Below are 55,741 nucleotides of genomic sequence, written 5' to 3'. Positions count from 1 at the left end.
CCGGCGCGGCCGCCCGCCGACCGGCGGCGACGACGGCGCCCAGCGACGCGGCGTACGACGCGGTCCGCTCGTCTCGCCAGGGAAACGGCCACACGCGCGCCCCGGCTTCGACCGCGACACCCACGCTCGTCGTGAAGCTGAGGACGTCGACGACCACGCAGGCGTCGGCGGCGAGCGCCCCCGGCCCGAGGGGACCCCACTCGAGGCGGACCGTCGCCTCGGACTGGCTGAACGGTGCGCTCACGCCCCCGCGCCGGCGATCGGCGGTGCCGTGGCGTCAGCACCCTCGGCAGCGGTCTCCCGCGCCACCCACTCCTCGATGTCGTCGACGTCGTCGTGGTTGCGCTGCACCACCGCGAGCAGGTCGTTCATGGTGGCGACCTCCTCGACCTGCTCCTTGATGAACCACTGCATGAACTGCTCGGAGGCGAAGTCGAACTCCTCACGGGCGGTGCGCAGCAGCGCGTTGATCTGCTCGGTGACCTGCTTCTCCTGGGCCAGCGCGAGCTCGACCGGCGCGACGAGCGAGTCGAAGCCGTTGACCGGCTCCTCGGTGCCGGGGATGCGGACCGGGCAGTCGGTGTCGAGGAGGTACTGCACCATCATCATGGCGTGGTCGCGCTCCTCCAGCGCCTGCCGGAAGAAGAACCCCGCCATCTGCGGCATGGTCAGGTCGTCGTAGTAGACGGCACAGGCGAGGTACTGGTTGTGCGCGGTCAGCTCGTGGCCGATCTGCTCGTTGAGCTGCTCGGCGAAGCGCGGGGCGGTCATCGGGGCCTCCTCAGGCTGCGGCGGCGTACTTCTTCTTGCCCGACTTCTTGGCCTTCTTGGACGGGGTCATGTCGATCTTGGCCTTCTTGGGCACGGCCTTGAACGTACCGTCCGCCTGCACGGTGACCAGGCGTCGCTTCTTCACGGCGTACCCCTCGGGCAGGGTGCCTTCCTTCAGCATGCGCAGGGGGCAGCGGCCACACTTGCTCGAGGAGACGCAGCACTTGGTCTTTGGCGGCTTGAGGCCCTTCTTCTTGCCCACGTCGACACGCTAGCAGCAGGAAAGGCAAGCCTCACCTGAACCTCGACGGAATCTCGTGGTGCTCGACACGTCAAGGCCCTACCGTCGACGACCGTGGGCGAGACGATGATCGTGGCAGGCACCGACCGGCTCTGGGTCGAGGACACGGGCGAGGGCCCGCCGGTGGTGCTGATCCACCCCGGCATCCACGACTCGACCGTGTGGGACACGGTCGTGCCACTGCTGGAGGACCTGCGCTCGATCCGGTACGACGCCCGTGACTTCGGCCGGTCCTCCGCCTCGACCCAGCCGTTCCGCGCCGTCGACGACCTGCTCGCTGTGCTCGACGCGCGCGGCCTCGAGGCCGCTCACCTGGTGGGCAACAGCATGGGAGGCGCGAGCGCCCTCTCCGCCGCGCTGGAGGCCCCGTCCCGGGTGCTCTCGCTGACCGTGATGTGCACCGCGATCGCCGGCTACCCGTGGCCCGACGACGACCCCGACCTGGAGAACGCCTGGGCGGAGGCGTCCGCGTCTGGGGACCCGCAGCAGGTCGCGGAGGTCTCGGCGCGGATCTGGTGCGCCGCAGGGACCGACGCCGCGCTCGAGGCCCAGCTGCTGGCCGCGGCCACGGCGGACGCCAACCACGACGCGCACGAGCAGGACGGACCCGAGCACTGGTCGCGGGTCGGCGAGATCGCGGTCCCGGCCGCGGTCGTCGTCGGCGAGCGTGACGTCGCCTCCATGGTCACGGCGAACACGGACCTGGCTGCCGCGATCGCCGGCGCCGAGCTCGTACGCCTGTCCGAGGCCGACCACCTGCCCAGCCTGCGTGACCCACGCGCGGTCGCCGAGGTCGTACGACGCACGGTCGCGCGCGCCGGGTGAGTCACAGCCGGGGCTGGTCCGGGATGGTCACGGCCAGGAAGATCAGCACCCCGCCGACGAGGACGAGCGCGAGGACGTCGAACCAGCGCCGCCGCACGCGCAGCATCCCGGCGTCGAACTCCCCCAGCAGCACCCGTGCCACCGCGGAGAGCAGCAGGCCCGCGCCGATCACCACGGTCCCGCGACGCCAGTCGGCGAACGCCACGATGGCCAGCCCGACCAGGGTGATCGCGAGTACGCCGAAGTAGAGCAGCCCGCCGAGCGTCTTGGGCCGCTGCAGCGGAGGCAGCCGGCGCAGCTCCCCCGGTGCCGGCTCCTCGGGCGACCCCGGTGACCCGGGCGACTCGGTCACCGCCTCATCCGGCGTTCTGCTCGGCGATCTGCACGATGTTGGACAGCAGCATCGCGCGGGTCATCGGGCCGACCCCGCCGGGGTTCGGTGAGCGCCAGCCGGCCACGTCGAACGCGGACTCGGCGATGTCGCCGGCCAGCTTGCCGTCGACGCGCGAGACCCCGACGTCGAGGACGGCGGCGCCCGGCTTGAGCATCTCGCCGGTGATGATCCCGGGCACCCCGGCGGCCGCCACGACGATGTCGGCGGTACGGGTGTGCGCGGCCAGGTCGCGGGTGCCGGTGTGGCACAGCGTCACCGTGGCGTTCTCGGTACGTCGGGTCAGCAGCAGGCCCAGCGGGCGCCCGACCGTCACGCCACGCCCCACCACGACGACCTCGGCACCGGCGACCTCCACGTCGTGGCGCCGCAGCAGCTCGATGATCCCTGCGGGCGTGCAGGGCAGCGGTGCGTCCTTGCCGAGCACCAACCAGCCGAGGTTGGTCGGGTGCAGCCCGTCGGCGTCCTTGGCCGGGTCGATCAGCCCGAGGACACGGTTCTCGTCGCGGCCCTTAGGCAGCGGCAGCTGGACGATGTAGCCGGTGCAGGCCGGGTCGGCGTTGAGCGTCGAGACGGCCTCCTCGATCTCTGCCTGCGAGGCGGTCTCGGGGAGGTCGACGCGGATCGACTCGATGCCGACCTCGGCGCAGTCCTTGTGCTTGCCGTTGACGTACCAGGTGCTGCCCGGGTCGTTGCCGACGAGCACCGTGCCCAGGCCGGGGCGTACGCCGCGCTCCGCCAGCGCCGCCACCCGCGAGGTCAGCTCGGTCTTGATCGCGGCCGCGGTGGCCTTGCCGTCCAGGATCTGTGCACTCACGCCGACGATCCTAGGACCGATGAGTTCGCCGGCCCGGACGGGTCGGAACCGGCCATGAGAACACTCGCGGTCACCCAGAACATCACCCTCGACGGCCGGATCGAGATGCTGGACGACTGGTTCTCGCCCCAGCGCATGGGCGAGGTCGACAACGCGGACCTCCGGGCCGAGAACGAGCGGCAGGACAGCGCTGCCGACGCCTTCCTGGTCGGCCGGAGCACGTTCACCGACATGCGCGGCTACTGGCGCGACCTCGCGGACGACACCACCGGAGTGTCGGCGTACCTGAACGGCGTGGCGAAGTACGTCGTGTCCAGCACCCTCACCGACCCCGACTGGGACGGCACGACCGTGCTGACCGGGGACCCCGTCGAGGAGGTCCGCGCCCTGAAGGAGCAGGCCGGCCGGGACATCGTCTGCACCGGCTCCATCAGTCTCGTCCACCCGCTGCTGAGTGCCGGCCTCGTCGACGAGGTACGGCTGTTCTGGTACCCGGTCGTCCAGGGCCGCGGCCGCACGCTCTTCCCCGACGGGCTCCGTCTCGACCACCTGCGGCTCGACCGGGTCGAGCGGTTCGCCAACGGGGTCGCCCTGACGGTCCACCGGCTCGGCTGAGGCCGCGCGCTCCTCACCCGGTCTCGACGTCCTCCCCTTCGACAGGCTCAGGACACCGCCTCGCAGAGCTCGGTCGGGCTCGACCACCAGCCCCGGCAGGCGGTCGAGCAGCGAGCGCCAGCCCCGGCGGGCGGTCGAGCAGCGAGCGCCAGCGAGCGCGTCGAGACCTCCGCGCTCGACTGCCGCCCTCAGTGGAAGAAGTGCCGGGTCCCGGTGAGGTACATCGTCACGCCGGCCTTCTCGCACGCCTCGATCGTCTGGTCGTCGCGCACCGAGCCGCCGGGCTGGACGATCGCCTTCACGCCGGCGTCGAGGAGGATCTGCGGTCCGTCGGCGAAGGGGAAGAACGCGTCCGAGGCGGCGTACGAGCCGGTCGCCCGCTCCCCCGCCCGCTCCACGGCGAGCTTGCAGGAGTCGACCCGGTTGACCTGGCCCATGCCGACGCCGACCGAGGCACCGTCCTTGGCGAGCAGGATCGCGTTGGACTTCACCGCGCGGCACGCCTTCCAGGCGAAGGCGAGATCCGCCAGCCCGGCCTCGTCGAGCGCCTCGCCGGTGGCCAGGGTCCAGCTCGCCGGGTCGTCCCCGCCCCGGTCGAGCACCGCGTCGACGTGGTCGACCTGCTGGGTGAGCAGCCCGCCGGAGATCCGCCGGAACTCGACCGGGTCCTGGTCGCGGTCGACCGGACACACGAGGATCCGGATGTTCTTCTTGCGCTGCAGCGCCTCGACGGCGCCGTCGTCGTACGCCGGCGCGACGATCACCTCGGTGAAGATGTCCGCCACCTGCTCGGCCATGGCCAGCGACACCGGACGGTTCACCGCGATCACGCCACCGAAGGCGGAGACCGGGTCGCAGGCGTGTGCCTTGGCGTGCACCGCCGCGATGTCCTCGCCCTCGGTCCCGACCGCGATGCCGCAGGGGTTGGCGTGCTTGATCACCGCGACGGCCGGCTCGGTGAAGTCGTCGGCCGCACGGCGCGCAGCATCGGTGTCGACGTAGTTGTTGTACGACATCTCCTTGCCGTGCAGCTGCTGCGCACCGGCCAGCCCGCCCGAGCCGTCGGTGTAGAGCGCGGCCGACTGGTGCGGGTTCTCCCCGTAGCGCAGGTCTGCCGCCTTGGAGTACGCGACGGCGAAGAAGTCCGGCGAGCCCTCCTCCGCCGGGCTGAGCACACTGCCCATCCAGGAGGCCACCGCCACGTCGTACGCCGCCGTGTGCGCGAAGGCCTCCGCGGCCAGCCGCCGCCGCTGGGCGAGGGTGAAGCCGCCGGCGGCGACCGCGGCGAGCGTCTCGTCGTACGACGACGGCGAGGTGACGATCGCGACCGACGGGTGGTTCTTGGCCGCCGCGCGCACCATCGACGGGCCACCGATGTCGATCTGCTCGACGCACTCGTCGGGCGTGGCGCCGGACGCGACCGTCTCGCGGAACGGGTAGAGGTTGGACACGACGAGGTCGAACGGCTCGACACCGAGGTCGGCCAGCTGGGCGACGTGGGACTCCAGTCTCCGGTCGGCGAGGATCCCGGCGTGCACCATCGGGTGCAGCGTCTTCACGCGGCCGTCGAGGCACTCGGGGAACCCGGTCAGGTCCTCGACCTTCGTGACGGGGACGCCGGCCTTCTCGATCAAAGCCGCGGAGCCGCCGGTGGAGACCAGGGCGACACCGGCCTCGTGGAGCCCGCGGACGAGCTCCTCCAGACCGGACTTGTCGTAGACGGAGACCAGGGCGCGGCGGATCGCGACGGTGTCGGGCCGGGCGTCGGACATGGGGACACTCCTCATCGGTGACGGGAGGACCACCCAGGCGTACGACGGTCCTGCTTGCACTCCCCGGTGGTCGCCCACCTGCGCCAGTCGTGTGCCCCCGACTCTAGGCGAGGGCCCGCCGGGCGTCGCGAAGCCTCCTGCACGGCGCGGACGTCGGGGCTGCTGACGTCATCGCCCAGCACCGGTCTCCCGCGTCTCCGGGGTGGAGCTGCGGCTCACCTGGTGATCGATCTCTTCACGCCGACCGTGGCCGACCACGTGGCACCGCGCGGCGCGCTGATCGTGTACGTCGCGTCGGCCATGGCCTGGTCCGTCTCGTCACCCAGGATGACCAGCCCGCCGTGCCCCGACGAGCGGGTGCAGCCGAACTCGCCGCCGCCGTAGGCGAGGTCGCTCCCTCCGGCGGACGACACGCTGATGCGCATGGTGGAGTCCTTCGGACCGCCGAGGCAGTCGGCGCGCAGCAGCAGCTGGGTGGTGCCTGCCGGGACCTCGATGCGGCCCTTCTTCTCCTGGCCGGTCTGATCTCTCAGGCTGAGCAGCTGCTTCTCGCCCCGGGCGGGCTGGAGGTGGGAGCGCAGCGGTGACGAGGCGTTCTCGCCGCACCCGGTCACGAGCAGTGGAAGACCCGCGGCCAGCACCAGAACCGCCAACGGCGTCGCCCTCACCTCGGATGCTCCCCTCGACTCCCGACTCGGTGCCGGGCCCGTGAGACGCGAGCAGCGGCCAGGCGGGCCCCAGCTCCAGAGGCGCTCACCCCAGGCGCGCACGACGACCCTCGACGGTGAACCCCTCGCGCACCATGCGACCCACGGTGTCCGTCAGCATCGCCCGCTCGGCGGCCTTGATCCGCTCGTGCAGCGTCTCGACGTCGTCGTCGTCGCGCACCGGGACGGCGCTCTGAGCCAGGATCACGCCGGTGTCGACGCCCGCGTCGACGACGAACAGGGTCGCGCCGGTGACCTTCACGCCGTGCGCGAGTGCGTCGCGCGGACCGTGCATGCCCGGGAACGACGGCGACAGCGCCGGGTGGGTGTTCACGGTCCGTCCGCCGTGGGCGGCCAGGAAGGGCTCCCCCACCAGCTTCATGAAGCCGGCCAGCACCACCAGGTCCGGCTCGTACGACGCCACCGTCGCGGCCAGCGCCTCGTCCCAGGCATCGCGCGAGTGGTGGTCCCCGACCCGCTCGACGAAGGTCGGCACGCCGGCCCGCTCCGCGCGGGCCAGCCCCTCGGTGCCGTCGCGGTCCGAGCCGACCGCGACCACCCGCGCGCCGTAGCCCGGGTCCGCGCAGGCGTCGAGCAGTGCCTGCAGGTTCGTCCCCGAGCCGGAGACGAGGACGACGAGCCGACCGGGGCGGCCCGAGGCAGGGGAGGACACCCGCGGAAGGCTAGGCCATGTCCTGGTCCCGGTCGTTCCCTCCCAGCGACACCGTCTCCTCCGCGTCGTCGGTGGCGTCGGCGAGGGAGACGGTGACCTCGCCGTCGGCGGCCGCCGCGTCGGCGGGAGCGAAGGGCGGCCGCTGCTCCGTCGCACCGTCGGCCCGCTGGCGACGTGCCTCGCGGAGCCGGGCGGCCAGCGCCGGCGAGATCGCGGTCTGCGTCTGCGGGCCCTCCCCGGCCTCCGCAGCCGGCACGGGCACCTCCGGTCGGGAGACGCCGACGAGATCGAGCACCCGCGAGGCCAGCGGCGCGAGCACCCCGCCGACCAGGCCACCCGCGCCCGTCGAGAGCAGGAGGAACATCGCGACCAGCAGCGGCGAGGTGCCGAGCTGGCCCATCCGGCCGTCACCGAGCGCGCCACCGCCGAGCCCCGAGAGCAGCCCGAGGACGAGGCCCGCGACGGCGCCGGCGGCGAGCCCGTGGCGCCAGTCCAGCGTGCCGGGGACGGCACGGCGGTGCCTGCGGACCACGACGGCCGCCGTCACCACCGGGGGGACGGCCAGCAGGAGGTCGGTCCACCAGGGCGCAGCCCCCGACCCGGGCAGGGCCGCGAGCAGCGGGAAGGCGGGCACCGGGCCGAGGAGCACGGAACCGGTGGAGACCGTCGTACCCGTCCCGACGGCGAAGCCGGGTCCCGCCAGGTAGCCGACCGCCAGCAGAGCGGCGTTGGGCAGCACGACGACGCTGAGCACCGTCAGCGCGAGGAGGTCACCCACGGACAGGTCCTGCGCGGCCAGCATCGCGCTCAGCGACCCGGCGTGCAGGCCGAGCGACACCAGCACGGTGACCAGCCCGGCTGCGTACACCGCCAGCAGCACCCGCCCGGCCAGGCCGGCCACACGGACGACCGCCTCGACCGTGCCGACGTCTCCGGGGAGGCGGTCGGTGACGATCGACCACCGCTGCGTCGCGTGCAGCACGCTCGCGCCACCGACCACGACGGGGAGCAGCAGCGAGCCGATCACCACCCGTACCAGTGACGGGGCGGCGTCGTCCGTCGTGGCCAGCACAGCGACCACCACCGCGACCAGCAGGTAGGCGAGCGAGAACATCGCCACGCCGTACGCGGTCTCCCGCTCGTCGCGCGGCTCCGCGAGACCGACCGCCCAGCGGGCCGAGCGCCACAGCACGAGCGCCAGCAGCGCGGTCAGTCCGAGCGGGACGACGGCGTACGTCACGCCTGCGTACGTCAGCTGCGACCCCTGGCCCACCAGCCAGGCGTCGGCGGCGACCCGCAGCGCGTCCCGGGTGTCCCCGTGCGCGCCCGCATCGGCCAGGAACCAGCCGACCACCGCGACCACGGACAGGGCCGCCAGGCCCGCCAGCGCCGCACCGGCACCCGCCACGGTCGCCAGGACCGGGAACGGCCGGGCCAGCACGACGGTCCCGGCACTCGGCGGGCTCGACGTGGCCGGGGTCGGACGCGGTCTTGTGGTGCTGATGTGATTCGTGGTCACCGTGTCATCGTGGCTGACCGGAGCCGCTCAGCGGCGCTCCCACGCCCGCCGGACGGGTGGCACCGACCCCGTACCCTCGGTGCGGTCATGGCCACGCACTCCGCCCCCCGCTCCCACGCCGGACCCGGCGTCGACGACGCGACCCGCGGCGACGGCCCGGACGGTCCGGGCGCGACCGGCGAGCTCGAGACCTTTCGCGCCAACCACTGGGACGCGCTGCTGCTGCAGACGTTTGCGGTCTGCGGCGACCTTCGCGCCGCTCACAACGCCCTGCGCGAGGCCATGGCCGACGGCTGGGAGCACCCCGACGCACCCGGCACGCTGGAGGCACGGGTACGTCGTACCGCGTTCACCCGCGCGAGCCGACGGGCTCGACCACGGAGCTTCAACCGCGGCGGGCCGGCCAACCCCGAGCAGCGCAACACGCTCGTGGCGCTGCACGACCTGGCGTACCAGGAGCGGGTCTGCGTCGTCCTGGCCTGCCTGTCCGACCTGCCGGTCTCCGCGGTGGCCGAGGTGGTGGGCGCCTCTCCCGCGGCGACCGACGCGATGCTCGACCGCGGCCTCGACCGCGTCGCCACGAAGCTGGCGCGCCCGGTGGACGCACTGCCGACGAGACTGCGCGACCTCTCCCCGCTGCTGGACCTCGAGCACTCCCCGACGGGCCGAGAGCTGCGCTCCTCGGGGCAGCGCCGGCGCCGGGTCGCGCTGGCGGTGGGCACTGCGGCCGCGGTCGCGCTCACCGTGCTCGCCGGACTCTGGGTCCGCAGCGACGACGCCCCGTCCACCGAGAGCCTCCCGCCCCAGCTCGGGCCGACCGTCGGGCGCAGCCTGCTCCTCACCACCGCCGACCTCGCCCCCGTCGGCCCGGCGCGCCGGTGGCAGGAGCTGAGCACGACGCGCAACACCTCGGGCAGCGGGCTCAACGTCACCTGCCAGCGCGACCGGTTCGCCGACCCTCAGGGGCTGCGGGCGTTCGTCCGGCGCTTCGACACCACCGGCGGTGGCGAGGTGGGCGGGCGCACCGCGACCCAGACCATCGAGCTCTCGCGGACCGAGCGCCAGGCGCACGCCGGGTACGAGCAGGCGATCGCCTGGTTCGCCGGCTGCGACCAGGCACAGACCCAGCTGGTGTCGTCGTACGACGTCGCCGGCCTCGGTGACGAGGCGAAGCTGCTCACGCTGCGCACGCAGTCGACGTCGCGGACCAGCCTGGCCATCGGCCTGGTCCGCACCGGCAACATCACCACCTGGACCGCGATCACCAACCCCGGCGACCAGGCCGTGGCACCCAGGGCCGTCTCGAAGGTGCTCACGACGGCGCTCGACGGCGTGTGCAGCAGCACGTCGGCGGGCGGGTGCCGGTCGACACCCCGGCTGACGCGGGCAGCACCGCCGACCACCGGGGAGCAGCCCGGGATGCTCGCCGTCGTCGACCTGCCGCCGATCGGCGACATCGAGCGCCCCTGGGTCGGCACCGACGCCACGGCGGCGACGACCAACCCGGCCGCCACGAGCTGCGACCGCACCGACTTCACGAAGAGCGGGGCGAGAGCGGCCCGGACCCGGACCTTCCTCATCCCGGGCGGGTCCACCCCCCAGCGCTTCGGGCTGAGCGAGACGTACGGGCGCTACCGCTCGACGGGCCAGGCGCAGGCGGTGCTGGACAAGGTGGGCACCGCGATGACGAAGTGCCCGAAGACCCAGCTGGGCAGCAAGATCACCGCGACGGCGCAGAGCCCGAAGGGCGCTGAGTACCCCTGGCGCCTGTGGCGCCTGCAGACGGAGATCTCCGACGACGACACGGTCACCTTCTGGATGGGCGTGACCCGGGTCGGGCCCTACCTCGCCCAGATCGGCTTCGTGCCGGGGGGCAAGGGGCAGGACGTCTCCGAGCAGGTGTTCTCCGAGCTCGTCCAGCGCGGCCGCGACCGTCTCGCACAGCTCGCCACCGCTCCGCAGGCGACACCCTCGCCGTCGGCGACCACCTCTCCGACGGGCGGCTCCGGCCGGTGAGCGGTCGCGCGGACGAGGCTGCCGCACTCGACGCCGCCTCGCCGCTGCGCACGCACCGTGAGCGGTTCGTCGTACCCGAGGGGCTGGTCTACCTCGACGGCAACTCGCTCGGCCCCCTCCCCCGCGCCGTCCCCGCCGCGATGACCCGGCTGCTGGAGGACCAGTGGGGCACCGGGCTGATCGGCAGCTGGAACGCCTCGGGGTCCCATCCCGGCTGGATGGACCTCCCTCGCCGCGTCGGCGACCTGATCGCGCCACTGATCGGAGCGGGCGCGGGTGAGGTGCACGTCGGGGACTCGACCTCGGTCAGCCTGTTCAAGACCATGGTCGCCGCGCTGCGGATGCGCCCGGACCGGCGCGTGCTGGTGGTCGAGCCGACCACCTTCCCCACCGACGGGTACGTCGCCGCCGGCGTCGCACGGCTGACCGGTGCCGAGGTGCGGTGGTGCGACCCGTCGGACCCGCTCGCCGCGGTCGACGAGGACGTCGCGCTCCTCAGCCTCACCCACGTCGACTTCCGCACCGGCGCGATGTACGACCTCCCCGCGCTCACCGCCGCGGCCCACGAGCGCGGGGCACTGGTGCAGTGGGACCTGTGCCACTCCACGGGCGCGGTGCCGGTGGACCTGACCGGGGCCGAGGCGGACCTGGCCGTCGGCTGCGGCTACAAGTACCTCAACGGCGGCCCGGGCGCCCCCGCGTTCACGTGGGTGCGGCCCGACCTCGTCCCCGACCTCGACCAGCCGGTGCCCGGCTGGATGGGCCACGCCCGGCCGTTCGCGCTGGAGCGCGAGCACGTCTCGCGCACCGACGTCGGGCGGCTGGCCAGCGGGACGCCGCCGGTGCTCGGGCTCACCGCCCTCGAGGCGGCGCTCGGCGTCTTCGCCGACGTCTCGCCGACCGACCTGCGCGCGGCCTCCCTGTCGCTGTCCGACCTGTTCGTCCGGCTGGCCGACGAGCGGCTGCCACCGGCGTCCTCCGGCCTGGAGGTGGTCACCCCGCGCGAGCACTCTCGTCGCGGCAGCCAGGTCTCCCTGCGCCACGAGTCGGCGTACGGCATCGTGCAGGCGCTGATCGCCCGCGGCGTCGTCGGCGACTTCCGGGCGCCGGACCTGGCCCGCTTCGGCTTCGCCCCGCTCTTCGTCCGCCACACCGACGTCCTCGCAGCGGTCGACCACCTCGTCGCCGTCCTCGAGAACGGTGAGCACCTCGACCCGGCGTACGAGGTCCGCAACACGGTCACCTGACAACGACGAAGCGGCGCCTGCTCGGGTGAGCAAGCGCCGCCTCGCGGAGTGGACCGGATCAGGCGTTGTTCAAGATCTCCCGCATCAGAGCGGCGGTCTCCGACGGCGTCTTGCCGACCTTGACCCCGGCGGCCTCGAGGGCCTCCTTCTTGGCCTGGGCGGTGCCCGAGGACCCGGAGACGATGGCGCCGGCGTGGCCCATCGTCTTGCCCTCGGGGGCCGTGAAGCCGGCGACGTAGCCGACGACCGGCTTGGTCACGTGCTCCTTGATGTACGCCGCCGCACGCTCCTCCGCGTCGCCGCCGATCTCGCCGATCATCACGATCGCCTTCGTCTCGGGGTCCGCCTCGAAGGCCTCGAGCGCGTCGATGTGCGTCGTGCCGATGATCGGGTCGCCGCCGATGCCGATGGCGGTGGAGAACCCGAAGTCCTTCAGCTCGAACATCATCTGGTAGGTCAGCGTGCCGGACTTGGAGACCAGGCCGACCGGCCCCTTGCCCGCGATGGTGGCGGGCGTGATGCCGGCCAGCGCCTCGCCGGGGGTGATGATGCCGGGGCAGTTCGGACCGATGATCCGCGTGCCCTTGCCCTGCGCGTACGCCCAGAACTCCGCGGAGTCCTGGACCGGCACACCCTCGGTGATGATCACCAGCAGGCCGATGCCCGCGTCGATGGCCTCGACGACGGCGGCCTTCGTGAACGCCGGGGGCACGAACGCGACCGACACGTCGGCGCCGGTCTCCTTCATCGCCTCCTCGACGCTGCCGAAGACCGGCAGCTCGACGTCGGCGCCGTCCGCGGTCTTGTGGGTGACGGTCGTGCCGGCCTTGCGGGCGTTGACGCCGCCGACGACGTTGGTGCCCGACTTCACCATCAGCGCGGTGTGCTTGGTGCCCTCGCCGCCGGTGATGCCCTGGACGATGACCTTGGAGTCCTTGTTGAGGAAGATCGACATGTCCTCGCCCCTTACTTCGCGGCGTTCGCGAGCTCGGCGGCCTTGTCGGCCGCGCCGTCCATGGTCTCCTCGAGGCTGACCAGCGGGTGGTTCGCCTCGTTGAGGATCCGCCGGCCCTCCTCGACGTTGTTGCCGTCGAGGCGGACGACGAGCGGCTTGGTCGCGTCGTCGCCGAGGATGTCGAGCGCACCCACGATGCCGTCGGCCACAGCGTCGCAGGACGTGATGCCGCCGAAGACGTTCACGAACACGCTCTTGACCTGCTCGTCGTTGAGGATCACGTCGAGGCCGTCGGCCATCACCTGGGCGTTCGCGCCGCCGCCGATGTCGAGGAAGTTCGCCGGCTTGACGCTGCCGTGCGCCTCCCCGGCGTACGCCACGACGTCGAGGGTCGACATGACCAGCCCGGCGCCGTTGCCGATGATCCCGACCTCGCCGTCGAGCTTGACGTAGTTGAGGCCCTTGGACTTGGCCTTCGCCTCCAGCGGGTCGGCCGCTGCCGAGTCCTCGTAGCCGGAGTGGTCCTCGTGGCGGAAGTCAGCGTTGTCGTCGAGGCTCATCTTGCCGTCGAGCGCCTCGAGGACGTCGCCCTCGAGCCGCGCCAGCGGGTTCACCTCGACCAGCGTGGCGTCCTCCTCGACGAAGGCGGTCCACAGCGACTTCGCCATCGCGATCGCCTGGTCGCGCAGCTCGGCGGGGAACCCGGCCTCGTCCACGATCTCCGCGGCCTTGGCGTCGTCGACACCGGTGCCCGGGTCGACCGCGATCTGCTTGACGGCCTCCGGGTTCGTCTTCGCGACCTCCTCGATCTCGACCCCGCCCTCGACGGAGGCGATGCAGAGGTACGACCGGTTGGAGCGGTCCAGCAGGAAGGAGAAGTAGTACTCCTCCACCGGCGGGGTCGCCGGGACGACCAGCACGCGGTGCACCGTGTGACCCTTGATGTCCATGCCCAGGATCGCCGAGGCGTACTCGTACGCCTCGTCCGCGGTCTTGGCGATCTTCACGCCGCCGGCCTTGCCGCGGCCCCCGGCCTTCACCTGCGCCTTGATCACGGTGACGCCGCCGAGCTCCTCGGCAGCCAGCTTGGCGTCGTCGGCACTCTCCACGACGACGCCGAGCGTCGTCTTCGCGCCGTGCTTGGCGAAGAGCTCCTTCGCCTGGTACTCCATCAGGTCCACGGTCCAACCGTCCTGTTCTGGCTCTAGCGGGTGTGTGTCAGCCTGTCGTTCAGCCTGGGCGGCCACGCGCTCGTGCCTGTCAGGCACCAGCCTGCGACCCCGGCCGACCCTAGACCCTGCTCCGGCGGGACGCTCAGGCGCCGCCCTCGGTGTGACCGCCCTCATCCCGCTTGGCCACCCACTCCAGGAGGTCGGCGCCGTCGCACTCGGGAGGCGCGATGCCGACGTCGTCCTCGTGCAGCCGCTCCTTCAGCGCGTGCCGCCAGTCGTGCTCGGCTCCGGGCACGACGACGACGTCCGCGTCCTCCTGCCCGGCGACGGCCACCACACGATCGATCTCGGGCTCCGCGTCGGCCGAACCGTGGAGGATCACCTCGTGCCCCTCGTCACGCAGCATCCGGCCCCAGGTGTCGGCGGTCTCGACGAAGCCGTCGACGCGAACCATCAGGATCCGGAGCACCCGTGCAGGCTATGCCGCTGCGCGCAGCCGCGGTAGCCCAGCCGGAGGCCCGGCAGGCCACGCCGTACGACGGTCTCCGGAGCCGTTCGGCGGAGCGGACGCACCCGCCGGAATGGCGATTCGTCTGACCAACCGGGCGAGCTCGGACAGACTGGACGACGGCCCACGGGCGGGCCCGGTCCTGCCTGTGGAGGAGAGTTTCTGTTCCGGCAACCCTTCGGTTACTGTCGCCTGCGGCAACGGGAGCCGACGCAAGGATGAGGTATGGGTAACCACCGGGCGCAACGACGTGCGCCGCGACCCGCGGGCATCGTCACCCCCCGCGCTCCGGGCGGACGCCGCAGGGCGACCCCGGCTCCGAAGCACCCCCTCACCGGGCTGCCGATGGTGCCCACGGTCGCCGGAGCCGTGGCGGTCGCCGTGGCCGCCGGCGGCGCCGCGACCGCCGGTGCCGGCAAGGCCGACGCCGTCCAGCAGGTCCAGAGCGACCCCGCCTCGATGCAGGCACCGGCCTTCAGCGAGTTCGACACGCTGGGCATGGGCGCCGACCTCGACCAGCGCCAGCAGGCGATCTCCCGCGACTCCGAGCGCGACGCCCTCCAGGACGCCGCCGACACCCGGCTGCAGTCGGCGGTCGAGAGCCAGGCCCGCCAGCGCAACGCCGCCCTGACCAACCTCGCGCGCTCCGCGGAGACGCAGGCGGCCAAGATCAAGAAGAACGCCTGGCACCTGCCGACCACCGGCTACCACCTGACGGCCCGCTTCGGGAACTCCGGCGGGCTGTGGTCGCACAACCACACGGGCCTGGACTTCGCCACCGCCACCGGCACCCCGATCACCGCGGTCGCGAACGGCGTGATCACCGAGACCGGCTACGACGGCTCCTACGGCAACAAGACCGTCGAGCGTCTCGAGGACGGCACCGAGATCTGGTACGCGCACCAGTCCGAGATCGACGTCAAGCCCGGCGACCGGGTCATCGGCGGGCAGCAGATCGGTCACGTCGGCTCGACCGGCAACGTCACCGGCCCCCACGTGCACGTCGAGGTCCGCCCCGGCGGCGGCGACCCGGTGGATCCCTACACCGCGATGATCTACCACGGCCTTCAGCCGTAGAGCGCGTAGCGCTCGGAGGCTGTAGGCCTGGTCGATCATCGCGAGAGCCGAGTCGTCCGTTCTGCGCTCTGCCGAGCGCAGCGAGGCTCTCGCAGAACTGACGACTCGGCGAGGTGCGCACCCACGGTGGACCGAGGAACCGCGCATCCCCAGCGGGTCTCGACGCGCTCGCTGACGCTCGCTGCTCGACCACCCACCAACGCCGCTGACGCTCGCTGCTCGACCACCCACCAACGCCGCTGACGCTCGCTGCTCGACCACTTACGAGCGCCGGCGCCTAGGGGTGGTCGAGCCCGAACCGAGCGCAGCGAGGGAGGACGTCGAGACCACCACGCCGGCTGCGCACCAGCCCGCGCTAGAGCTTCTCCACCGGCGCGTACCTCAGCAGCAGCCGCTTGACCCCGTCGCTGCCGAAGTCGATGGAGGCGACGGCCTTGTCGCCGGCGCCCTCGGTGCTGACGACCGTGCCGAGGCCGAAGCTGTCGTGCTGGACCCGGTCGCCGGCCTCGAGGCTGGGGACGTCGCGGCCCTTGGTCGCCCTGGCCGCGGCGTCGGCCCGAGCGGCGGCGGCACCGAACCGCTTCTGGGTGCTGGTGGACAAGCCGCGCCCGAAGGACCCGTCGGGTGCGCCGCCGCCTCCGCTGCGCCGGCCGCCGTCGCTCCCCCAGGTCGCGGCCGGGCGTGACCACACGGTCTGCTCGGCGGCGGTACGACGCCACTGCACGAGGTCCACCGGGAGCTCGTCGACGAAGCGGGACGCGGGGTTGTGCGACGGCGCCCCCCAGGCCGAGCGGACCACGGCGCGGGAGACGTAGAGCCGCTGCTGGGCGCGGGTGAGGCCGACGTACGCCAGCCGGCGCTCCTCCTCCAGCTCGGGCTTGTCGCCCAGCGCCCGCTGGTGGGGGAAGATCCCGTCCTCCAGACCGGTGAGGAAGACGACGGGGAACTCCAGCCCCTTGGCCGTGTGCAGCGTCATCAGCGTGACCACGCCGGGAGCCGGCTGCTCCCCCGGCTCGGCGTCGGGCGCGTCGGGGATCTGGTCGGCGTCGGCGACGAGGGCCACGCGCTCGAGGAAGTCGGTGAGCCCCGGCTGCGGGGCCGCCGCCTCGTCGGCCTCCCCGTCCACCGGGTCGGCGGAGGGGCCGAGCACCGGGTCGTCGGCGAACTCCCGCGCCACCGCGACGAGCTCGCCGAGGTTCTCCACGCGCGTCTCGTCCTGCGGGTCGTCCGAGGCCTCGAGCTCGGCGAGGTAGCCGCTGCGGGCGAGTGTCGCCTCCAGCACGACGTCGACGCGCTCACCGGCCTCGACCATCTGCTGCAGCTCCTCGAGGACCGCGACGAAGCCCTGGATGTTCCTCAGCGACCGGGTGGCGATGCCGGGAGCCTCCTGCGCCCGCTGCAACGCCTGCCAGAAGGTGATCCGCTCCTGCTCGGCCAGCGCGGCGACGCACGCCTCGGCCCGGTCGCCGATGCCGCGCTTCGGGACGTTGAGCACCCGGCGCAGCGATACCTCGTCGGCCGGGTTGACCAGCGCCCGCAGGTAGGCAAGGGCGTCCTTGACCTCGCGACGCTCGTAGAACCGCACCCCGCCGACCACGCGGTAGGGCAGCCCGACCCGGATGAAGACCTCCTCGAAGACCCGGCTCTGCGCGTTGGTGCGGTAGAAGACGGCGACGTCCGCCGCGCGCGCGTCCCCGGCATCGGTCAGCCGGTCGACCTCCTCGGCCACGAAGCGGGCCTCGTCGTGCTCGTCGTCGCCGACGTACCCGACGATCTGCTCGCCCTGACCGGCGTCGCTCCACAGGTTCTTCGGCTTGCGCGAGTCGTTGCGGCTGATCACCGAGTTGGCGGCGGTGAGGATGGTCTGCGTCGAGCGGTAGTTCTGCTCGAGCAGGATCGTCTCGGCGTCGGGGAAGTCGAGCTCGAAGTCCATGATGTTGCGGATGCTGGCGCCGCGGAAGGCGTAGATCGACTGGTCGGCGTCGCCGACCACCATCAGCTCGGCCGGGGCGATCGCGTCCGGGCCGGCCTCCTCCGGGTTGGTCCCGCACAGCTCGTGGACGAGGGCGTACTGCGCGTGGTTGGTGTCCTGGTACTCGTCGACGAGCACGTGCCGGAAGCGCCGCCGCCAGCTCTCGCGGACCTCGGGGTGGGCCCGGAACAGGTGCACGACGGACATGATCAGGTCGTCGAAGTCCATCGCGTTGGCGGCCCGGAGCCGACGCTGGTAGTCGGCGTAGGCGGCGGCGTACGTCTGCTCCTGGACGTTCTGCGCGGCCGCGGCGGCGTCCTCGGGGTCGAGCAGCTCGTTCTTGGCGTTGGAGACCCAGTTGAGCACCGCCCGCGGCGCGAACCGCTTGGTGTCGAGGTCCTGCTCCTTGCACACCAGCGTCATCAGCCGCTTGGAGTCGGCCGCGTCGTAGATCGTGAAGCTGCTCTTGAAGCCGAGCTTGTCCGCCTCCTTGCGCAGGATGCGTACGCAGGAGGAGTGGAAGGTCGAGACCCACATGATCTTCGCGCGGTTGCCGACCAGCTCGCTCACCCGCTCGCGCATCTCGGCCGCGGCCTTGTTGGTGAACGTGATGGCGAGGATCGAGCCCGGGTGGGCGTCGCGCTCGTTGATCAGCCAGGCGATCCGGCGCGTGAGCACCCGGGTCTTGCCGGAGCCGGCACCGGCGACGACGAGCAGCGGCGTCCCCGCGTGGACCACGGCTCGTCGCTGGGGGTCGTTGAGGCCCTCGAGGAGCTCCTCCGCGCTGGGCCGGCGGCGACGTGCGGCCGACGGCGAACGACCGTCGGGCCGGTGGTCCTCACCGGCGGCGGGAGCGGGCATGCCGGGGAGCGGGAACGACGTACTCATATGCGACCAGCCTACGACCGGCCGCCCCCGAGGACCGCGGTGACAAGATCGGTCCCGTGGGTCGCCCGGGCCGGGTCGCGGTCGTCGTCGTGGTGGTGGTCGTCGCCGTCTCGGGGTGGCTCTACGCCTTCGCCCCGCAGTCCCTCCCGACGGCGCTCACCGAGCCGTTCCGCGGGCCGGAGGCGCCCTCCTCGCCACGGGTGTACGACGACGGGTCGTACCGCTTCGCGCGCACCCAGCCGAGCGGTCGCGGCCCCGTCGGGTACGACCCCTGCCGTCCGGTGGACGTCCAGGTGAACCTCGACGGTGCGCCGGAGGGCGCCCTGGCGATGGTGCGCACGACGCTGTCCCGGATCCACCGCGCGTCCGGTCTGGACCTGCGCCTCGACGGCACCACCGATCGTCGACCGGGCCGCGTGCTGGGCGGCCGACCGGTGCTCGTGGCCTGGTCGACGCCGACCGCGGTGCCGGAGCTGAAGGGCGACGTGGTCGGTATCGGCGGCAGCGCCGCGCCCGCACAGCCGCGCGGTGACGCGGACGCCACGGTGCACTACGTGACGGGCCAGCTGGTGCTCGACCGCCAGGACTTCGCCGACCTGGGCGACACCTCCCGCCAGGCCGTGCTCGACCACGAGATGGGGCACGTGGTCGGGCTGGCGCACGTCGACGACCGCGACGAGCTGATGTACCCCCGCGCCCACGGCGTCACCCGTTTCGGCCACGGGGACCTCACCGGACTCGCGCTCCTCGGCCGGGTGCCCTGCGCCTAGCCCACTAGGGTCGTCGTCCATGGCGCGGTTCACCCAAGCGGAGCTGCAGGACTACCGCGGGGTCACGGTGCCCGACCTGCTCGGGCCGGACCTGCGGCTGCTGTTTGTCGGCATCAACCCGGGGCTGTGGACCGCCGCCGTGCAGACGCACTTCGCCCGCCCGGGGAACCGGTTCTACCCGGCGCTGCTCGCCGCCGGGATCATCACCGAGCCGGTCGACCCCGGCGAGGGGATGACCGACGCCGACCGCGCGCGGTTCACCGGTCGCGGGCTGGGGATCACCAACCTCGTCGCCCGGGCCAGTGCCCGCGCCGACGAGCTCGACGCCGCGGAGCTGCGCGACGGCGCGGTGCGACTGCGCGCGCTGGTCGCGGACCGGAGCCCGGCGGTGGTGGCGGTCGCCGGCATCACGGCGTACCGGACGGCGGTCGGCGACCGTCACGCCCGCGCCGGACGTCAGCGCGAGGACTGGGGCGGCACCCAGGTCTGGGTGGTGCCCAACCCGTCGGGCCTCAACGCCCACGAGAGCGCCGCGAGCCTGGCCGAGGCGTACGCCGCGCCCGCCCGTGCCGCCGGAGTGCTCCCGCAGCGGTGAGCGGGCTGTCGGCCCGGTGACTCGGATCTCAGCGCCGGGACGTGACCGCGCGGGCTGTCGGACGCTACGATTGGATCGTTCCAATCACCACCAGCCAAGGAGATCCGATGACCCGCGTCCGTCGCATCCTGACCGCCGTCGACCGCTACACCCTGTGGGCCTTCAACGCCCAGGCTCCGCTCGCGCACCGCGGCTACCGCGGCTGAGACCTCAGTAGCCGTCGCCTAGCCGGCGACGGTCCCGCTCGGTGCGGCGTACGTCGCGCAGCTCACGACGCGCCTCCCGCCGTTCGCGCTCGACGAGTCGGCGCCGCTCGCGTACGACCTCGGCCGCCCGGTCCCCCCGCAGCGCGCTGAACGCTCGCGCCCCGGTCCCGAGCATCACGAACAGCGGCCACGGGAACTGCGGGTGGAAGCCGCCACCACTCACGCTGGCGCTCGCCCAGATCACCCAGCAGATGACCGTCGGCACCAGGAACACCCACAACGACGACGCCCGCGCCGCCCGCACGTTGCGCTCCGCCCTGGCCTGCAGGTCCGCGTCGGCAGGCCCTGCGACGTCGGCGACCGTGCGTGCCGGCGCGGACGGCGCGAGGTCGGCGATCGGCCAGACCAGGTCCCCCAGCCGCTTCCCGGTGTGCACGACGACCATGCGCTCGTCGAGCTCGGCCCGGTCCAGCCGTCCGTCGGCGAACGCCTCGTTGAGCGCGGTCAGGGCGACGTCGCGGTCCCGGTCCGAGGCACGCATCGCCGCGTTCTCCTCACGCCGCGGGTCCAGGCTGAACTGCTCCCAGGCGATCCGGCGAGGCTGGGCGGGCGTCGTCATGGGCTCACTGTAGGGAGTTCCGCTCCGGCCGAACACAGACGTTTGTCACGACCGGCTGGTTGGATCGAGACGTGCCCGACGCCGACTTCGCCTACTCCAACCTGAGCGGTCGACGTCGCGGGCCCGTCGTCACGGCCCTCGGCCTGGTCCTGCCCGGCGTGCGCCGGGTGCAGGCGCAGGTCGGCCCGTACGCCGCCGCGTGGGAGCGGCACAACGCCGAGGCGGTCGCCTCGGACGGACCGCTGTGGGTCACGCTGGGCGACTCGATGGCCCAGGGCGTCGGTGCGTCGTCGCCGTTCATGGGGTGGGCGGGACAGCTCGCACGCCGCCTCGACCCGGCCTACCGCCACGTCAACCTCTCGGTGTACGGCGGCAGGGTCGCGGACCTGCTCGAGCGCCAGCTCCCCGCGCTGGAGGCGATCGCCCCCGCCGACCTGGTCACCTGCCTCATCGGCAGCAACGACCTGTTCAGCCGTCGCCACCGCCCTCTGCTCCCCGGCGCGCTGGCCGAGCTCCTCGAGCGGCTGCCGGTGGGCACCGTCATGGCCACCCAGCCGGGCGGGTCGCCCGCGGCCCTGGAGTTCAACCGCCAGGTCGACGCCGCCGCTGCCGCCGGACGAGTCGTGGTCGCCGACTTCCGCGACCCGCGGATGAGGTCGTGGCGCGGCCGCGTCGCCGAGGACCACTTCCACCCCAACGACACCGGCTACGCGGCGATGGCCGATCTGGTGGCCGAAGCGGTGCGCCGCCGTTGAGCCGCCCGGAGTCCGCCGGTGCCTGAGGGCCACACGATCCACCGACTGGCGCGACGGCACGCCCGGCTCCTGACGGGCGCGCCGGCGTACGTCGAGAGCCCGCAGGGCCGCTTCGCCGAAGGCGCGGCGCTCGTCTCGGGCTCCGAGGTGGTCGGTACCGACGCCTGGGGCAAGCACCTGTTCCACGAGTACGCCGGCGGTCGGCTCGTGCACGTGCACCTCGGCCTCTTCGGCCGGTTCCGTGACGGCCGGCTTCCCGCTCCCGAGCCGCGCGGGGCCGTGCGGATGAGGGTGACCGGGGAGAGCCACTGGCTCGAGCTGCGCGGGCCGATCACCTGCGAGGTCCTGACTCCGACCGAGCGCGATGCGGTGACCGCGCGCCTCGGCCCGGACCCGCTGCGCGACGACTCCTCGGCCGAGAGGGTGCTGGCGAACCTGGTCCGGCGTCGGACGGGCATCGGCGCGCTCCTGATGGACCAGTGCGTCGTCGCCGGGATCGGGAACGTCTACCGCGCGGAGATCCTGTTCCGGCACGGCCTCAGCCCGTGGTTGCCCGGCCGCCTGGTCGACGAGTCGTCGTGGGGGGTCCTCTGGGAGGACCTGCGTGTCCTGATGCACGCCGGCGTGCGCAGCGGTCGCATCGTCACCACTCGTCCAGAGGACCGCGCACCCGGCGAGGGCCGCGTGCGACAGACCGATGCGTACTACGTCTACCGCCGTGAGGGCAGACCGTGCCGGCTCTGCGGCACACCGGTACGACGCACCACATGGGGTGGCCGGAACCTGTTCTGGTGCCCGACGTGCCAGCCGGACCCGTGAGCTCCCCTCAGGACGCCGCCTCGAGGCTCGACTCGCAGGTGCACGGGACCACGCGCAGCATCAACCCTCGCTCGATGTCCTTGTGCCGGCAGGTCAGACCGTGCCAGTCGTGTCCGCAGAAGTCGCAGGTGTCGTCCATCGGACGAGTTTCACCTTGCCTGCTTGAGGATTCGCAGCGTTTGTGACGCAACGCAACATGACCGTCGTCACTGGCCCCGACGCTGCTTCCACGCGCGGTACGCGTCCGGCAGGCAGGAACCGCAGGGACGGAGACCCGCCGCCGAGGCGGTCTCCTCGTCGGCGAAGAACACCCGGTGGGCACGCATCGTCTCGGGGAACCGGCGCCGCTGGTCACGGGCAACCCCGCAGGACAGGGTGCCGTACACCCCCTGCCTGCGGTTGCCGCCGTACGTCCCGGGCGTCGGGCTCTCGTAGGTCGACCCGTCGGCCGCCGTCAGCGTCCAGGTCACCCCGCGTCCACGCTCAGCGCTTCTCGCAGGCGATGCCGTCCTTGTCGCGGTCGCTCTTCTTGTTCGCCTTGTAGAGCGCGGCGGACCGCTTGAAGGTCGTGACCGGCTTGCCGGAGGTGTGGTCGTGGGCGCCGGGTCGGCCGACCCCGTGGTGGTACGTCTTGTTCAGCTGGGTGCAGTTCTTGAACTCACGCGCCTTCGGGGCGGCGTCCGCGGAGTGGGCGGTGCCCGCCAGCAGCAGGCCGGCGGTCGCGCCGACGACGAGCATCTTCTTCAGCATGGGATGTCCTTGTGGTCCGAGTGGGAGCGACGCACCGGAGGACTCCGCGCGCCGACGTGAAGTGTGGGGTGCGCGAGCCGTTCGTGTCCGGCTTTTCGGACAGAAGGGGCTTCACTCGACCCTGGTAGGTTGCCGGTCCGCCACGACCCAGGAGAGTGCGATCGCTTCCCCACGACCCGAGCGCGCGAAGGCGCTCCTCGTCAGGCACGTCAAGCCGCGGGTGGGCGAGCGGTGGTGGCAGTGGCTGCGCCACCCGCGCCTCGACTCGCTGCCGATCGGCCCCACCGCACGCCCGTCCCTGACCGAGCTGGCCCAGCAGTTCAAGACCGACAAGTGGGGTCTGCACCGTTACACGCCGCACTACGAGCACCACTTCGGCCCCTGGCGGGACCGCCGGTTCACGATGCTGGAGATCGGGATCGGGGGGTACGCGCGCAAGCGGGGCGGCGCCTCGCTGCGGATGTGGAAGGCGTTCTTCGGCGACGCCCAGATCGTCGGGCTCGACATCGAGGACAAGTCGTCGGTAGAGGAGCACCGGATCCGTACCTACCAGGGGTCCCAGACCGACCCCGCGGTGCTCGAGCGGATCCTGGCCGACCAGGGAGAGATCTCGATCATCGTCGACGACGGGAGCCACCGCCCCGCCCACGTGCGCGAGACCTTCGCCCGGCTCTTCCCGCGACTGGCACCCGAGGGCCTCTACGCCATCGAGGACATCCAGACCTCGTACTGGCCGGCCTGGGGCGGGAGCGCGGACCTGCACGACCCCGCCACCTCGATGGCGCTGGTCAAGGACCTGCTCGACGGGTTGCACCACGAGGAGTTCCCGTTCCTCGACGAGGGGTACGAGCCGACGTACACCGACCTGCACGTGCAGGCGGTGCACGCGTACCACAACCTGGTGATCATCGAGAAGGGCTCGAACCGCGAGGGCACGAACTCCACGCGCACCCCGCGGCTGCGGCCGGGTGCCCCGCCGGCCAGGCCGGTCGCGGAGCAGCGGGCGCCCTACCGGCACCAGCCCTGACCTCACGCCCCGGCGCTCTCCAGGTCGAGCAGGTACCGCTTGGCCGCCGGGCCCCCGGCGTACTGGCCCGGCGTGCCGTCGGAGCGGACGACGCGGTGGCAGGGCAGCACCACCGGCAGCGGGTTGCGCGCACACGCCGTGCCGACGGCGCGGATCGCGCGCGGGCGTCCCGCGAGCTCGGCGACCTGGGCGTACGACGCCGTCTCGCCGTAGCCGATCTCGCGAAGGTGCTCGACCACCTCGAGCCGGAAGCCGTGGGCCAGCCGGGTGTCGAGCCGGAGGTCGAACCGCTCCCGCTCACCGCCGAAGTACTCCGCGAGCTGGCGCGCCGCGTCGTCCAGGCGCCGCGGCGCGCGGAGCACGCGTGGGCTCAGGTCGCGGCCGAGCTCGTCGAGCACCGCGTCGTGGCCGACGGACTCGAAGCCGACCCGCACCACGCCGCGCTCGGTCGTCGCCACCAGCAGGTCACCGAGCGGGCTGTCCACCACCCGGTACGCGACGTCGACGTCGCGCGACTCCTCGAGCCGCGCGTGCAGCCGGGCCATGGTGGCGGGGTCGTCGTCGCGACCGATGGTGCTCAGCAGGTCGTCCGTCGTGCTCATCGCAGGGTCCTCCTCAAGGTGGTGATGCCGTCGGCGCACGCCCGGCGGGCGGCGGCCTCGGTGCCGCCGAGGATCTCGGCGACCTCGCGGTGGCTCAGGCCACCGAGATGGTGGTAGGCGACCGCCTGCCGCTGCTTGGGCGGCAGCGCGCGCAGGGCGTCGTACACCGGGTCGTGCGCGGTGGGATCGGGGTCGTGCCGACCGTGCTCGGGCAGCTCGGCGCTGGGGACGGCGCGGCGCTGCTCGGCACGTCGTACGTCGATCGCCTTGCGGTGGGCGACCGTCACCAGCCACGCCTCGAGGTTGGTGCCCTCGGGCAGGTCGTCGTACGACGACAGCGCGGCGAGGAAGGTCTCGGCCCAGGCGTCCTCGGCCTCGAGCGGCCCGAGCACCGCACGACACACCCGCAGCACGGTGGCACCGTGCCGCTCGACAGCCGACTCGAAGGGGATCACGTGAGGTAGACGCGCCGGCGACCCGGTTCGTGAGGTCGCGGTGCCACCGACTCTCAGCGAGGAGCCAGGCGCAGCACCGGGATCGTGCGGTCGGTCTTGGCCTCGTACTCCTTGAAGCCGTCGCTGGCGGCGGTGAACCGGGCCCAGGCGGCGTCGCGGTCCTCGCCCTGCAGATCGGTGGCGCGCACGTCGACCGTGCGGATGGTGGTCCCGTCGCCGGTCTCGATCGTGATCTCGGGATGGGCGAGGAGGTTGTGGTACCACGCCGGGTTGTCGGGCGCGCCGGCCTTGGACGCGGCGACCAGCCAGCCGTCGCCGTCCGGCAGCCCCATCACCGGGTTCAGCCGCTCCGCCCCGGACTTGGCGCCCACGGTGTGCATCACCACGAGCGCGTCGCCGAAGGGTGCGGCCTCGGTGACGACGCCGTTGCGCTCGTGGAACTCGGCGAGGACGCGGTCGTTGAAGTCAGTCATGCCGGCCAGTCTCGACGCCGTCGCCGTGTCGCGCCAGAGGCTCGGCCCTCGTGCTCATCCGACCGGCCGGAGGATCAGTCCGGCACCCAGTGCGAGCGCGCCCATGTCGACGACCAGGAACACCACCACCCACACCACGCCGGGCAGGTGGGTCAGCCGCGCCAGCTGGTCGGCGTCGGAGGTGGCCCCGCGACCGTGACGCCGCGTGCGCTGGAGCTCGACCACCGTCTTCGGCGCGGCCAGCAGCAGGAACCAGGTCCCGGCGTACGCCACCAGCGACTGCAGCTGCCCGCCCGCCCACCAGGAGACGGCGAACACGACGATCCCGGCCAGCGCCACCGACCACAGCCCGCGGAAGTTGCGGATCTGCAGCAGCAGGAGCGCCAGCAGGAGCAGGACGCCCCAGAGCAGCCCGAGCGCGTGCCCGCGGTGGAGGACGTACGCCGCCGCGAGACCGAGCAGGCCGGGGCCGACGTACCCCGCCGCGGCGGTCAGGATCATGCCGATCCCGCGCGGCCTGCCCTTCGACACCGTCACCCCGGACGAGTCCGAGTGCAGCCGGATGCCGGCCAGCCGGCGTCCGCTGAGCAGCGCCACGACGCCGTGCGCCCCCTCGTGGGCGATGGTCACCACGTGACGGGTGACGGCCCAGGTCGGCCGGTAGGCGACCACGAGCAGCGCGAGCACGCCGACGACCCACACCGCCGCGGTGGACGGTGCCGGCTGGGTGCCCGTGACGTCACCCCAGACCCGGCTCAGTGCAGCACCCTCCTCGCCCACCGGGGCAAAGGTACCGACCGGCCCGCTCGCAGACGCACCGCCGGGCGAGGGGTGCAGGCCGTCAGCCGAAGAGGGCTCGTACGTCGTCGGCGTCCAGCACGGCCGACCCCGCGCCGTCGCCGTCCATCACCTGCGCGAACAGCGCGGCCTTGCGCTGCTGGAGCTCGTGCACCTTCTCCTCGATGGTGTCCTCGGTGAGCAGGCGGTAGACGAAGACCGGCCGCTGCTGCCCGATCCGGTGCGCCCGGTCGATCGCCTGCGCCTCGGCGGCCGGGTTCCACCAGGGGTCGAGCACGTACACGTAGTCGGCCTCGGTCAGCGTCAGCCCCACCCCGCCGGCCTTGAGGCTGATCAGGAACACCGACGCCTCGCCCGAGCGGAACTCCTCGATCGCGACGGCGCGGTCGCGGGTCCGCCCGTCGAGGTAGGCCGTCTCGATCCCGGCGGCGGCCAACCGCTCGCGCACGAGGCCGAGGAAGCCCGTGAAGGTGCTGAACACCAGCGCCCGGTGTCCCTCCCCGAGCACCTCGGTGAGGTGCTCGACCAGGAGGTCGATCTTGGCCGACGGGACACCGGCGCTGTCGTCGTCGACCAGACCCGCGTGCAGGCTGAGCTGCCGCAGCCGGGTCAGCGCGCCGAAGATGGCGATCCGGTTCTGCTCGAAACCCTCCTCGACGAGGCCCAGCACGCGCTGCCGCTCGCGCTGGAGGTGGGTGTCGTACACGCGGCGGTGGCCGGCACCGAGCTGCACCCGCAGGACCTGCTCCTGCTTGGCGGGCAGGTCGGTGGCCACCAGCTCCTTGGTCCGCCGCAGCAGGAACGGCCGCACCCGGCGCCGGAACCGCGCCAGGGCCAGCTCGTCGTGGCGGCGCTCGACCGGCCGCTCGACCTGCTCGACGAAGTCCTGGGGTCGCGCCCACAGCCCGGGCGCGGCCAGGGAGAGCACGGCCCACAGCTCGAGCAGCCGGTTCTCGAAGGGGGTGCCGGTCATCGCCAGGCGGAAGTCGGCGGGCACCCGCCGCAGCGCCTCGTACGTCGCGCTGCGGTGGTTCTTCGCGGTCTGGGCCTCGTCGACGACCAGGCCTCCCCAGGCGAGGTCGGCGTACGCCGCCGACTCCATCCGGAGCAGAGAGTACGACGTGACGACGACGTCGGCGCCCTCGGCCAGCTCGGCCAGGGTGCGCCCCCGACGCTTCTCCAGCCCGTTGACCGTGCGCACGTCGAGTCCGGGCGTGTGCGTCGCCGCCTGCTCGAGCCAGGCCGTCGCCACGCTGGTCGGCGCCACCACGAGGAACGGCCCGGCGCCCTCGGAGCGCGCGAGCGCGATCAGGGCGAGCGCCTGCAGCGTCTTGCCCAGACCCATGTCGTCCGCGAGCACACCGCCCAGGCTGCAGCGCCACAGCGTGGCCAGCCACCGGAAGCCGGCCAGCTGGTAGGGCCGCAGCTGCGAGACCAGTCCCACCGGCTCGGCGGCCGGCAGCTCGTCGACCCCGGCCAGCTGCCGGGCCGCGCGCACCCACTCGGCCGCCTGGGCGTCCACCAGCCCGATCGCGTCCAGCTGCTCCCAGCGGCCGAGGTCGGCGGCTGCCACCCGCAGCGTGCCCGGCTCGCGGGCCTCGATCGCGGCGGCCTCGGCGACGAGGTCGGCCAGACCGGTCAGCTCGGGCCCGGCGAGGGAGACGTAGAGCCCGCCGGGCAGGAAGACCTTGTCCTGCCCCGACGTCATCGCCTCGATCAGCGTCGCCACCGGCAGCGGGTGCCCGTCGACGGTCACGGTCACGGCCAGGTCGAGCCAGTCGTGGCGGGCGTCGTCGTCCTCCGACCCGGTCTCGGGCACGGTCCCGCCGGCGGCGAACCGCACCTCGGGCTCGCCCTCCGCCTCGCGGAACTCCGGCTCCGGGCTCAGCATCTCCACCTCGACCAGCCCGGTGGCGCGCAGCTCGATGAGCGTCGGCGGGAGCGAGAGGAGCTGCTCGGGCCCCACCCGCCGACTGGAGGGGATCGCCTTGGACGGCGTGAGCAGCAGCTGCTGCGACGGGCTCGTCAGCGCGCCGACGAGCCGCTCCAGGACCGCCAGCTCCTCGTCGCGACGCCGGATCGGCGACGCCTCGGTCGGCGTGAGCACCTCGGTCCCGTCGTGGTCGGGGTCGCCGTACCGCCAGCGCCAGCGCAGCTCCGCCGTCGCCGGGCTCGGCCAGTCGACCCGCAGCAGCAGCTGCGGCTCCGGTGGCTCCGGGATCTCGACGCTGCCGTCCGAGGAGGTCGCCGGCACGTGACGGCCCAGCCGGGGCAGGAACCCGACCAGCAGCTCGCGCTCGTCCTCACCCGGCACCCGGAGCACGTCGCCGCGGCGTGCCATGCTGCGCAGCCGACCGTCCAGCGGCCGTGCCAGCCGGCCGACCCTCAGCCGGTCGCCGTCGCGCGTCACGAGGGTGTGGGCGGGGTCGCCGAGCAGCAGCGTCGTCGGGTCCGCCGGATCGGCGTCACCGACGGCCATCCGCACCGCGATCGCGTCGCCGTCGCGGGTGAGGTCCAGCGACGCCGGCACCCGGTCGTGGAGCAGCTCCACCGTCGCGCCGTCCGGGCCCACCAGCACCACCCCGGCATCCTTGACCTGCATCAGCTGCGACCACAGCGAGGGCCCGACGTCCTCACCCGACACCGGTGCCGCACCGGCGCCGTACCACGAGTGCGCCCGTCCCAGCCGGTGCAGGGACCGCAGCGCCGAGACGTGGCCCGGCTCGTACCCTCCGCGGGCCAGCCCCTCCCACGAGACCTGGTGCGACGTCCAGCCACCGGACTTCTTCGGTCGTGCGGGGCGCAGGCCGAGCGACGGTCCGGGTGGCATCCCGCCGCGGCGGTTGTCGGCGATCTCCAGCAGCAGCGCCAGCGGCTGGCGCTCCGGGGGGCGACCACCGCCCTCCGCCTCGTCGAGCAGACCCTCCAACCGACCGCGCCAGCCGGCGTCGCGGGCGGGCCGGGTGGCCCGGGCGGCCAGCAGGGCCGCCACGACGTGCTTGCACAAGAAGCCGACCGGGCAGGTGCAGGTGCCGTACAGCTGCGGCTTCGCCCCGGGCCGCGGAAGCGCCAGGCGCACGGAGACGTCGTACGGATCGGGTGCGGTGCCCCAGACCTCACCCTCGAGCACCATCGAGGCCTCGCTGGTGTCCTCGGTCCCGAGCGAGCGCACCAGACCCTCACCGTGCACGCCGTGCCCCCGCGCCCACGTCCCGGAGTCGAAGCACGCACGCAGCTGGGTCTCCCCCAGCTCCCTCAGCACCTCGGACACGAACCAAGCCAAGCACGGGGTACGGACAGCTCTCCCAGGTCGTCCACAGGCAAGGTATGGCGCCCTGCCAGGTCACGACGGCAGCCTCGGTCCAACCGACCCAGAGGAGACACGATGACCGGGAACGACGCCCCGACGGACCAGTGGACGACCGCGGCGAGCGACACCAGCGCAGCCCGCACCCACGGGCCGGTGTGGACCGGCCGCCGGTGGGCGAGACCGGCCGCGGCCGCCGCGGGGCTGGTCGTGATCAGCGGTCTCGGCGGGTTCGCCGTCGGACACGCGACCTCCGGCGGCGACGACCTCACCCCGACCTCGTTCCAGGAGGGCGGTGCGCCCGGTGGCGCGGGGCCCGGTGCCCGACCCGGCTCGGGTACGGGCGGGCAGCAGTCCGAGGGGCATGGTCCGCCGACCGGGGCTCAGGGAGGCGGCGACGAGCCGCAGTCCGGCGAAGGGACGACCGGGGACTCGACGACCTGATCGGGCGATCCCTCGTGATCGGACACTGGCGCTTCATGTGACCGACGAGTAACTTGCCTGAGACATCAGTCACTCGAGCAAGGGGCAGCCATGAGGTCGTGGGGCACGAGGATCGCGGGACTCACCGCGGCGCTGGCGAGCGTCGCCCTGCTGGGAGCCGGGCTGCCGGCCACGGCGACAGCGGCACCGACGGCGTCGGCCTCGGCGGTCCGGGCCGCCTCACCGCTGGACGACCCGTTCTACGACTACACCGGGACGACACCGCTGAGCCGGCTGGCCCCTGGCACGCCGTTGAAGACCCGCACCGTGCCGTACTCGGTCCAGGGGATCCCGACGCCGCTCCCGGCACTGCAGGTCCTCTACCGGACACGTGACGCCCAGGGGCGTGCAGTCGCCAACGTGACGACCGTGGTCAAGCCGCTGGTCCCCGCGCCGGGCGCGAAGGTCGTGTCGTACCAGTCCTTCTACGACTCGCTGAACCCCGAGGACGAGCCGTCCTCGGCGATCGCCGGTGGCGTCGGGCTGGGCAAGGCCATCGCGAACGCGGAGACACTCTTCATCGCGCCGTTCCTGCTCGCCGGCTACACGGTCAACATCCCCGACACCGAGGGGCAGACGGCCGACTTCGCCGTCGGCCCGGAGTACGGCTACACCACCCTGGACTCGCTGCGCGCGATCGCGAAGGTGCCTGCGTCGGGCACCGGCGCGACCAGCAAGGTCGGTCTGATCGGCTACTCCGGCGGCGCCATCGGCTCCGGGTGGGCGTCCTCGCTGGCGCCGTCGTACGCCCCGGACGTCGCGAAGCGCATCGTCGGCACCGCGATGGGCGGTGTGCTGGTCAAGCCGAGCACGAACCTGCACTACGTCGAGGGCACCCCGATCTGGTCCGGCGTGCTGCCGATGGCCCTGATCGGCATCGCCCGGGCGTACGGCGCCGACCTCACGCCGTACGCCTCCGAGCGCGGGAAGCAGATCCTCGCCGAGCTGGACAAGGCCTCCATCGCCGACGCGCTGGCCCACTACCCGGGGCTGAGGTGGAAGGACATCGCGAAGCCGGAGTACCCGACACCGGAGTCGGTGCCGGTCTACGTGCGGCTGGCCAACAAGCTCATCATGGGCTCCGGCGGTGCCACGCCGTCCTCCCCGATGTTCATCGGCCAGGGCACCCGCGGTGAGCTGGAGGGCACCCCGACCAGCGCGACCTCGGGCGAGGGCGACGGCGTGATGGTCGCGGGCGACGTCCGCTCGCTGGCGCGGCAGTGGTGCGGTGCGGGCACGAAGATCAGCTACCGCGAGTACCCCGCCTCCCACACCACGAGCGTCCCGCTGTTCGCGCCGGAGGCGTACGCCTGGCTGCTCGCGCGCTTCGGCAGCACGCCCGCGCCGAGCAACTGCTCGAGCATCGAGCCTGGCAACTCGCTGGCGCCGATCAGCGTGCAGCGCTGAGACGTTCCGGCGAGCCGATGAGCGGGGCTGTGGTCCAGTAGCCCCATGAGCGAGAGCAGCCCGGACCACCGGCAGGACGAGGATGTGATGGTCGCGGGCTACGCCCAGCTGCCCCAGAGCACCGGCGCCGGGGTGATGTGGCGGCACCTGACGATCATCGTCCGGGTGGACCCGACGACCCACCGCGTGGTCGACGCCTCGACCACGCTGGCGACCCGGATCGCCGACGAGTTCGTGCACCAGCTGTTGATCGGCCGCGACCTCACCGCGGACCAGGCGGACCTGATCGGCGCGCTGGAGCAGCGCTACTTCGGCAACGGGCGCAAGGCGATCATCGGAGCGTGCCGCGACCTGACCGAGCGCTACCTCGAGGTCGTCGACAGTCGGCAGCGGTGAGTCGCCGCGCGGCCGGACCCGGCGCCGCCCTTGACAACCCGGAGCTCCAGCCAGTGTGATGGGCATCACCCACCGGTCGGCCGACGGCTCCGGTGGCTCCAACGCCTCTCCCGTGTGCTCGCCCCGCCGGCGGTCGCCCTCGTGAGTCCGGGTGATGGGTCCAGGACCTGGCACGAGCGCCAGGCCAGGTAGGTGACCACGCCGATGCCGTCCTCCTCGCTGTCCGCGTTCACGTCCTCGCGGCTCACGCTGCGCAACCGCCTCGCCTTCATCGCGACGGTCAACAACCTGGGTCGCAACTCCCAGGTCACGCCTGAGCTCATCGCCTTCTACGCCGCCCGCGCCCGCGGCGGAGCAGGCCTGATCGTCACCGAGGGGCTGTCCGCACACCCCTCCTCCATCCCGAACGGGACCGTCCCGCTCGCCTACGACGCCGACCTGGTCCCGGGATTCACCGAGTTGGCAGCTGCCTGTCACCGGCATGGGGCGCGGATCCTCGGCCAGCTCTGGCACGTGGGACGTCAGGCACTGTGGAACCCGACCATGCGTCCTTGGGCCCCCTCGGGCGGTCGCGACCCGTACAGCGGAGTCACGGCACGGACCATGGACGAGTCCGACATCGAGGACGTGATCGCCGGGTTCGTCGCGTCGGCCGACAACCTCCGCAGGGCCGGCTTCGACGGCGTCGAGCTGCACGGAGCACACGGCTACCTGATCACCCAGTTCCTCTCGCCGTGGAGCAACCACCGCACCGACCGGTGGGGAGGCGACACGACCGGCCGGTCCACCTTCCTCGTCGAGCTCGTACGCGGCATCCGTGACAGGTGCGGTGAGAGCTTCGCCGTCGGCGTCAAGCTCACCGCGCACGAGTACGTCGACGGCGGCATCGACCTCCAGGAGACCCAGCGCATCGTGCGTGCCGTCGAGGCGGCCGGCGCCGCTCCCGACTACTGGGCGGTGAGCCAGGCGAACTTCAGCCCGAGCCTGGAGTACCACGTACCGGACCTGAGCTTCCCCGACGTGCCGTTCGCGGAGCTCAGTCGCGGGGTGCGCGAGGCCACCTCCGGCACACCGGTCATGGCCGTCGCCAAGGTTCCGGACGTCGCCACCGCCGACCGGCTGATCGACGACGGCACCGCCGACCTCGTCGGCATGGCGCGCGCGTGGCTGGCCGAGCCCGACCTGGTGCGCAAGGTCGAGAGCGGCGAGGAGCCCCGCCCGTGCACCTACTGCAACGTCTGCTGGGACTTCATCCACACGGGCCGGCCGATCGCCTGCATCTACTCCCCCACCACGGGACGCGAGCTCGCCACTGACGCCGAACGACCGGTCACTCCCGAGGGGCGCCGGACGCTGCGCGTCGTCGGTGCGGGACCGGCCGGGCTGGAAGCCGCACGGACGGCGGCGGCAGACGGCCACGAGGTGCACCTCTACGAGCGCGGCCAGCACAGCGGAGGGCGACTGCGGAGCGACGCCGCCGTCCACGGACGCGAGCCGATGGCCCGAGCCGCCGACTGGCTCGATCGAGCCGTGACGTCCGCGGGTGTGACCGTGCACCTCGGCACCGCCGTCGACGGTGACGTGGTCCGGGAGTGGGGGCCCGACGACGCGGTCGTGGTGGCCACCGGCTCCGACCCCGAGCCGCCGAGCGTCGAGGGGGCCGCCGTGCTGCCGATCGAGACCGCTGCCGTACGGCCCGAGGAGCTGGAGGGCACCGTCGTGGTCGTCGACGCCGTCGAGGAGGAGCCCGTCTACGCCTTCGCCTGCGAGGTCGCCTCGCGCGGTCACCGGGTCCTGCTCCTGACCCCTCGCGAGGCCCCGGCGCGCCGGGTGGCGTACGTCAGCCGCATCGGCGTCCTGCGCCGTCTCGACGAGGCCGGTGTCGAGGTGCACACCCTCACCGAGCCGGTCGCCGTGGTGGGCGGTCGCCTGCGTACCCGCCACGTCTACAGCGCGGCCGAGCGCGACCTCGGCGAGGTCGGCTCGATCGTCGCGGCCGGTCCGTACCGTCCCGGTCCGCTGCCGGACGCCCTGCGCGAGGACCCACGCGTGCGCGGCGTGGTCGGTGACGCCTCCTCGCCCCGCGGCTACGTCGCGATCAGCCACGAGGCGCACGACACCGTGCGCGGACTGGTCGGGGTCGAGCAGAGCGAGGCGCGGGCATGAGCACGACCGAGCGGCCCACGTCGCCGGACCAGATCCCGGCCGCGGAGCTCCGCCGGGCCGTCTACGCCACCTCGATCGGCAACACGCTGGAGTGGTTCGACTTCGCGGTCTACGGCTACATGGCGGTCGTCCTGGGAGACCTGTTCTTCCCCTCCGACAACCCCACCGCCTCCTTGCTCCTCTCCCTCGCCGCCTTCGCCGCGTCGTTCCTCGTCCGGCCGCTGGGCGGGGCGTTCTTCGGACCGCTCGGAGACAAGCTCGGACGACGAGGGGTCCTGTGCGTCATCGTCGTGTCGATGTCCGCGGCGACCTTCTGCATCGGGCTGCTGCCGACGTACGCCACCATCGGCGTCGCCGCGCCGGTCCTGCTCGTCGCCCTGCGGCTCATCGGCGGCTTCACCGCCGGCGGCGAGGTCACCGGCGCGACCACGATGATCGCGGAGTACGCACCCGTCGCCCGGCGGGGCTTCGTGACCAGCTGGATCCAGATGTCGGCCACGCTGGGCTTCTTCCTCGGGCTGGCCGCGCCCACCGTCCTCAGCCTCTTCCTCACCGACGACCAGGTGAGCAGCTGGGGTTGGCGACTGCCGTTCCTCGTCGCGGGTCCGCTCGGCGTGATCGGGCTCTACATCCGGCTCCGGCTGCGCGAGACCCCGGACTTCGAGTCACTGCGCGAGGAGGGCGAGGTGGCGAAGAACCCGCTCACCGAGACGCTCGTCCGCGGGTGGCGCGAGGTGGTGCTCGCCGGTGGCCTCGGCATCCTGGTCCACCTCGGCTACTTCATGTCGCTGGTGTACATGCCCACCTACCTGACCAACAGCCTGGACTTCTCCGCCTCGACCGCGTTCCTGGCCACCACGACAGTCGTGCTGTTCGACACCGCCGTGATCCCGTTCGCGGGACGGCTCTCGGACCGGGTCGGCCGCAAACCGGTGATGCTCGCCGGTGCGGCCGGGTTCATCGTGCTCACGCTGCCGATCTTCCTGCTCGTACGACAGGGAGGCGCGGCGACCTTCGTCGCCCTTGCCGTCCTCGGCGCCCTCCACGGCACCTACCTCGGCGGCGTCGCCGCCGCCTTCCCCGAGGTCTTCGCGACCAGGGTCCGGTTCGGCGGGTTCTCGATCGGGCACAACGTCTCGGCCGCGATCTTCGGCGGCGGGACGCCGCTGCTGGCGGCGTACCTGGGCGACCGCCTGGGCACGACGTTGATGCCGGCCTACCTGATCACGGTCGGAGGCCTGCTGTGCCTCGTCGCCGTCACGCGCTACCAGGAGATGGCGGGCCGGCCACTGCCCACGACCCGACCCTCGTCCTCGCGCCGCGCCGCGACGGCCGTGCGGACCGAGCACATCGTGGGGTGACCGGGTACGTACGCGACTAGACCACCAGGGGCCTGGGAGGACGCGCGGTCTCGACCGCGGCAACGACTCCGCCCGGTTGCCGACCGGTCGGGCAGCTGAGAAATGCCCGTGATGCCCGATTTGGGGGATTCTGGCTTAGGGTGCTGCCACGCGCCCGCACCGCGGGGCCAGCACCTTGTCGGCACGGAGCGAATCGGGGACCCCCTCATGGCGTCATCAGCTGTCACACCGCTCGCCGTCGCGCCGGCCGCTCGACCGGGCCGAACGCACTCGGGAAGCATCAAGACCGGTTCGGTCCTGATCGCGCTGGGGCTGCTGATCGGCGTCGCGGACCTCGCCTCCGCCCCGGTGGACCTGGGCCACCAGGTCGTGCTCGTCTCGCCCGCGGGAGCGCCTGGCGGTCGCTGAGCCGACCACTCAGAACGGGTACGTCGCCGGTTCACCCCGCACCGTGATCCAGCGGGTCTCGGTGAACGCCTCGACGTTCGCCGCGGCACCACCGAAGCGCGATCCGGTGCCCGAGCTCTTCACGCCGCCGAAGGGCGCGACGGCCTCGTCGTTCACCGTCTGGTCGTTGACGTGCACGATTCCCGTGGGGATCTGCTCGGCAACGGCCAGACCACGCATCGCATCGCGCGTCACGATGCCGAGCGAGAGGCCGTAGTCGCTCTCGCCGGCCATCCGCACCGCGTCGTCCACCGAGTCCACGCGCGTGACCGGAGCAACCGGACCGAACACCTCCTCGGCGAAGGCGGGGGCACTCAGCGGAGCATCGGCCAGCACCGTGGGGCGGTAGAAGAGGCCGTCGTAGGTCCCGCCGGTCGCGACCCGCGCCCCCTGCGTGACGCTGTCGGTCACCAAGCCGTGGATCTTGTCGCGCTGACCGGCATCGATGACAGGGCCGAGCGCGACCTCGCTTCCCCCGGCCGGATCGCCGACCGGCATCGCCGCGGCCTTCTCGGCCAGCGCGGAGACGAAGTCCTCGTAGAGCCCGTCGGCCACGAGATGGCGGCCGGTGGTCATGCAGATCTGCCCCTGGTGGAAGAACGAGCCCCAGGCGGCGAGACCGACCGCCGCCTCGACGTCGGCGTCGTCGAGGACCAGCAGCGCCGAGTTGCCGCCGAGCTCGAGGTGGGCGCGCTTGAGGTGCTTGCCGGCCAGCTCACCGATCCTGCGCCCGACCGCGGTCGAGCCGGTGAAGGAGACGACCCGCACGTGCTCGTCGGTGACCAGGGCCTCGCCGACGTCGGCACCTCCCGGCAGCATCGAGAGCACTCCCGCGGGCAGGCCGGCCTCCTCGAAGATCCGGGCCATCAGCACGCCACCGGTGACCGCGGTGCGCGGGTCGGGCTTGAGCAGCACCGCGTTGCCCAGGGCCAGCGCGGGCGCGACCGAGCGGATGCCCAGGATGATCGGGACGTTGAACGGCGAGATCACGCTGACCACACCGGCCGGCACGCGCCTGGCCATCGACAGCCGGGGCTGCTCGCTGGGCAGGACCTCCCCGACGGGACGGCCGGTCAGCGCGGCGGCCTCGTAGCACTCCTGGGCCGCCACGTGCAGCGAGAAGCCGGCCATGCCCGGCACCGCGCCGACCTCGCGCACGTTCCAGCCGGTGATCTCCTCGGCGTGCTCGGCCCACAGGTCGCCGGCCCTTCGGAGCACCGCCGCGCGCTCGGTGTACGACGCGGCGGCCCACTCCCGCTGAGCCCGCGCCGCGCCCGCCGACGCCGCTGCGACATCGCCGCGGTCCGCCACGCCGTACCGGCCCAGCTCGGCGCCCGTGGCCGGTTCGACGACCGCGGCGTCGCCCCCACCGCCGGCGCGCCACGTACCGTTCGCGAGGATCTGTCCCTGCCAGTCGGGCGAGTCGAGCAACGTCACGAAAGCGCACCCTTCATCGATGATGTGTGGTTCCCGTCACTCTCGCACCCGCGCTGGGCGCCGGCCCCTCTGAGCATTCCGATCAGCAGAAGCGGGCCTCAGCGCCAGCCGAGCTCCGGAGCGACGTAGCGGACCAGGCTGTCCAGCACGTGCGCGCAGTAGTCGACGCCGAGCTGGTTGGGGATGGTCAGCAGCAGGGTGTCCGCGGCCGCGATCGCCTCGTCCTCGGCGAGGTCCTTGACCAGCTGGTCGGGCTCACCGGCGTACGTCTTGCCGAAGCGCGCCATCCCACCGTCGATCATCCCGACCTGGTCGGTGTCGCCGCCCGACTGGCCGAAGTACGCGCGGTCGGTCGCGCTGACGATCGGGAAGATGCTGCGGCTGACCGAGACGCGCGGCTCGAAGCCGTGGCCCTGGTCGGCCCAGCGCTTGCGGTAGCGCTCGATCTGCTCGGCCTGGAGCTGGTGAAACGGGACCCCCGTGTCCTCGGTGAGCAGGGTCGAGCTCATCAGGTTCATACCCTTCTCGGCCGTCCACTCCGCGGTGCTGCGCGACCCGGCGCCCCACCAGATCCGCTGTCGCAGACCCTCGGAGTACGGCTCGAGCCGCAGCAGCCCGGGCGGGTTCGGGAACATCGGTCGCGGATTCGGCTGCGCGAACCCCTTGCCCTCGATGACGTCGAGGAACACGTCGGTGTGCCGCCGCGCCATGTCGGCGTGGTCCTCGCCCTCCGCGGGCCGGTAGCCGAAGTAGGAGTAGCCGTCGATCACCTGCTCCGGTGATCCCCGGCTGATGCCGAGCTGCAGCCGGCCGTCGGCGATCAGGTCCGCCGACCCGGCGTCCTCCGCCATGTAGAGCGGGTTCTCGTAGCGCATGTCGATCACGCCGGTCCCGATCTCGATGCGGTTGGTCCTCGCACCCACTGCCGCCAGCAGCGGGAACGGGGACGCGAGCTGCCGTGCGAAGTGGTGCACGCGGTAGTACGCCCCGTCGACGCCGACCTCCTCGGCCGCCACCGCCAGGTCGATGGACTGGTGCAGCACGTCGCTGGCCGTCCGCGTCGCCGAGTGCGGCGTGTCGCTCCAGTGACCGAAGGACAAGAACCCGATCTTCTTCATGGTGGTTGAACTCTCAACTTCCTGCTGATGTTCCCCGCTAGCTTCTTCGGTGATTCTGCGCGAAGCTCACGCGTCGTGGCGTCGTACGAGCGGTGGGTCCGGTCTCGCCGTACTCCCGACGACGACGCAGAACTGGAGGTGGTCGACGGTCTCGCAGCGCGGCTGCTGATCGAGATCGACCGTACGTCGGACGTGATCGCCACGCTCCATGTGCACAACGCCTCGAGCCGAGTCATCCAGGACCACTTCGCCAGCCTCCTGCGAGACGACATCGGCTTCGGCGAGGAGATCGTGCTGACTCCGCAGGAGGGGCTGGTGACTCGAGCACGACCAGACTTCTTCTTCCCGGTCGCCGAGGGACGCGGGATCATCGCCGAGGTCGAACGAGGCGGCACCACGACGAACAATCACGATCTGAAGGACCTGTGGAAAGCCCACGTCGCGCCCGACGCCCAACATCTCTTCCTGATCGTGCCGAACAACAACTGGAAGCCCGACGGGCAGCCGCGAGAGAAGCCGTTTCCTCTCGTCGCCCGCCGACTTGGCGCCTTCTTCGGCGATCCGCGACGCGAGATCGACGTGCTCAGCGTCCACGTGTTCGGCTACTGAGCCGACCCCCGGGTGAGACGCTCGTGTCCGGCGGCTCCCATCACCACGGCAGAACGACCACAGGGCCGGCCACCTCATCGGTGACCGGCCCTCGTCGATCCTCAGCTGCAGCCGGAGGTGCTGCCGCAGCCCTCGCACACGTAGCACGAGCCGGCGGGGCGCATCTTGGTGCCGCAGGTCATGCACAGCGGGGAGTCCACGGCGGTGCCGGTGAGCTTCTCCATCAGCTCCGCGGAGGTGTGGGCCTCGCGCGGGGCGGGCTTGGCGGACTCCGCGATCACCTCGTCGGCCAGGTCCTCGGTGGCGAGGAGCTCGGCCTCGACCTCGGCGGGGGTCTCGACAGGCTCGACCACCTCTCGAGCCTCCACCACCGGGGCGGAGATCAGCTGGTCGCTGGTGCCGGTGTCACCCATCGGCGGCTCGTACGAGCCGGTCTCGAGGTGGCGCTGGCGCTCCTCGGCGGAGTGGATGCCGAGCATCGAGCGCTCGTCGAAGGGCATGTAGTCCAGCGCCAGCCGGCGGAAGACGTAGTCCATCAGCGACTGCGCCATCCGGACGTCCGGGTCGTCGGTGAGGCCGGCCGGCTCGAAGCGCAGGTTGGTGAACTTCGAGACGTACGTCTCCAGCGGGACGCCGTACTGCAGGCCGACCGAGACCGCGATCGAGAAGGCGTCCATCACCCCGGCCAGGGTCGAGCCCTGCTTGCCGAGCTTGAGGAAGACCTCGCCGAGGCGGCCGTCGTCGTACGCACCGGAGGTCATGTAGCCCTCGGCACCGCCCACGGTGAAGCTCGTCGTGCGGGCGCTGCGCGACTTCGGCAGGCGGGCACGGGTCGGCTTGTAGACGACCTTCTCGACGACCTCGGTCTCGACCGGCGCGGCCTCCGTCTTGTCCTCGTCGGCGGCCTTCTTCTTGCCGTCGGACAGCGGCTGGCCGACCTTGCAGTTGTCGCGGTAGACGGCGGTCGCCTTGAGCCCGAGCTTCCAGGACTCCATGTAGACGTCGGCGATCTCCTCGACCGTCGCGCTCTCCGGCAGGTTCACCGTCTTGGAGATGGCGCCGGACAGGAACGGCTGCGCCGCCGCCATCATCCGCACGTGGCCCATCGGCTTCAGCGAGCGGGCGCCCATCGCGGTGTCGAAGACCTCGTAGTGCTCGGTCCTCAGGCCGGGCGCGTCGATGACGTGGCCGTTCTCGGCGATGTAGTCGACGATCGCCTCGACCTGCTCGGGCTGGTAGCCGAGCTTGGTCAGCGCGCGGGGGATGGTCTGGTTGACGATCTGCATCGAACCGCCACCGACCAGCTTCTTGAACTTGACCAGGCTGAAGTCGGGCTCGATGCCGGTGGTGTCGCAGTCCATCATGAAGCCGATGGTCCCGGTCGGCGCCAGCACGGAGGCCTGCGCGTTGCGGTAGCCGTTGACCTCGCCCAGCTTGACCGTGTCGTCCCAGGCCTGCGTGGCCAGCTTGAGCACGCGGGCGTCCTCGACGTGCAGCGTGCGCACCTCGTCGTTGGCGGCCTGGTGCTTGCGCATGACGCGCTTGTGGGCGTCGGCGTTGCGGGCGTAGCCGGCGTACGGGCCGACGACACCGGCGAGCTCGGCGCTGCGCTTGTACGAGGTGCCCGTCATCAGCGAGGTGATCGCTGCGGCCATCGAGCGGCCGCCGTCGGAGTCGTACCCCAGACCCATCGCCATCAGCAGCGCGCCGAGGTTGGCGTAGCCGATGCCGAGCTGGCGGTAGTCGCGCGTGGTGTCGCCGATCGGGGCGGTCGGGAAGTCCGCGAAGCAGATGGAGATGTCCATCGCCGTGATGATCACCTCGACGGCCTTCGCGAAGGTCTCGGCGTCGAAGGTGTCGTCGTCCTTGAGGAACTTCAGCAGGTTCAGCGAGGCGAGGTTGCAGGACGAGTTGTCCAGCGACATGTACTCCGAGCACGGGTTGGACGCGGTGATCCGGCCCGTCTCCGGGTTGGTGTGCCAGTCGTTGATGGTGTCGTCGTACTGCAGGCCCGGGTCGGCGCAGGCCCACGCCGCCTCGGAGATCTTGCGGAACAGCTCGCGGGCGTCGACGGTCTCGATCACCTCGTGGGTGCCGCGGGCGCGCAGCCCGAAGTCGGTCCCCTCCTCGACCGCACGCATGAACTCGTCGGTGACCCGGACGGAGTTGTTGGCGTTCTGGTACTGCACCGAGGTGATGTCGGCGCCGCCGAGGTCCATGTCGAAGCCCGCGTCGCGCAGGGCGCGGATCTTGTCCTCCTCCTTGGCCTTGGTCTCGACGAACTCGACGATGTCGGGGTGGTCGACGTCGAGGACGACCATCTTGGCCGCGCGACGGGTGGCGCCACCGGACTTGATGGTGCCCGCCGAGGCGTCGGCGCCGCGCATGAAGGACACCGGGCCCGACGCGGTGCCGCCCGAGGAGAGCAGCTCCTTCGAGGAACGGATGCGGGAGAGGTTCAGGCCGGCGCCGGAGCCGCCCTTGAAGATGAAGCCTTCCTCCTTGTACCAGTTCAGGATCGAGTCCATCGAGTCGTCGACCGAGAGGATGAAGCAGGCGGAGACCTGCTGCGGGCTCTTGGTGCCGACGTTGAACCAGACCGGGGAGTTGAAGGAGAAGTACTGGTTCACCAGGAGCCAGGTCAGCTCGTGCTCGAAGATCTCGGCCTGCTCGGGGCCGGAGAAGTAGCCGTGCTCCTCGCCGGCGTCGACGTAGGTCGACACCACGCGGTCGATGAGCTGCTTGAGGCTCCACTCGCGGGCCTCCGTGCCGACCGCGCCGCGGAAGTACTTCGTGGTGACGATGGTGGAGGCGTTGAGCGACCAGGTCGAGGGGAACTCGACGCCACGCTGCTCGAAGACGGCCTCGCCGGTCTTCCAGTTGGTCTGGACGACGTCGCGGCGCTCCCAGTCGAGCTCGTCGTAGGGGTGGACGCCCTCGGTGGAGAACACCCGCTCCATGCGGACGCCCTCGCCGGCCGTCTTCTTGTCCATCATCTCGGTCATCTCACTGCTCCCCTGGTGGTGTGCTGCTTGCTTCTCGTCGTGTGGTGCCCGGCGCACGTCGCTTCCCCACAACGTGCGCCGGGCGGTCTGTGGTCAGACCCCGGTGAGGGTCTGCGGTGGTGGCGCGTGCGGCTCGCGCAGCTCGGCGATCGCGGACTCGAAGTCGTCGGCGGACTCGAAGGCGCGGTAGACGCTGGCGAACCGGAGCCAGGCGACCTCGTCCAGCTCGCGCAGCGGGGTGAGGATCGCCAGGCCGATCTCGTGGGCCGGCACTTCTGCCCATCCGTCGGCACGCAGCGCGTTCTCCACGGTCTGGCCCAGGCGCGCCAGGTCGTCATCGGAGACCGGGCGACCCTTGCACGCCTTGCGGACTCCCGAGATCGCCTTGTCGCGGGTGAACGGCTCGGTCGCGCCGCTGCGCTTGAGGACCATGAGCTGCATCTGCTCGACGGTGGTGAACCGTCGCTCGCAGGACGGGCACGTGCGGCGCCGTCGGATCGCGCCGCCGTCCTCGGCCACGCGGCTGTCGAGGACCCGGGTGTCGGTGCTGGGGCAGAACGGGCAGTGCATCGGGCGGGTCCTCCTCTCGGTGTCCATGCATCCAGCACAACACCGACCACCGACAGTGCCGTCCCGCTCACCGACCCTGTGGATCACGAGGGCCGATCTGTGGACTTCGGTGGCACCATCTGTGGTCAACCGCCGCTCCCCTGTGAACCAAGATGTGGAGAACTACAGCGGTGTAAGTACTAGATGTAGTGGAACCGTACGCCCGCCCGTCCACGCCGCGCAACAACTCCGGCGAACTTCTCGTGGCCGATGGCGAACGCGCAGGTCAGCGGCTCAGGAGCGCGGCGTGTCAGAAGCAGTGCGGCGTGTCGGCGGACGGCGCTGCTGCCGCACACAGCTTTCCTCCTGCGTCACAATGGCCCCGTGAGCGGTCGGGTCGACGGACGGGCATCGGGGCGTGGGGTGCTGCTCGCCCTGGTCGCCGGCATCACCGTCACCATCGTCGCCTGGGGCATCCTCGTCCTGGCCGCGATCGACTTCGGCCGCGACGCCCGCGCCGGCACCGGCGAGAGCTGGGTGCTGATGGCCGGCGCCACGCTCGGCGCCGTCGCCTGCCTGTTCCTCGCGATCATCTTCGCGGCCAAGCTGCAGGCCCGGGTGAAGTCGACCGGACCACGTACGGCCGTCGAGCCAGAGACAGCGTCCCCCGAGCCATCGTCCCCGCCGCTCGACGCCGACGACACCGCGACGACCGAGGTCGATGACGAGGGCTTGCCGCTGCCGCAGCCGGCTCCGTACGCGAGCCGCCACAGCAACACCGTCGTCGACGACGACCACGCCGACACCGAGGACTCCCCCGCCGCCGCGTACCGCGGCAAGCGCGCCAAGCGCTGAGGTTGTCCACAGATCCGTCGCCGGGGGTGCCCCCGACCGCTCCGAATGGGTAACTTCTGACCATCTCGGGCCGGAAGGAAACCCTGATGCGTGGACGAGTCCTCGGTGCTGCCGCGCTGGCAGCAGCCCTCGCGATCGGTACGACCGCCTGCGGCGGCGGGAACCCCAAGCCTGCTCCGGCGTCTGATTCGTCGCCGTCGAACGACGCAAGCGGTGACACTGGTCAAGCAGAAGCGGTCCGGACCGCTCGCCTCTGGATCGACGCTCTAAACGCATCTTCCGAGAGCCTCGACGCTAGTTCGCTGCGCAAGTTGTCGACCAGGACGTGTGAAGCGTGCGGATCGATTGCCGACTACATCACCCAGATTGGGAGCCAGGGCGGAAAGATCACTGGCGGCGAGTGGCTTGACCCGAAGTTCACGGTGCGTAGAGCGTCCAACGATTTCGTCGTCCGTGCGGACATCTTGGTCAAGCCGCAGCAGATAAGGGAGTCGCGATCTTCCGCAGCGAAGCAGTTCCCCGGTGGAGCAGACACTCCGAAGCAGTTCACGGTCACGCGATCGGGCGGGAAATGGCTCGTCTCAAAGCTTGAGCAAGAAGACACGCTGTGATTCACAACGCGATGGCCGCAGCCGTCTTACTGCCAGGTCTGATGATCTCGCCAGCTCCGGCAGACGACACCAGAGGCTGCGGCGACGGATTCTGCGTGCATGCGGCGGAGACGCGTGTGACACCGCCATCCGCACGTTCTGCACCCGCTCGATCAAGCACTACAGCCGAAGCAGGCGTGACTGGGAATGCGACCTATCGGCCGCCACCTCCGGCACTCCTGGCAGCCATTGCCGCGTGCCAGGTGGGTTTCGACGACGATTGCCAAGCGGCGCCTGGCCCAGCGCCACCGGCGGCACAGCCGGCTGCCCGGCCACAGCTCACCCAGGGCATGATCACCGCCGCGTTCCGAAAGATCCCCGTCCCCAAGGAGCGCTCCATCGTGCAGCCGGCGAACAAGACGCTGGTCAACTTCGACACGATCTTCTACACCCGCTCCCAGGGCTTCCAGCGCACCGTGGTCCTCCTCGGACAGACGATCACCCTCGACATCTCTCCGGTCAGCTACACCTGGTCACCGGGCGACGGGAGCAGCTTCACGACCTCCTCGCCCGGCGGGCCGTACCCGGACAAGACGGTGATCCACCGCTACCGCAAGGCCCACGTCACCGTCCGGCACCACGTCACCGTCAGCTGGGGGGCACGGTTCCGCGTCAACGGCGGTGCCTGGGCACCCGTATCGGGGACCGTCCAGTCCGTCGGTCCGAGCACCGCCCTCCGCATCGCCGAAGCCGTCCCGGTCCTGACCGGAGTCGCCGACCAGCGCTGAGACCGGGAAAGCGTCAGGGGCGGGACCGACGGTCCCGCCCCTGATCTTCCCCATGCCGGCACCCTTGGGTCGAGGAAGGGTGCCGGATGCTCGTGCCCGCGTCAGCGACGCGGGACCGCCAGGCGCTGTCCGACCTCGAGCGACGCGCTGTCGAGGGCGTTGAGGTCCTCGATCCGCTGCACCATGTCGCGGACGTGGCCGGGCTCGGACACCTCGCCGGCGATGGCGTACAGCGTGTCGCCGGGCTGGACCTGCACGACCCGGACGGAGTCAGCGGGGCCGGCGTCGCGCGTGGCGACGGCCAGGCTGCCGAGGACGACCATGGCGACCAGCGCGAGGCCGAGGAAGGTGGCCAGCAGCAGGGCCTTGCCGCGACGGGTGAGTCGCAGCGGAGTGCTGGCGGAGAACGCGGGAGTCATGGTGATCGTGCTCATCGGAAGACCTCCGGGGGAAGGAGCGGTGCGCTGGGCCGGAACTACGTGCTCGACGTTCATGAGGTCAGTCCTACGGCGCCCCTCCGACAGTTTCGGAGGCGAGCCGCTCGACCACACGTTCGATCGAACACAGGTGCGACGTTAGAGCACGTGTTCGACGATGCGCAAGAGGTTCCGACGAACTGGTGTTCGATCGGCCGTCCGAGCGAGGTCTACGGGCGCTGGTGACGCCGGACGGCGCGTGTCCCCTGACGCCGCATCAGCGGCTCGAGGCGCATCAGGACCGACGGTGCGAGGTCGGTTGCACGCATCATGACGCCGCGCCAGGCCGGCAGCGTGCGTACGACCCTGCGGGTGCCGATCAGCGCGACCGCGGCGTCGGCGACCTCGTCGGTCGTCAGCAGGCGGCCACCGGACGAGACCAGCGCACGCCCCTGGCCGTCGGCCGCCATGCCTGCGACCAGCGGCGTGTCGACCCCGTCCGGGCACAGGGCGTGCACGTGCAGCGATCTTGGTGTCTCGGTGTCCAGCGAGGTCGTGAGCGAGACGACCGCGGCCTTCGTTGCGGCGTACACCGAGAGACCCGGCACCGGCCCGAGCGCCGACAGCGAGGCGATGTTGATCAGGTCGCCACCGCCGGACCCGAACGCCTCGACGGCGACCCGTGAGCCCCAGGCGACCCCGAGCAGGTTGACCTCCACCAGTGCGCGCACGTGACCCTCGTCGATCGAGGCGAGCGTGCCGTCGTGCCCGAGCCCGGCGTTGTTCACCCACACGCCGAGCGGGGCGTGCGCGGTCGCGGCCGCGAGCACGCGGCGGTGGTCCTCGGGGTCTCGTACGTCGTGCCCGACGCCCGCTGCGGCCCCGAGCTCCTGCGCGGTGCGCCGCGCCGCCGCCTCGTCGATGTCGCTGACCACGACGGCGTACCCGCGCGCGACCAGCCGGGTCGCGATCGCGCGGCCGATGCCGCCCGCACCGCCCGTCACGACGGCGGATCGCGGGCTGCTGGCGGAGGGCGTAAGGGTCGTCATCCCCCGATCCAACCGGTGCCGGGCGCCCAGCGCCACCGGTCAATCGCTGCCGACACGCCGTTCGAACAAATGTTTGGAGACTGTCCGTGGCGCGGTCTAGGTTCCTCCCAACGGCTCGCACACCACGCCGGGCCCCCGCACACCACAGAAGGAGCAGCGTCATGGCGACACGCAAGGGCGGTGCGTCGACGACGGGCGCGGCGAAGCGGCCCGGCAACGGCAAGGTGCGCGAGCTGCCCGACTCGCCTCCGGACAGCAGCGGGCTGACGGCGCGCCAGCAGAAGGTGCTGGGCTTCCTCAAGGAGAGCATCGAGAAGCGCGGCTACCCACCGAGCATCCGCGAGATCGGGGAGAAGGTCGGGCTCGCCTCCTCGTCCTCGGTCGCCTACCAGCTGCGCGAGCTGGAGTCGAAGGGCTTCATCCGCCGTGACCCGAACCGACCCCGCGCTCTCGAGGTGTTCATCCCCGAGCTGATGGCCGCCCGTCGGGCGCTGTCCGGAGCCGACGACGACGGCGTCGACACCACCGGCGTGGGTGACGCGGTGCCTGCGGCCACCAACGTGCCGCTGCTCGGCCGGATCGCGGCCGGCGGTCCGATCCTCGCCGAGGAGCAGGTCCAGGAGATCTTCCCGCTGCCCAAGAGCCTGGTCGGCGAGGGTGAGCTGTTCCTCCTCGAGGTCTCCGGCGACTCGATGGTCGACGCCGCCATCTGCAACGGCGACTACGTCGTCGTACGCAGGACGCAGACCGCCGACAACGGCCAGATCGTGGCCGCGCTGCTCGACGGTGAGGCCACGGTCAAGACCCTGCAGCGGACCAACGGCGCCACCTGGCTGATGCCGCACAACGCCGCGTACGACCCGATCGACGGCACGTACGCCAGCATCCTCGGTGTCGTCACGACGGTGCTGCGCAAGGTCTGACCCGGTTCTCCACAGACGCCGGCCCGACGGCTTCTCATCCCGTCCGTGGTGCGGCACAGTGCGGAGCACCAGGTCGCCGATCCGCCCTCCGGCGACCGCCACGACGGTGCTGGTCTCGGGAGGGACAGATGGCGGCTGGAGCGATCGAGCTCGACGAGGATGCGGCCGCGGTCGCTCGCGGTCAGGCCGGAGTAGGGCGCGCAGAGGCGAGTCTCTCCTCCGGGCACCAGCGCTCGCAGCGTGCACTCGACCGCTGCGCACAGTCCTGGAGCGGACCCCGGAGCGACGTGTTCGCCGCCGCCGCTCGGGGCACCGCCGCAGCCCTCGCCGGCACCGGGCAGGCGTGCGGCACCGCCGCGTCCTTGCTGGGTGACCTCGCTGTCGCGGTGCGTCGCACCGAGGACGAGCTCGCGGCGCTGGGTGCCCAGCACCGTGCGCTGCCCGCCCACCTGATGACCCCGGGCATCGACCTGACCGGTCCCGCAGGCGATGCACAGCGCCGGGCCGACGTCCTGAGCGGGCAGGCGCACGAGGCCACGAGTGAGCTGAAGCGGGTCGAGCGGCGCATCGCCGGAGAGATGAACGCTCTCACCGACCGCCTGGTCCCCCGCCTCGCCGGGCTGCCCAGCTGTGCGCTCGTCCGCAAGATCCACCCCGGCACGGGTGGTGGCGGTGGTCTCGCCGGCGCGCTCAGCACTCTCACCGCCGCCCTGCTCGTCGGTCCCGACGGCGCGTTGACGCCGGTCCCCGACCCCACCGCCAGTCCCGGTGCCGTGCACCGCTGGTGGACGGGGCTCACCACGGCCCAGCGTGACGCGCTCGTTCGGGCCGACCCCCGGCACTGGGGCAACCTCGACGGCATCCCGGTCCTGGATCGGGACCTCGCGAACCGGATCGTGCTGCCTCAGGAGATCCGTGACCTCCGCGCGGAGCTGCAGCAACGCTTCCCCGAGGGAGAGCCTGGCCGGTACCGCACGACCTACCTCGGCTACGGCACGGGCGAGGTGCGGACGGAGAACCCCGCCTGGACGGCCTGGGACGACCTGAACCAACGACTGGCCGGCGCCGCGTCGATCGACCAGCGGCTGCACCACGGCTACCTGCTGATCGGCTTCCAGCCGTACGCGGGAAGCGGTCGCGCGATCGTCTCGCAGGGTGATCCCGACACCGCTGCCCACACCAGCATCTTCGTCCCGGGGACGACCGCTCGTCTGGGCTCGATCGACGGCGACATCGAGCGCTCCGATGTCATGGGCGGCAGCGCGAGCCGATCGGGCGCCGGGTCGGGCACCTTCGCGCACGTCACCTGGCTGGGTTACGACGCGCCGCCCACCGTCCTGGGCGACGCACCGCATCTCGGGTGGGCGGAGAAGGGGGCGCCACTCCTGGACGGATTCGCCTCCGGTCTCCGGGCCACCCACGCTGCAGGCGGTCGCTCGCACGTCACCGTCGTCGGTCACAGCTACGCCGCCACCGTGATCGGGCAGGCCGCCTCGCACGGCCACCGGCTCGAGGTCGACGACGTCCTCATGGTCGCGGCCGCCGGAGCGGGCGTCGGCCACGGCTGGCTCGGCGACGACGGCACGACCGTCGACGACCTGCACCTCAGCGGGCCCTCGCGTGGCCACGTCTACGCCACCCGGTCTCGCTCCGACCCGATCCGGTGGGCGAACGACACCCACCTCGGCGTCGACCCCACCCGAGCGACCTTCGGGGCCACCGTGTTCGGGGCGAGCCCAGGCACCACTCACGACGGCTACTGGAAGGACGACACCGCCGCCTTGCGGTCGATGGGGCTGGTCATCGCCGGGCGGGGCCCGGACGTCCCGCCGCCGACCGACGATCAGCGGCTCGGTGACCCGGCCGACGTGACCTTCGCACCGGGGTCGTGACCGGATGACGATGATCGGCCGACGCGTGGCCTGTGCCCTGGTGGTCGTGCTCGGCCTCTCGAGCTGCACTCTGCACCCGGAGGAGAGGGTCGTCCCTCCCGAGAGCGACGTCAGCCTGGCGACAGCGCAACGACGCCTGGACACGATGCTGCACACGGTCGCCGAGGAGACCTTCGGCCCAGGAGCCCGTCTGCAACCGCAGTCCGGCGCGGTGGAGTACCCGTCGGTCCGCGTGTGTGCCGACTACTCGGACGCTCCGCCGGGCAGCCCGTACAGCGCCAACTACTCCTACCGCGTCGGCGGGATCGCCCTCGTCGACCGTGCACAGGCCGAGGAGTACGCGCAACGCGTCGCGAACGCCCTGACCGAGCGCGGGTGGACCGAGCGGGACGGCTACCCGTCGGGGGACCGGAGCTTCGGACACCAGAACTACGGGATCCTGTTCCAGACCTCTCCTGACGGTGTCATGTACCTCGTAGGCAGCACGCCGTGCGTGAAGAAGAACGGCGACTGACCACTCAGCCCGCCGCCAGCCGCCCCAGCGCCTGGCGGACGACGGCCGGATCGGTGGTCGTCCACATCGGCGGCAGGCTGGCGCGCAGGTAGGCGCCGTACCTCGCGGTGACCAGCCGGGGGTCGAGGACCGCGACGACGCCGCGGTCGGACGTCGTACGGATCAGGCGTCCGGCACCCTGGGCGAGGAGGAGCGCGGCGTGGTTGGCCGCCACCGTCATGAACCCGTTGCCGCCGGCCTGCTCCACGGCCCGCTGCCGGGCCGACATCAGCGGGTCGTCCGGGCGCGGGAACGGGATCCGGTCGATGAGCACCAGCTGGCAGGTGTCCCCGGGGACGTCGAGCCCCTGCCACAGCGAGAGCGTGCCGAACAGGCAGGTGTGCGGGTCCTCGACGAACAGCGCCGACAGCTCGGCCAGCTGCGCCTCCCCCTGGGCCAGGGTGGTGAGATGCGGCAGCCGCTCGCGTACCCCTTCCGCGGCGGCCTCCGCAGCCCGGCGGGAGGAGAACAGGCCCAGGGTCCGGCCGTCCGCGGCGTCGACCAGCTCCGCGATCTCGTCGAGCTGCGCGGCGCCGAGCCCGTCCCGGCCGGGAGGCGGGAGGTGCTTGGCGACGTAGAGGATCCCCTGCTTGGCGTAGTCGAAGGGCGATCCCACGTCGAGGCCGCGCCACGGCAAGTGGCTGGCGTCCCGCTCGATGGGCGCGTCGTCGGAGGACCGCTCGTCGACCCGCAGCCCCACCGAGGAGGCCACCGAGTCGAAGTCGCCCCCGAGCTTGAGGGTCGCCGAGGTCATCACGACCGTCTTGTCGTACAGGAGCTTGTCGCGCATCGGCCCCCAGACCTGCAGCGGCGCGACGCAGAGGTGGTTGCCGCCGCGGTTGCGGTCGCGCTCGGCGACCCAGAGCACGTCGGCGTCGGCACCGGCCGCCATCCGCTCCGCGGTCGCGAACAGCTCCTGCGCCCAGCCCTTCGCCTGAGCGGCGCCGGCGTCCTCGCCGGTGTCCCGCGGCATCGCGGACGCGAGCGCCCGCGCGGCGTCGCGGACCAGGACCAGAGCATCGCCGAGCTGCGGGGGCAGCCGGTCGACCCTGCCGGGAGGCGTCTCGTCGATCGCCTCGCGCAGCACCTCACCGGCGTCGGCCAGGTCCTCGGCCTCGTCCCCCTCGACGTGTCGCCCCGCGCGCCGCGACGCCCGCTCGATCTCCGGCACCGAGAGCTCGTCGGTCGCCGCCTGGGTGACCCGGGCGACGAGCTCGTGGGCCTCGTCGACGACCACCGCGTCGTACTCCGGGATCATCGGGATGCCCTCGACGGCGTCGATCGCCAGCAGCGAGTGGTTGGTGACGACCAGCTGGGCAGCGTACGCGCGCTCCTTCGCCGCCTCGGCGAAGCACTCCGTGCCGAACGGGCACTTCGAGGCCCCCAGGCACTCCCGGTGGCTGACCGAGACCTGGCGCCACGCCCGGTCCCCGTGCCGCGGCGCATGGTCGCGCTCGCCGGTCCCGTCCCCGGTCGCCTCCTCCTCGACCCACTCCCGCAGGGCCAGCACCTCGGCGCCGAGCGAGCCCGACGGCAGCTGCTCGGCCCCGAGCAGCGCACCCTGGTCGTCGGGCACCCCCTCGCGGACCCGGTGCAGGCAGGCGTAGTTGGAGCGTCCCTTGAGCACGGCGTACGACGGCCGCTCCCCCAGGGTCTGCTCGGTGGCGTCGAGCAGCGCGGGGATGTCGCGCTCGACCAGCTGGTGCTGCAACGCCAGCGTCGCGGTCGCGACGACCACGCGGTCCTTGCTGAGCAGGGCGGGAACGAGGTAGCCCAGCGACTTCCCGGTCCCGGTCCCCGCCTGGACGAGGAGGTGCTCCCGGGTGCTCAGCGCCTGCTCGACCGCCGCGGCCATCGCCACCTGACCCGGCCGTTCCTGGCCACCGAGGCCGGCCACGGCGGCGGCGAGCACCTCGGTGACGGAGACGGTCTTCGCAGGCACCCGAGCACCCTACGGGCGCCGCGGACCCCGGCGCGGACCTGGCTCACTCGCCTGTGGATCCGCCCGCCAGCTCGGTGACGACGTCGAGGTGACCCAGGTGGCGGGCGTACTCCTGGACCAGGTGCAGGACGACCCGCTCCAGCGTCGGCGGGTCGGCTCCGTCCCAGCGCGGGCCGGGCCGGCCGACGGTGTCCAGCGCCTGCCCGCGGACGATCTCCCGCGTCCGGGCGCCCTGGCGCTCCAGCTCCTCGAGCACGTCGACGAGCGTCCGCTCGGCCGGGACGTACCACCGCTCGTCGCGGTGGTCGGCCCACGGATCCGCGACGTCCTCGCCCAGGAAGCCCCAGACCAGCCAGCGCCGCTCGACGTTCGTCAGGTGCACCGCGAGCTCGACCGGCGTCCACCCCGACGGCACTCCCGACCTGCGCACAACGTCCTCGCCGAGCGAGACCAGCCGGTCAGCGATGCTCGCCCGGAAGTAGTCCAGGTAGCCGACGAGGACGTCGTTGCGGGACGACGCTCCCGCGGTCGCCTCGACGAAGACCTTCGCCCTCCCGGTGCCCACGGGTCAGGCAGGCGCAGGGACGGCGTACTCGGCGAGAGCCCCGGCGAGGTCCTCGTTCACGCGTGCCTCGACGAGGCTCCCCTCGGCCGTGTGCTCCACCGAGAGCACCTCGCCGCGCTCGTGGATCTGGTTCAGCAGGTCGCCCCGCGAGTACGGCAGCAGTGCGTGCACCTCGACCGCCGGGTGCGGCAGGTCGGCCTCGACCGCCGCGAGCGCCTCGGCGATCCCGGCACCGGTGTGGGCCGAGACGGCGAGCGCGTGCGGCTCGGCGGCGAGGACCCGCGCGACCACCAGCGGGTCGGCGACGTCGGTCTTGTTGACCACGACCAGCTCGGGGACGTCCTGCGCGCCGATCTCGGCGAAGACCTCGCGCACCGACGCCAGCTGTCCCTCGGGGTCGGGGTGCGAGCCGTCGACGACGTGCACGACCAGGTCGGAGTCGGCGACCTCCTCCAGCGTGGAGCGGAACGCCTCCACCAGCTGGTGCGGCAGGTGGCGGACGAACCCGACGGTGTCGGTCATCGTGTAGACCCGGCCGTCGGCGGACGTCGTACGACGCGTCGTCGGGTCGAGCGTGGCGAACAGCGCGTCCTCGACCAGCACCCCGGCATCGGTCATCCGGTTGAGCAGCGAGGACTTGCCGGCGTTGGTGTAGCCGGCGATGGCGACGCTGGGGACGGCGTGCCGGCGACGCTCGGAGCGCTGGGTCGACCGCGTCGACTCGAGGTGCTTGAGGTCGCGACGCAGCTTGGCGATCTTGGTGTTGATCCGGCGGCGGTCGTTCTCGATCTTGGTCTCACCCGGACCACGCGAGCCGATCCCGGCGCCACCGGCCACCCGACCACCGGCCTGGCGCGACAGGTTGCCACCCCAGCCGCGCAGCCGCTGCTTCATGTAGTTCAGCTGGGCCAGCTCGACCTGCGCCTTGCCCTCCTTGGTCTTCGCGTGCTGCGCGAAGATGTCGAGGATCAGCGCGGTCCGGTCGACCACCTTCACCTTGATCTTGTCCTCGAGGTTGCGCAGCTGCCCCGGTGCGAGCTCCCCGTCGCAGATGACGGTGTCCGCGCCGGTGGCGGTGACGATCTCGCGCAGGCCCTCGACCTTGCCGCGGCCGACGTACGTCGCGGGGTCGGGCTTGTCGCGCCGCTGGTACAGCGCGTCGAGCACCTCCGAGCCGGCCGTCTCGGCGAGCAGGGCCAGCTCGGCCATCGAGTTCTCGGCGTCCTCCGCCGTGCCCTCGGTCCACACCCCGACGAGGACGACGCGCTCGAGGCGGAGCTGGCGGTACTCGACCTCGGTGATGTCCTCGAGCTCGGTACGCAGCCCCGCCGCGCGGCGCAGCTCGTGGCGCTCGGCCAGGTCGAGCTCGCCGGTGGTGAGGTCGGCGCCGCCGTCGGCGTACCCGGACTCCATGCCGCCGTCCGGATCGAGGTCCCAGCTGGAGGTCTGGTCCAGCGCGGAATCGAGGGAGAAGGGCTCAGGTGCGTTCGTCATGTGGCTCCCAGCCTATGGCGGCGGGCCAGGGGGCGCACCCGGGTTGTCCCGGCGGAGACTGGGTAACGTCGGAGCATGAGCCAGGACCCGGACACCACCTCCGACCCGCAGACCGACCCTGCCTCCGAGGGCGAGCGGCCGACGCCACAGCAGGAGGACGACGACTCCGCCGGTGCCGGCACCGACCACTCGCGCGACACCGAGATCGGCGAGTCCGACCCCAACGCCGACTCCGCCGAGGGGCTCGCGGGTGGGATGGGCGTCAGCAGCGAGCGCGTCGGGCCCGCCCGCGGCGAGAGCGAGCCGGTGTCGTACGGGATCCACGAGACCCACCACCCGGTGCCGCCGGCCGACGCCGTGCCCGAGCAGTCGTCGGACCCCGCGGCCGGACCGGAGGTGCAGCCGGACCAGCCGGTGCTCAAGGAGCACCCCGCCGAGGACCCGGCCTTCCGTGGTCCCGCGGCGTACGAGGGTTGAGCTGCAGATTCGTGCACTGCCGACACCGGTAGATATTCGCTGGACGAAGTGTCGGTGGCGTGTGCGTTGATGGATCCATGAGCGACGACCAGACACGCGAGCCGGACCAGCCCGAGCAGCCGGAGGTCGACAAGGCCCCCCTCGAGGACCCCGATGCGGAGCTGCACGAGGGCGACGCAGGCAGCGAGCACCTTCCCGGCGAGTCCTACCGGAACACGCTCCGGCTGAACTGAGGAACACCGCCACCGGCACCGGGGTTGGCCGAGCATGACGCTCACCCTCACCGGCAGCACGGGCCACCTCGGCCGCCTCGTCCTCGACCGGCTGCCCGGACAGGTCGACCGGCTGGTCGTTCGTGACGCCTCACGAGCGCCCGCGGGCCCCGAGTCGCGTGTCACGACGTACGGCGACCGCGAGACTGCGGTCGCCGCGCTGCGCGGCACCGACGTGCTGCTGATGGTCTCGGGGGCCGAGTCCCCGACCCGGCGCGACGAGCACCGCACCTTCATCGCCGCAGCTGCCGAGGCCGGGGTGGGTCACGTCGTCTACACCAGCTTCCTCGGCGCCGCCCCCGACGCGGGGTTCACCCTCGGCCGCGACCACTTCGACGCCGAGCAGGCGATCCGCGAGAGCGGGATGGAGTGGACCCTGCTGCGCGACAACTTCTACACCGAGGTGCTGCCGCTCTTCGCCGACGACGACGGCGTGGTCGCGGGCCCGGCCGGGCAGGGGCGGCTCGCCGCGGTGGCGCGGGCCGACGTGGCGGACGTGGCCGCCGCGGTGCTGTCCGACGCACCCGCGCACGCGGGAGCGACGTACTCCCTGACCGGGCCGGAGGCACTGACGCTGGCCGAGGCCACCGCGCGGATGACGCAGCTGCTCGGACGGCCGTACTCCTACCGCGAGGAGACGCTGGAGGAGGCGTACGCCTCCCGTCGGCGGTGGACCGACGAGCAGTGGCAGCTCGACGCGTGGGTCAGCACGTACACCGCGATCGCCGACGGTGAGTGCGCGCGGGTCACCGACGACGTGCGCCGGGTGACCGGGCACGACGCGCGGACCCTCGAGGAGGCGCTCGGCAACGGTCGCTGACCCCGCGCGTGCAGGGCCTGGACGCGCTAGCGGTCGGGGTTCACCACCAGCGCGGACCCGCCACCACGTCGGACCGGCTCCGAGACCGCGGTCAGGCGACCGTCGGGCCCGATCCCGATCGCCGTCGCGGCACCGATCTCGGCGGCGCTGGTGAACGCGTCACCGGCGGGTACGAGGTGGTGGCCGTAGGCGGCGAGGGCGTCGCCGTACTCGTCGATGAACGCCGGCTCCGAGGACACGTCGGCGGTGTTGCGCGGCGAGGAGCGCGGCGCCGCGATCATCTCGGGCAGCGTCATCGCGAAGTCGATCCGGTCGACCAGCATCTGCAGGACGGTCGTGATGATCGTCGACCCGCCGGGCGAGCCCAGCGCGAGGACCGGCTTGCGGTCCTTGAGCACGATCGTCGGCGAGATGGACGAACGTGGCCGCTTACCGCCCTCGATCCGGTTCGGGTCGGCCGGGTCGTACGCCGCGGTGAAGTCGGTCAGCTCGTTGTTGAGCAGGAAGCCGCGGCCGGGGACGACCATGCCGGAGCCGCCCGTCTGCTCGATGGTGAGGGTGTACTCCGCGACGTTCCCCCACCGGTCGGTGGCGGTGAGGTTCGTGGTGGAGACGTTCTCGGTGTCCGGCTTGGCGGCGACGTCCGCGCCCGCGCCGCAGCTCGACGAGGTCAGCGACCCCGCCGCCACCGGCTTCGGCAGCGCACGGTTTCCCTTGACCAGGCA

At 72.2% G+C, this 55,741-nt stretch carries 58 protein-coding genes and 1 riboswitch (2 of these 59 only partly in view); of the genes, 26 read left to right on the top strand and 32 right to left on the bottom strand.

Annotated elements, in window-relative coordinates:
- The 3 genes in view from IEX42_RS16160 to IEX42_RS16150 are tightly spaced (at most 10 nt apart) and all read right to left on the bottom strand, a layout consistent with a single transcriptional unit that may run on beyond the window.
- A protein-coding gene (locus IEX42_RS16160) for a 2-phosphosulfolactate phosphatase (protein ID WP_188780702.1) crosses the window boundary here: on the bottom strand, window positions 1-244 show its beginning. Its footprint begins 503 nt before the window's first position; 244 of the gene's 747 nt are visible here — the first part of the coding sequence; its start codon is at window positions 242-244; its stop codon lies beyond the left edge, outside the window.
- Window positions 241-771 carry a ferritin gene (locus tag IEX42_RS16155; protein WP_188780701.1) on the bottom strand — a complete coding sequence of 177 codons (531 nt, stop codon included), beginning with the start codon at window positions 769-771 and terminating at the stop codon, window positions 241-243. The genes IEX42_RS16160 and IEX42_RS16155 overlap by 4 nt, the downstream gene beginning before the upstream one ends.
- A gap of 10 nt (window positions 772-781) precedes the next feature.
- The gene (locus IEX42_RS16150; protein ID WP_188781208.1) at window positions 782-1,033 is read right to left on the bottom strand and encodes a hypothetical protein; all 252 of its coding nucleotides are present in this window, start codon (window positions 1,031-1,033) and stop codon (window positions 782-784) included.
- Window positions 1,034-1,126: 93 nt separating this feature from the next.
- On the opposite strand from IEX42_RS16150, the gene IEX42_RS16145 reads away from it, so the two are divergent.
- Complete coding sequence (locus IEX42_RS16145; RefSeq protein ID WP_188780700.1) at window positions 1,127-1,897, top strand: alpha/beta fold hydrolase; 771 nt, start codon at window positions 1,127-1,129, stop codon at window positions 1,895-1,897.
- Window position 1,898: 1 nt separating this feature from the next.
- On the opposite strand, the gene IEX42_RS16140 is transcribed toward IEX42_RS16145, so the two are convergent.
- Window positions 1,899-2,249 (bottom strand): DUF3017 domain-containing protein, encoded by a 351-nt coding sequence (locus IEX42_RS16140; RefSeq protein WP_229660918.1) that lies wholly within the window; start codon window positions 2,247-2,249, stop codon window positions 1,899-1,901.
- Between the two features lie 4 nt (window positions 2,250-2,253).
- Entirely contained in the window at window positions 2,254-3,105 is an 852-nt protein-coding gene (locus IEX42_RS16135; protein ID WP_188780699.1) for a bifunctional methylenetetrahydrofolate dehydrogenase/methenyltetrahydrofolate cyclohydrolase, read from the bottom strand.
- Between the two features lie 54 nt (window positions 3,106-3,159).
- On the opposite strand from IEX42_RS16135, the gene IEX42_RS16130 reads away from it, so the two are divergent.
- A complete protein-coding gene (locus IEX42_RS16130; protein WP_188780698.1) occupies window positions 3,160-3,720 on the top strand; it encodes a dihydrofolate reductase family protein in 561 nt (186 codons plus the stop codon).
- Between the two features lie 188 nt (window positions 3,721-3,908).
- Here IEX42_RS16130 and purH read toward each other — a convergent pair whose 3' ends face one another.
- The 4 genes from purH to IEX42_RS16110 form a co-directional block, all read right to left on the bottom strand.
- Window positions 3,909-5,492, bottom strand: a complete 1,584-nt coding sequence (gene purH, locus IEX42_RS16125) for a bifunctional phosphoribosylaminoimidazolecarboxamide formyltransferase/IMP cyclohydrolase (RefSeq protein ID WP_188780697.1) — start codon at window positions 5,490-5,492, stop codon at window positions 3,909-3,911.
- A gap of 24 nt (window positions 5,493-5,516) precedes the next feature.
- Window positions 5,517-5,593: riboswitch (ZMP/ZTP riboswitch) on the bottom strand.
- Window positions 5,594-5,707: 114 nt separating this feature from the next.
- Window positions 5,708-6,145 (bottom strand): hypothetical protein, encoded by a 438-nt coding sequence (locus IEX42_RS16120; protein WP_188780696.1) that lies wholly within the window; start codon window positions 6,143-6,145, stop codon window positions 5,708-5,710.
- 100 nt (window positions 6,146-6,245) lie between these two features.
- The gene (purN, locus tag IEX42_RS16115; RefSeq protein WP_188780695.1) at window positions 6,246-6,872 is read right to left on the bottom strand and encodes a phosphoribosylglycinamide formyltransferase; all 627 of its coding nucleotides are present in this window, start codon (window positions 6,870-6,872) and stop codon (window positions 6,246-6,248) included.
- Between the two features lie 10 nt (window positions 6,873-6,882).
- A complete protein-coding gene (locus tag IEX42_RS16110; RefSeq protein WP_188780694.1) occupies window positions 6,883-8,391 on the bottom strand; it encodes a cell division protein PerM in 1,509 nt (502 codons plus the stop codon).
- A gap of 87 nt (window positions 8,392-8,478) precedes the next feature.
- Here IEX42_RS16110 and IEX42_RS16105 point away from each other — a divergent pair, with 87 nt between their 5' ends.
- On the top strand, window positions 8,479-10,407 hold the full coding sequence (locus IEX42_RS16105) for a hypothetical protein (protein ID WP_188780693.1): 1,929 nt from the start codon (window positions 8,479-8,481) through the stop codon (window positions 10,405-10,407).
- Window positions 10,404-11,654, top strand: a complete 1,251-nt coding sequence (gene kynU, locus IEX42_RS16100; protein ID WP_188780692.1) for a kynureninase — start codon at window positions 10,404-10,406, stop codon at window positions 11,652-11,654. Before IEX42_RS16105 ends, kynU begins: the two co-directional genes overlap by 4 nt.
- 58 nt (window positions 11,655-11,712) lie before the next feature.
- Here the strand turns inward: kynU and sucD are convergent, their stop codons facing one another.
- The 3 genes from sucD to IEX42_RS16085 form a co-directional block, all read right to left on the bottom strand.
- The gene (sucD, locus tag IEX42_RS16095) at window positions 11,713-12,609 is read right to left on the bottom strand and encodes a succinate--CoA ligase subunit alpha (RefSeq protein WP_188780691.1); all 897 of its coding nucleotides are present in this window, start codon (window positions 12,607-12,609) and stop codon (window positions 11,713-11,715) included.
- Window positions 12,610-12,620: 11 nt separating this feature from the next.
- A complete protein-coding gene (sucC, locus tag IEX42_RS16090) occupies window positions 12,621-13,790 on the bottom strand; it encodes an ADP-forming succinate--CoA ligase subunit beta (protein ID WP_188780690.1) in 1,170 nt (389 codons plus the stop codon).
- A gap of 133 nt (window positions 13,791-13,923) precedes the next feature.
- Window positions 13,924-14,250 (bottom strand): hypothetical protein, encoded by a 327-nt coding sequence (locus IEX42_RS16085; protein ID WP_188780689.1) that lies wholly within the window; start codon window positions 14,248-14,250, stop codon window positions 13,924-13,926.
- Window positions 14,251-14,514: 264 nt separating this feature from the next.
- Here IEX42_RS16085 and IEX42_RS16080 point away from each other — a divergent pair, with 264 nt between their 5' ends.
- A complete protein-coding gene (locus IEX42_RS16080; protein WP_188780688.1) occupies window positions 14,515-15,366 on the top strand; it encodes a M23 family metallopeptidase in 852 nt (283 codons plus the stop codon).
- A 355-nt stretch (window positions 15,367-15,721) separates the two neighbouring features.
- Here IEX42_RS16080 and pcrA read toward each other — a convergent pair whose 3' ends face one another.
- The gene (gene pcrA, locus IEX42_RS16075) at window positions 15,722-18,226 is read right to left on the bottom strand and encodes a DNA helicase PcrA (protein ID WP_188780687.1); all 2,505 of its coding nucleotides are present in this window, start codon (window positions 18,224-18,226) and stop codon (window positions 15,722-15,724) included.
- Between the two features lie 56 nt (window positions 18,227-18,282).
- Here pcrA and IEX42_RS16070 point away from each other — a divergent pair, with 56 nt between their 5' ends.
- Both IEX42_RS16070 and IEX42_RS16065 read left to right on the top strand, forming a co-directional pair.
- On the top strand, window positions 18,283-18,996 hold the full coding sequence (locus IEX42_RS16070) for a matrixin family metalloprotease (RefSeq protein WP_188780686.1): 714 nt from the start codon (window positions 18,283-18,285) through the stop codon (window positions 18,994-18,996).
- Between the two features lie 19 nt (window positions 18,997-19,015).
- Entirely contained in the window at window positions 19,016-19,591 is a 576-nt protein-coding gene (locus IEX42_RS16065; RefSeq protein ID WP_188780685.1) for a mismatch-specific DNA-glycosylase, read from the top strand.
- Window positions 19,592-19,801: 210 nt separating this feature from the next.
- On the opposite strand, the gene IEX42_RS16060 is transcribed toward IEX42_RS16065, so the two are convergent.
- The gene (locus IEX42_RS16060; protein ID WP_188780684.1) at window positions 19,802-20,416 is read right to left on the bottom strand and encodes a DUF1707 SHOCT-like domain-containing protein; all 615 of its coding nucleotides are present in this window, start codon (window positions 20,414-20,416) and stop codon (window positions 19,802-19,804) included.
- A gap of 71 nt (window positions 20,417-20,487) precedes the next feature.
- On the opposite strand from IEX42_RS16060, the gene IEX42_RS16055 reads away from it, so the two are divergent.
- Both IEX42_RS16055 and IEX42_RS16050 read left to right on the top strand, forming a co-directional pair.
- On the top strand, window positions 20,488-21,171 hold the full coding sequence (locus IEX42_RS16055; protein WP_188780683.1) for an SGNH/GDSL hydrolase family protein: 684 nt from the start codon (window positions 20,488-20,490) through the stop codon (window positions 21,169-21,171).
- A gap of 18 nt (window positions 21,172-21,189) precedes the next feature.
- Window positions 21,190-21,990, top strand: coding sequence for an Fpg/Nei family DNA glycosylase (locus tag IEX42_RS16050; RefSeq protein WP_188780682.1), 801 nt, complete (start codon window positions 21,190-21,192; stop codon window positions 21,988-21,990).
- Window positions 21,991-21,997: 7 nt separating this feature from the next.
- Here IEX42_RS16050 and IEX42_RS18270 read toward each other — a convergent pair whose 3' ends face one another.
- The 3 genes from IEX42_RS18270 to IEX42_RS16040 form a co-directional block, all read right to left on the bottom strand.
- Complete coding sequence (locus tag IEX42_RS18270; protein WP_268236448.1) at window positions 21,998-22,129, bottom strand: hypothetical protein; 132 nt, start codon at window positions 22,127-22,129, stop codon at window positions 21,998-22,000.
- 67 nt (window positions 22,130-22,196) lie between these two features.
- Window positions 22,197-22,460, bottom strand: coding sequence for an Ada metal-binding domain-containing protein (locus IEX42_RS16045; RefSeq protein WP_188780681.1), 264 nt, complete (start codon window positions 22,458-22,460; stop codon window positions 22,197-22,199).
- 13 nt (window positions 22,461-22,473) lie between these two features.
- Window positions 22,474-22,740 carry an excalibur calcium-binding domain-containing protein gene (locus IEX42_RS16040; RefSeq protein WP_188780680.1) on the bottom strand — a complete coding sequence of 89 codons (267 nt, stop codon included), beginning with the start codon at window positions 22,738-22,740 and terminating at the stop codon, window positions 22,474-22,476.
- A 220-nt stretch (window positions 22,741-22,960) separates the two neighbouring features.
- On the opposite strand from IEX42_RS16040, the gene IEX42_RS16035 reads away from it, so the two are divergent.
- Complete coding sequence (locus IEX42_RS16035) at window positions 22,961-23,767, top strand: class I SAM-dependent methyltransferase (protein ID WP_188780679.1); 807 nt, start codon at window positions 22,961-22,963, stop codon at window positions 23,765-23,767.
- 2 nt (window positions 23,768-23,769) lie between these two features.
- On the opposite strand, the gene IEX42_RS16030 is transcribed toward IEX42_RS16035, so the two are convergent.
- From IEX42_RS16030 to IEX42_RS16010, 5 genes are all read right to left on the bottom strand, one after another.
- Entirely contained in the window at window positions 23,770-24,369 is a 600-nt protein-coding gene (locus IEX42_RS16030; RefSeq protein ID WP_188780678.1) for a methylated-DNA--[protein]-cysteine S-methyltransferase, read from the bottom strand.
- The gene (locus tag IEX42_RS16025) at window positions 24,366-24,824 is read right to left on the bottom strand and encodes an RNA polymerase sigma factor (protein WP_188780677.1); all 459 of its coding nucleotides are present in this window, start codon (window positions 24,822-24,824) and stop codon (window positions 24,366-24,368) included. Before IEX42_RS16025 ends, IEX42_RS16030 begins: the two co-directional genes overlap by 4 nt.
- 53 nt (window positions 24,825-24,877) lie before the next feature.
- Entirely contained in the window at window positions 24,878-25,297 is a 420-nt protein-coding gene (locus IEX42_RS16020; protein WP_188780676.1) for a nitroreductase/quinone reductase family protein, read from the bottom strand.
- 54 nt (window positions 25,298-25,351) lie between these two features.
- Window positions 25,352-26,077, bottom strand: coding sequence for a M50 family metallopeptidase (locus tag IEX42_RS16015; protein WP_229660917.1), 726 nt, complete (start codon window positions 26,075-26,077; stop codon window positions 25,352-25,354).
- A 61-nt stretch (window positions 26,078-26,138) separates the two neighbouring features.
- Complete coding sequence (locus tag IEX42_RS16010) at window positions 26,139-29,366, bottom strand: DEAD/DEAH box helicase (protein ID WP_188780675.1); 3,228 nt, start codon at window positions 29,364-29,366, stop codon at window positions 26,139-26,141.
- Between the two features lie 114 nt (window positions 29,367-29,480).
- On the opposite strand from IEX42_RS16010, the gene IEX42_RS16005 reads away from it, so the two are divergent.
- The 6 genes from IEX42_RS16005 to IEX42_RS15980 all read left to right on the top strand — a co-directional run bounded on the left by IEX42_RS16005 (window position 29,481) and on the right by IEX42_RS15980 (window position 35,623).
- Window positions 29,481-29,846 (top strand): hypothetical protein, encoded by a 366-nt coding sequence (locus IEX42_RS16005; protein WP_188780674.1) that lies wholly within the window; start codon window positions 29,481-29,483, stop codon window positions 29,844-29,846.
- A gap of 90 nt (window positions 29,847-29,936) precedes the next feature.
- On the top strand, window positions 29,937-31,292 hold the full coding sequence (locus IEX42_RS16000) for a lipase family protein (RefSeq protein ID WP_188780673.1): 1,356 nt from the start codon (window positions 29,937-29,939) through the stop codon (window positions 31,290-31,292).
- A 45-nt stretch (window positions 31,293-31,337) separates the two neighbouring features.
- Window positions 31,338-31,688: a DUF3870 domain-containing protein gene (locus tag IEX42_RS15995; RefSeq protein WP_188780672.1), complete on the top strand. Its 351-nt coding sequence runs from the start codon at window positions 31,338-31,340 to the stop codon at window positions 31,686-31,688.
- 192 nt (window positions 31,689-31,880) lie between these two features.
- Window positions 31,881-33,854: an oxidoreductase gene (locus IEX42_RS15990; RefSeq protein WP_188780671.1), complete on the top strand. Its 1,974-nt coding sequence runs from the start codon at window positions 31,881-31,883 to the stop codon at window positions 33,852-33,854.
- On the top strand, window positions 33,851-35,215 hold the full coding sequence (locus IEX42_RS15985; RefSeq protein WP_188780670.1) for an MFS transporter: 1,365 nt from the start codon (window positions 33,851-33,853) through the stop codon (window positions 35,213-35,215). The genes IEX42_RS15990 and IEX42_RS15985 overlap by 4 nt, the downstream gene beginning before the upstream one ends.
- A gap of 207 nt (window positions 35,216-35,422) precedes the next feature.
- On the top strand, window positions 35,423-35,623 hold the full coding sequence (locus IEX42_RS15980; RefSeq protein ID WP_188780669.1) for a hypothetical protein: 201 nt from the start codon (window positions 35,423-35,425) through the stop codon (window positions 35,621-35,623).
- A gap of 9 nt (window positions 35,624-35,632) precedes the next feature.
- Here IEX42_RS15980 and IEX42_RS15975 read toward each other — a convergent pair whose 3' ends face one another.
- Together IEX42_RS15975 and IEX42_RS15970 are read right to left on the bottom strand one after the other, a co-directional pair.
- Window positions 35,633-37,099 (bottom strand): benzaldehyde dehydrogenase, encoded by a 1,467-nt coding sequence (locus tag IEX42_RS15975; protein ID WP_188780668.1) that lies wholly within the window; start codon window positions 37,097-37,099, stop codon window positions 35,633-35,635.
- Window positions 37,100-37,197: 98 nt separating this feature from the next.
- On the bottom strand, window positions 37,198-38,217 hold the full coding sequence (locus IEX42_RS15970; RefSeq protein ID WP_188780667.1) for an LLM class flavin-dependent oxidoreductase: 1,020 nt from the start codon (window positions 38,215-38,217) through the stop codon (window positions 37,198-37,200).
- Window positions 38,218-38,292: 75 nt separating this feature from the next.
- On the opposite strand from IEX42_RS15970, the gene IEX42_RS15965 reads away from it, so the two are divergent.
- Window positions 38,293-38,826, top strand: coding sequence for a hypothetical protein (locus tag IEX42_RS15965; RefSeq protein WP_188780666.1), 534 nt, complete (start codon window positions 38,293-38,295; stop codon window positions 38,824-38,826).
- A 101-nt stretch (window positions 38,827-38,927) separates the two neighbouring features.
- Here IEX42_RS15965 and IEX42_RS15960 read toward each other — a convergent pair whose 3' ends face one another.
- Together IEX42_RS15960 and nrdR are read right to left on the bottom strand one after the other, a co-directional pair.
- Window positions 38,928-41,831 (bottom strand): vitamin B12-dependent ribonucleotide reductase, encoded by a 2,904-nt coding sequence (locus tag IEX42_RS15960; RefSeq protein WP_188780665.1) that lies wholly within the window; start codon window positions 41,829-41,831, stop codon window positions 38,928-38,930.
- 93 nt (window positions 41,832-41,924) lie between these two features.
- Complete coding sequence (gene nrdR, locus IEX42_RS15955) at window positions 41,925-42,401, bottom strand: transcriptional regulator NrdR (protein ID WP_188781192.1); 477 nt, start codon at window positions 42,399-42,401, stop codon at window positions 41,925-41,927.
- Between the two features lie 363 nt (window positions 42,402-42,764).
- On the opposite strand from nrdR, the gene IEX42_RS15950 reads away from it, so the two are divergent.
- The 3 genes from IEX42_RS15950 (at window position 42,765) to IEX42_RS15940 (ending at window position 44,613) form a co-directional block, all read left to right on the top strand.
- Complete coding sequence (locus IEX42_RS15950; RefSeq protein WP_188780664.1) at window positions 42,765-43,235, top strand: hypothetical protein; 471 nt, start codon at window positions 42,765-42,767, stop codon at window positions 43,233-43,235.
- Between the two features lie 86 nt (window positions 43,236-43,321).
- Entirely contained in the window at window positions 43,322-43,846 is a 525-nt protein-coding gene (locus IEX42_RS15945; RefSeq protein WP_188780663.1) for a hypothetical protein, read from the top strand.
- 329 nt (window positions 43,847-44,175) lie between these two features.
- Complete coding sequence (locus IEX42_RS15940) at window positions 44,176-44,613, top strand: hypothetical protein (RefSeq protein ID WP_188780662.1); 438 nt, start codon at window positions 44,176-44,178, stop codon at window positions 44,611-44,613.
- 101 nt (window positions 44,614-44,714) lie between these two features.
- Here the strand turns inward: IEX42_RS15940 and IEX42_RS15935 are convergent, their stop codons facing one another.
- Both IEX42_RS15935 and IEX42_RS15930 read right to left on the bottom strand, forming a co-directional pair.
- Window positions 44,715-45,047: a LysM peptidoglycan-binding domain-containing protein gene (locus IEX42_RS15935; RefSeq protein WP_188780661.1), complete on the bottom strand. Its 333-nt coding sequence runs from the start codon at window positions 45,045-45,047 to the stop codon at window positions 44,715-44,717.
- 212 nt (window positions 45,048-45,259) lie between these two features.
- Window positions 45,260-46,078, bottom strand: a complete 819-nt coding sequence (locus IEX42_RS15930) for an SDR family NAD(P)-dependent oxidoreductase (protein WP_229660916.1) — start codon at window positions 46,076-46,078, stop codon at window positions 45,260-45,262.
- Window positions 46,079-46,239: 161 nt separating this feature from the next.
- On the opposite strand from IEX42_RS15930, the gene lexA reads away from it, so the two are divergent.
- The 3 genes from lexA to IEX42_RS15915 all read left to right on the top strand — a co-directional run bounded on the left by lexA (window position 46,240) and on the right by IEX42_RS15915 (window position 49,407).
- Complete coding sequence (lexA, locus tag IEX42_RS15925) at window positions 46,240-47,001, top strand: transcriptional repressor LexA (RefSeq protein WP_188780660.1); 762 nt, start codon at window positions 46,240-46,242, stop codon at window positions 46,999-47,001.
- A 287-nt stretch (window positions 47,002-47,288) separates the two neighbouring features.
- Window positions 47,289-48,893 (top strand): alpha/beta hydrolase, encoded by a 1,605-nt coding sequence (locus tag IEX42_RS15920; RefSeq protein WP_188780659.1) that lies wholly within the window; start codon window positions 47,289-47,291, stop codon window positions 48,891-48,893.
- Between the two features lie 10 nt (window positions 48,894-48,903).
- On the top strand, window positions 48,904-49,407 hold the full coding sequence (locus IEX42_RS15915; protein ID WP_188780658.1) for a hypothetical protein: 504 nt from the start codon (window positions 48,904-48,906) through the stop codon (window positions 49,405-49,407).
- Between the two features lie 4 nt (window positions 49,408-49,411).
- Here the strand turns inward: IEX42_RS15915 and IEX42_RS15910 are convergent, their stop codons facing one another.
- The 3 genes from IEX42_RS15910 to hflX all read right to left on the bottom strand — a co-directional run bounded on the left by IEX42_RS15910 (window position 49,412) and on the right by hflX (window position 53,447).
- Window positions 49,412-51,301, bottom strand: a complete 1,890-nt coding sequence (locus tag IEX42_RS15910; protein WP_188781190.1) for an ATP-dependent DNA helicase — start codon at window positions 51,299-51,301, stop codon at window positions 49,412-49,414.
- Between the two features lie 130 nt (window positions 51,302-51,431).
- Window positions 51,432-51,953: a mycothiol transferase gene (locus IEX42_RS15905; protein WP_188780657.1), complete on the bottom strand. Its 522-nt coding sequence runs from the start codon at window positions 51,951-51,953 to the stop codon at window positions 51,432-51,434.
- A 3-nt stretch (window positions 51,954-51,956) separates the two neighbouring features.
- Window positions 51,957-53,447 (bottom strand): GTPase HflX, encoded by a 1,491-nt coding sequence (hflX, locus tag IEX42_RS15900; RefSeq protein WP_188780656.1) that lies wholly within the window; start codon window positions 53,445-53,447, stop codon window positions 51,957-51,959.
- Between the two features lie 75 nt (window positions 53,448-53,522).
- Here hflX and IEX42_RS15895 point away from each other — a divergent pair, with 75 nt between their 5' ends.
- The 3 genes from IEX42_RS15895 (at window position 53,523) to IEX42_RS15885 (ending at window position 55,016) form a co-directional block, all read left to right on the top strand.
- Window positions 53,523-53,924, top strand: coding sequence for a hypothetical protein (locus tag IEX42_RS15895; RefSeq protein WP_188780655.1), 402 nt, complete (start codon window positions 53,523-53,525; stop codon window positions 53,922-53,924).
- A 77-nt stretch (window positions 53,925-54,001) separates the two neighbouring features.
- Window positions 54,002-54,157 (top strand): hypothetical protein, encoded by a 156-nt coding sequence (locus IEX42_RS15890; protein ID WP_188780654.1) that lies wholly within the window; start codon window positions 54,002-54,004, stop codon window positions 54,155-54,157.
- Between the two features lie 34 nt (window positions 54,158-54,191).
- On the top strand, window positions 54,192-55,016 hold the full coding sequence (locus IEX42_RS15885) for an NAD(P)H-binding protein (protein WP_188780653.1): 825 nt from the start codon (window positions 54,192-54,194) through the stop codon (window positions 55,014-55,016).
- A 26-nt stretch (window positions 55,017-55,042) separates the two neighbouring features.
- Here the strand turns inward: IEX42_RS15885 and ggt are convergent, their stop codons facing one another.
- Window positions 55,043-55,741, bottom strand: partial view of a gamma-glutamyltransferase gene (gene ggt / locus IEX42_RS15880; RefSeq protein ID WP_188780652.1) — the 3' end only. Its footprint extends 1,113 nt past the window's final position; 699 of the gene's 1,812 nt are visible here — the last part of the coding sequence; the start codon falls outside the window, past its right edge; the stop codon is at window positions 55,043-55,045.

Source organism: Marmoricola endophyticus (assembly GCF_014644415.1).
Taxonomy (GTDB): Bacteria; Actinomycetota; Actinomycetes; order Propionibacteriales; family Nocardioidaceae; genus Marmoricola; species Marmoricola endophyticus.
The sequence above is the reverse complement of the archived record's forward strand: the minus strand, read 5'-3'. Positions and strand labels throughout refer to the sequence as shown.

Coding starts and splice junctions, on each gene's coding strand:
- IEX42_RS16155 (WP_188780701.1), bottom strand. CDS start 771: ATGACCGCCCCGCGCTTCGCCGAGCAGCTCAACGAGCAGATCGGCCAC.
- IEX42_RS16130 (WP_188780698.1), top strand. CDS start 3,160: ATGAGAACACTCGCGGTCACCCAGAACATCACCCTCGACGGCCGGATC.
- purH (WP_188780697.1), bottom strand. CDS start 5,492: ATGTCCGACGCCCGGCCCGACACCGTCGCGATCCGCCGCGCCCTGGTC.
- IEX42_RS16105 (WP_188780693.1), top strand. CDS start 8,479: ATGGCCACGCACTCCGCCCCCCGCTCCCACGCCGGACCCGGCGTCGAC.
- sucD (WP_188780691.1), bottom strand. CDS start 12,609: ATGTCGATCTTCCTCAACAAGGACTCCAAGGTCATCGTCCAGGGCATC.
- IEX42_RS16080 (WP_188780688.1), top strand. CDS start 14,515: ATGGGTAACCACCGGGCGCAACGACGTGCGCCGCGACCCGCGGGCATC.
- pcrA (WP_188780687.1), bottom strand. CDS start 18,226: ATGAGTACGTCGTTCCCGCTCCCCGGCATGCCCGCTCCCGCCGCCGGT.
- IEX42_RS16065 (WP_188780685.1), top strand. CDS start 19,016: ATGGCGCGGTTCACCCAAGCGGAGCTGCAGGACTACCGCGGGGTCACG.
- IEX42_RS16060 (WP_188780684.1), bottom strand. CDS start 20,416: ATGACGACGCCCGCCCAGCCTCGCCGGATCGCCTGGGAGCAGTTCAGC.
- IEX42_RS18270 (WP_268236448.1), bottom strand. CDS start 22,129: ATGGACGACACCTGCGACTTCTGCGGACACGACTGGCACGGTCTGACC.
- IEX42_RS16040 (WP_188780680.1), bottom strand. CDS start 22,740: ATGCTGAAGAAGATGCTCGTCGTCGGCGCGACCGCCGGCCTGCTGCTG.
- IEX42_RS16030 (WP_188780678.1), bottom strand. CDS start 24,369: ATGAGCACGACGGACGACCTGCTGAGCACCATCGGTCGCGACGACGAC.
- IEX42_RS16020 (WP_188780676.1), bottom strand. CDS start 25,297: ATGACTGACTTCAACGACCGCGTCCTCGCCGAGTTCCACGAGCGCAAC.
- IEX42_RS16005 (WP_188780674.1), top strand. CDS start 29,481: ATGACCGGGAACGACGCCCCGACGGACCAGTGGACGACCGCGGCGAGC.
- IEX42_RS16000 (WP_188780673.1), top strand. CDS start 29,937: ATGAGGTCGTGGGGCACGAGGATCGCGGGACTCACCGCGGCGCTGGCG.
- IEX42_RS15995 (WP_188780672.1), top strand. CDS start 31,338: ATGAGCGAGAGCAGCCCGGACCACCGGCAGGACGAGGATGTGATGGTC.
- IEX42_RS15985 (WP_188780670.1), top strand. CDS start 33,851: ATGAGCACGACCGAGCGGCCCACGTCGCCGGACCAGATCCCGGCCGCG.
- IEX42_RS15980 (WP_188780669.1), top strand. CDS start 35,423: ATGGCGTCATCAGCTGTCACACCGCTCGCCGTCGCGCCGGCCGCTCGA.
- IEX42_RS15970 (WP_188780667.1), bottom strand. CDS start 38,217: ATGAAGAAGATCGGGTTCTTGTCCTTCGGTCACTGGAGCGACACGCCG.
- IEX42_RS15960 (WP_188780665.1), bottom strand. CDS start 41,831: ATGACCGAGATGATGGACAAGAAGACGGCCGGCGAGGGCGTCCGCATG.
- nrdR (WP_188781192.1), bottom strand. CDS start 42,401: ATGCACTGCCCGTTCTGCCCCAGCACCGACACCCGGGTCCTCGACAGC.
- IEX42_RS15945 (WP_188780663.1), top strand. CDS start 43,322: ATGCGTGGACGAGTCCTCGGTGCTGCCGCGCTGGCAGCAGCCCTCGCG.
- IEX42_RS15940 (WP_188780662.1), top strand. CDS start 44,176: ATGATCACCGCCGCGTTCCGAAAGATCCCCGTCCCCAAGGAGCGCTCC.
- IEX42_RS15935 (WP_188780661.1), bottom strand. CDS start 45,047: ATGAGCACGATCACCATGACTCCCGCGTTCTCCGCCAGCACTCCGCTG.
- IEX42_RS15930 (WP_229660916.1), bottom strand. CDS start 46,078: ATGACGACCCTTACGCCCTCCGCCAGCAGCCCGCGATCCGCCGTCGTG.
- lexA (WP_188780660.1), top strand. CDS start 46,240: ATGGCGACACGCAAGGGCGGTGCGTCGACGACGGGCGCGGCGAAGCGG.
- IEX42_RS15915 (WP_188780658.1), top strand. CDS start 48,904: ATGATCGGCCGACGCGTGGCCTGTGCCCTGGTGGTCGTGCTCGGCCTC.
- IEX42_RS15910 (WP_188781190.1), bottom strand. CDS start 51,301: ATGGCCGCGGCGGTCGAGCAGGCGCTGAGCACCCGGGAGCACCTCCTC.
- hflX (WP_188780656.1), bottom strand. CDS start 53,447: ATGACGAACGCACCTGAGCCCTTCTCCCTCGATTCCGCGCTGGACCAG.
- IEX42_RS15895 (WP_188780655.1), top strand. CDS start 53,523: ATGAGCCAGGACCCGGACACCACCTCCGACCCGCAGACCGACCCTGCC.
- IEX42_RS15890 (WP_188780654.1), top strand. CDS start 54,002: ATGAGCGACGACCAGACACGCGAGCCGGACCAGCCCGAGCAGCCGGAG.
- IEX42_RS15885 (WP_188780653.1), top strand. CDS start 54,192: ATGACGCTCACCCTCACCGGCAGCACGGGCCACCTCGGCCGCCTCGTC.